At 70.1% G+C, this 55,084-nt stretch carries 53 protein-coding genes and 2 tRNA genes (2 of these 55 only partly in view); 25 read left to right on the top strand and 30 right to left on the bottom strand.

All coding sequences use genetic code 11. The features are described from left to right. The 3 genes from AB0M01_RS37085 to AB0M01_RS37075 form a co-directional block, all read left to right on the top strand. On the top strand, positions 1 to 366 hold the 3' end of the coding sequence (locus tag AB0M01_RS37085; RefSeq protein WP_363677254.1) for a bifunctional aldolase/short-chain dehydrogenase. 1,674 nt of this gene lie to the left of the window's left edge; the window shows 366 of its 2,040 coding nt (coding positions 1,675-2,040); its start codon lies beyond the left edge, outside the window; the stop codon is at positions 364 to 366. 162 nt (positions 367 to 528) lie between these two features. Then, a complete protein-coding gene (locus tag AB0M01_RS37080; RefSeq protein ID WP_363677252.1) occupies positions 529 to 1,992 on the top strand; it encodes an L-fucose/L-arabinose isomerase family protein in 1,464 nt (487 codons plus the stop codon). A 72-nt stretch (positions 1,993 to 2,064) separates the two neighbouring features. After that, complete coding sequence (locus AB0M01_RS37075; RefSeq protein ID WP_363677251.1) at positions 2,065 to 3,567, top strand: rhamnulokinase family protein; 1,503 nt, start codon at positions 2,065 to 2,067, stop codon at positions 3,565 to 3,567. 2,563 nt (positions 3,568 to 6,130) lie between these two features. Here AB0M01_RS37075 and AB0M01_RS37070 read toward each other — a convergent pair. The 4 genes from AB0M01_RS37070 to ilvA form a co-directional block, all read right to left on the bottom strand. Next, the gene (locus tag AB0M01_RS37070) at positions 6,131 to 6,808 is read right to left on the bottom strand and encodes a response regulator transcription factor (protein ID WP_363677249.1); all 678 of its coding nucleotides are present in this window, start codon (positions 6,806 to 6,808) and stop codon (positions 6,131 to 6,133) included. Next, the gene (locus AB0M01_RS37065) at positions 6,805 to 8,283 is read right to left on the bottom strand and encodes a HAMP domain-containing sensor histidine kinase (protein ID WP_363677248.1); all 1,479 of its coding nucleotides are present in this window, start codon (positions 8,281 to 8,283) and stop codon (positions 6,805 to 6,807) included. The genes AB0M01_RS37070 and AB0M01_RS37065 overlap by 4 nt, the downstream gene beginning before the upstream one ends. 93 nt (positions 8,284 to 8,376) lie before the next feature. Then, positions 8,377 to 8,667, bottom strand: coding sequence for a hypothetical protein (locus AB0M01_RS37060; protein WP_363677247.1), 291 nt, complete (start codon positions 8,665 to 8,667; stop codon positions 8,377 to 8,379). An 83-nt stretch (positions 8,668 to 8,750) separates the two neighbouring features. Further along, complete coding sequence (gene ilvA / locus AB0M01_RS37055; RefSeq protein WP_363677246.1) at positions 8,751 to 10,022, bottom strand: threonine ammonia-lyase IlvA; 1,272 nt, start codon at positions 10,020 to 10,022, stop codon at positions 8,751 to 8,753. 232 nt (positions 10,023 to 10,254) lie between these two features. Here ilvA and AB0M01_RS37050 point away from each other — a divergent pair, with 232 nt between their 5' ends. Further along, the gene (locus tag AB0M01_RS37050; protein ID WP_363677244.1) at positions 10,255 to 11,121 is read left to right on the top strand and encodes an HIRAN domain-containing protein; all 867 of its coding nucleotides are present in this window, start codon (positions 10,255 to 10,257) and stop codon (positions 11,119 to 11,121) included. A 38-nt stretch (positions 11,122 to 11,159) separates the two neighbouring features. On the opposite strand, the gene AB0M01_RS37045 is transcribed toward AB0M01_RS37050, so the two are convergent. The 4 genes from AB0M01_RS37045 to AB0M01_RS37030 all read right to left on the bottom strand — a co-directional run bounded on the left by AB0M01_RS37045 (position 11,160) and on the right by AB0M01_RS37030 (position 15,033). After that, the gene (locus AB0M01_RS37045; RefSeq protein ID WP_363677266.1) at positions 11,160 to 11,882 is read right to left on the bottom strand and encodes an MBL fold metallo-hydrolase; all 723 of its coding nucleotides are present in this window, start codon (positions 11,880 to 11,882) and stop codon (positions 11,160 to 11,162) included. 38 nt (positions 11,883 to 11,920) lie between these two features. Continuing rightward, the gene (locus AB0M01_RS37040; protein ID WP_363677242.1) at positions 11,921 to 12,880 is read right to left on the bottom strand and encodes an alpha/beta fold hydrolase; all 960 of its coding nucleotides are present in this window, start codon (positions 12,878 to 12,880) and stop codon (positions 11,921 to 11,923) included. Between the two features lie 42 nt (positions 12,881 to 12,922). Beyond that, a complete protein-coding gene (locus AB0M01_RS37035; RefSeq protein WP_363677241.1) occupies positions 12,923 to 13,381 on the bottom strand; it encodes a hypothetical protein in 459 nt (152 codons plus the stop codon). A gap of 101 nt (positions 13,382 to 13,482) precedes the next feature. Continuing rightward, positions 13,483 to 15,033: an LCP family protein gene (locus tag AB0M01_RS37030; RefSeq protein WP_363677240.1), complete on the bottom strand. Its 1,551-nt coding sequence runs from the start codon at positions 15,031 to 15,033 to the stop codon at positions 13,483 to 13,485. A 297-nt stretch (positions 15,034 to 15,330) separates the two neighbouring features. Here AB0M01_RS37030 and AB0M01_RS37025 point away from each other — a divergent pair. After that, a tRNA-Ser gene (locus AB0M01_RS37025) sits at positions 15,331 to 15,420 on the top strand. Between the two features lie 54 nt (positions 15,421 to 15,474). On the opposite strand, the gene AB0M01_RS37020 is transcribed toward AB0M01_RS37025, so the two are convergent. Further along, positions 15,475 to 16,362, bottom strand: a complete 888-nt coding sequence (locus tag AB0M01_RS37020) for an LLM class flavin-dependent oxidoreductase (protein ID WP_363677239.1) — start codon at positions 16,360 to 16,362, stop codon at positions 15,475 to 15,477. A gap of 145 nt (positions 16,363 to 16,507) precedes the next feature. On the opposite strand from AB0M01_RS37020, the gene AB0M01_RS37015 reads away from it, so the two are divergent. Continuing rightward, the gene (locus AB0M01_RS37015) at positions 16,508 to 16,738 is read left to right on the top strand and encodes a hypothetical protein (protein WP_363677238.1); all 231 of its coding nucleotides are present in this window, start codon (positions 16,508 to 16,510) and stop codon (positions 16,736 to 16,738) included. Positions 16,739 to 16,844: 106 nt separating this feature from the next. Here AB0M01_RS37015 and AB0M01_RS37010 read toward each other — a convergent pair whose 3' ends face one another. Next, entirely contained in the window at positions 16,845 to 18,719 is a 1,875-nt protein-coding gene (locus AB0M01_RS37010; protein WP_363677237.1) for a phosphoenolpyruvate carboxykinase (GTP), read from the bottom strand. Between the two features lie 253 nt (positions 18,720 to 18,972). Then, entirely contained in the window at positions 18,973 to 19,503 is a 531-nt protein-coding gene (locus AB0M01_RS37005) for a YciI family protein (RefSeq protein WP_363677235.1), read from the bottom strand. 133 nt (positions 19,504 to 19,636) lie between these two features. On the opposite strand from AB0M01_RS37005, the gene AB0M01_RS37000 reads away from it, so the two are divergent. Beyond that, positions 19,637 to 19,834, top strand: a complete 198-nt coding sequence (locus AB0M01_RS37000; RefSeq protein ID WP_363677234.1) for a hypothetical protein — start codon at positions 19,637 to 19,639, stop codon at positions 19,832 to 19,834. A 52-nt stretch (positions 19,835 to 19,886) separates the two neighbouring features. Here the strand turns inward: AB0M01_RS37000 and AB0M01_RS36995 are convergent. Next, positions 19,887 to 19,962 (bottom strand) — tRNA-Arg (locus tag AB0M01_RS36995). Positions 19,963 to 20,043: 81 nt separating this feature from the next. Between AB0M01_RS36995 and AB0M01_RS36990 the strand changes: the two genes are divergently transcribed. From AB0M01_RS36990 to AB0M01_RS36970, 5 genes are all read left to right on the top strand, one after another. Continuing rightward, positions 20,044 to 20,598 (top strand): hypothetical protein, encoded by a 555-nt coding sequence (locus tag AB0M01_RS36990; protein WP_363677232.1) that lies wholly within the window; start codon positions 20,044 to 20,046, stop codon positions 20,596 to 20,598. Between the two features lie 67 nt (positions 20,599 to 20,665). Then, complete coding sequence (locus tag AB0M01_RS36985; protein ID WP_363677231.1) at positions 20,666 to 21,256, top strand: hypothetical protein; 591 nt, start codon at positions 20,666 to 20,668, stop codon at positions 21,254 to 21,256. Continuing rightward, complete coding sequence (locus tag AB0M01_RS36980; RefSeq protein ID WP_363677229.1) at positions 21,253 to 21,939, top strand: hypothetical protein; 687 nt, start codon at positions 21,253 to 21,255, stop codon at positions 21,937 to 21,939. Before AB0M01_RS36985 ends, AB0M01_RS36980 begins: the two co-directional genes overlap by 4 nt. Before the next feature lie 105 nt (positions 21,940 to 22,044). Next, positions 22,045 to 23,049 carry a glucose-6-phosphate dehydrogenase (coenzyme-F420) gene (gene fgd, locus AB0M01_RS36975; RefSeq protein ID WP_363677227.1) on the top strand — a complete coding sequence of 335 codons (1,005 nt, stop codon included), beginning with the start codon at positions 22,045 to 22,047 and terminating at the stop codon, positions 23,047 to 23,049. Positions 23,050 to 23,056: 7 nt separating this feature from the next. Next, a complete protein-coding gene (locus AB0M01_RS36970; protein ID WP_363677226.1) occupies positions 23,057 to 23,944 on the top strand; it encodes a DUF72 domain-containing protein in 888 nt (295 codons plus the stop codon). A 66-nt stretch (positions 23,945 to 24,010) separates the two neighbouring features. Here AB0M01_RS36970 and AB0M01_RS36965 read toward each other — a convergent pair whose 3' ends face one another. Then, the gene (locus tag AB0M01_RS36965; RefSeq protein ID WP_363677224.1) at positions 24,011 to 24,388 is read right to left on the bottom strand and encodes a hypothetical protein; all 378 of its coding nucleotides are present in this window, start codon (positions 24,386 to 24,388) and stop codon (positions 24,011 to 24,013) included. Between the two features lie 82 nt (positions 24,389 to 24,470). Here AB0M01_RS36965 and AB0M01_RS36960 point away from each other — a divergent pair, with 82 nt between their 5' ends. Continuing rightward, positions 24,471 to 24,857, top strand: a complete 387-nt coding sequence (locus AB0M01_RS36960; protein WP_363677222.1) for a hypothetical protein — start codon at positions 24,471 to 24,473, stop codon at positions 24,855 to 24,857. A 3-nt stretch (positions 24,858 to 24,860) separates the two neighbouring features. Here AB0M01_RS36960 and AB0M01_RS36955 read toward each other — a convergent pair whose 3' ends face one another. Further along, complete coding sequence (locus AB0M01_RS36955; protein WP_363677221.1) at positions 24,861 to 25,400, bottom strand: GNAT family protein; 540 nt, start codon at positions 25,398 to 25,400, stop codon at positions 24,861 to 24,863. A gap of 279 nt (positions 25,401 to 25,679) precedes the next feature. Between AB0M01_RS36955 and AB0M01_RS36950 the strand changes: the two genes are divergently transcribed. Further along, positions 25,680 to 26,447, top strand: coding sequence for a glucose 1-dehydrogenase (locus AB0M01_RS36950; protein WP_363677219.1), 768 nt, complete (start codon positions 25,680 to 25,682; stop codon positions 26,445 to 26,447). Continuing rightward, positions 26,444 to 26,737, top strand: coding sequence for a hypothetical protein (locus tag AB0M01_RS36945; protein ID WP_363677218.1), 294 nt, complete (start codon positions 26,444 to 26,446; stop codon positions 26,735 to 26,737). Before AB0M01_RS36950 ends, AB0M01_RS36945 begins: the two co-directional genes overlap by 4 nt. 4 nt (positions 26,738 to 26,741) lie before the next feature. Here AB0M01_RS36945 and AB0M01_RS36940 read toward each other — a convergent pair whose 3' ends face one another. The 3 genes from AB0M01_RS36940 to AB0M01_RS36930 all read right to left on the bottom strand — a co-directional run bounded on the left by AB0M01_RS36940 (position 26,742) and on the right by AB0M01_RS36930 (position 28,952). Continuing rightward, complete coding sequence (locus tag AB0M01_RS36940) at positions 26,742 to 27,116, bottom strand: YciI family protein (protein ID WP_363677217.1); 375 nt, start codon at positions 27,114 to 27,116, stop codon at positions 26,742 to 26,744. Between the two features lie 79 nt (positions 27,117 to 27,195). After that, positions 27,196 to 27,822, bottom strand: coding sequence for an FMN reductase (locus tag AB0M01_RS36935; RefSeq protein ID WP_363677215.1), 627 nt, complete (start codon positions 27,820 to 27,822; stop codon positions 27,196 to 27,198). Continuing rightward, positions 27,819 to 28,952 (bottom strand): LLM class flavin-dependent oxidoreductase, encoded by a 1,134-nt coding sequence (locus AB0M01_RS36930; RefSeq protein ID WP_363677213.1) that lies wholly within the window; start codon positions 28,950 to 28,952, stop codon positions 27,819 to 27,821. The genes AB0M01_RS36935 and AB0M01_RS36930 overlap by 4 nt, the downstream gene beginning before the upstream one ends. 122 nt (positions 28,953 to 29,074) lie before the next feature. On the opposite strand from AB0M01_RS36930, the gene AB0M01_RS36925 reads away from it, so the two are divergent. Continuing rightward, entirely contained in the window at positions 29,075 to 30,727 is a 1,653-nt protein-coding gene (locus AB0M01_RS36925) for a glycosyl hydrolase family 28-related protein (RefSeq protein WP_363677212.1), read from the top strand. On the opposite strand, the gene AB0M01_RS36920 is transcribed toward AB0M01_RS36925, so the two are convergent. Further along, positions 30,720 to 31,064, bottom strand: coding sequence for a tetratricopeptide repeat protein (locus tag AB0M01_RS36920; RefSeq protein WP_363677211.1), 345 nt, complete (start codon positions 31,062 to 31,064; stop codon positions 30,720 to 30,722). The genes AB0M01_RS36925 and AB0M01_RS36920 overlap by 8 nt on opposite strands. Positions 31,065 to 31,127: 63 nt before the next feature. Next, a complete protein-coding gene (locus AB0M01_RS36915) occupies positions 31,128 to 32,000 on the bottom strand; it encodes an aldo/keto reductase (protein ID WP_363677210.1) in 873 nt (290 codons plus the stop codon). 135 nt (positions 32,001 to 32,135) lie between these two features. Between AB0M01_RS36915 and AB0M01_RS36910 the strand changes: the two genes are divergently transcribed. After that, positions 32,136 to 33,671 carry an alkaline phosphatase D family protein gene (locus AB0M01_RS36910; RefSeq protein ID WP_363677209.1) on the top strand — a complete coding sequence of 512 codons (1,536 nt, stop codon included), beginning with the start codon at positions 32,136 to 32,138 and terminating at the stop codon, positions 33,669 to 33,671. Continuing rightward, entirely contained in the window at positions 33,668 to 34,492 is an 825-nt protein-coding gene (locus AB0M01_RS36905) for a polysaccharide lyase family protein (RefSeq protein WP_363677208.1), read from the top strand. The genes AB0M01_RS36910 and AB0M01_RS36905 overlap by 4 nt, the downstream gene beginning before the upstream one ends. Here the strand turns inward: AB0M01_RS36905 and AB0M01_RS36900 are convergent. Next, positions 34,489 to 36,069: an alkaline phosphatase D family protein gene (locus tag AB0M01_RS36900; protein WP_363677207.1), complete on the bottom strand. Its 1,581-nt coding sequence runs from the start codon at positions 36,067 to 36,069 to the stop codon at positions 34,489 to 34,491. The two genes, AB0M01_RS36905 and AB0M01_RS36900, sit on opposite strands and share 4 nt — an antisense overlap. Before the next feature lie 145 nt (positions 36,070 to 36,214). Between AB0M01_RS36900 and AB0M01_RS36895 the strand changes: the two genes are divergently transcribed. From AB0M01_RS36895 to AB0M01_RS36885, 3 genes are read left to right on the top strand one after another with little or no spacing between them, the layout of a single operon-like run. Then, the gene (locus tag AB0M01_RS36895) at positions 36,215 to 36,451 is read left to right on the top strand and encodes a hypothetical protein (protein WP_363677206.1); all 237 of its coding nucleotides are present in this window, start codon (positions 36,215 to 36,217) and stop codon (positions 36,449 to 36,451) included. Continuing rightward, positions 36,448 to 37,251, top strand: coding sequence for a Fic family protein (locus AB0M01_RS36890; protein ID WP_363677205.1), 804 nt, complete (start codon positions 36,448 to 36,450; stop codon positions 37,249 to 37,251). Before AB0M01_RS36895 ends, AB0M01_RS36890 begins: the two co-directional genes overlap by 4 nt. A gap of 36 nt (positions 37,252 to 37,287) precedes the next feature. Continuing rightward, the gene (locus tag AB0M01_RS36885) at positions 37,288 to 37,770 is read left to right on the top strand and encodes a GNAT family N-acetyltransferase (protein ID WP_363677204.1); all 483 of its coding nucleotides are present in this window, start codon (positions 37,288 to 37,290) and stop codon (positions 37,768 to 37,770) included. Here the strand turns inward: AB0M01_RS36885 and AB0M01_RS36880 are convergent. From AB0M01_RS36880 to AB0M01_RS36860, 5 genes are all read right to left on the bottom strand, one after another. Next, positions 37,751 to 39,181: a diguanylate cyclase gene (locus AB0M01_RS36880; RefSeq protein WP_363677203.1), complete on the bottom strand. Its 1,431-nt coding sequence runs from the start codon at positions 39,179 to 39,181 to the stop codon at positions 37,751 to 37,753. The genes AB0M01_RS36885 and AB0M01_RS36880 overlap by 20 nt on opposite strands. 216 nt (positions 39,182 to 39,397) lie before the next feature. Continuing rightward, positions 39,398 to 40,147, bottom strand: a complete 750-nt coding sequence (locus AB0M01_RS36875; RefSeq protein WP_363677202.1) for a sugar phosphate isomerase/epimerase — start codon at positions 40,145 to 40,147, stop codon at positions 39,398 to 39,400. Positions 40,148 to 40,173: 26 nt separating this feature from the next. Beyond that, positions 40,174 to 40,989 (bottom strand): sugar phosphate isomerase/epimerase family protein, encoded by an 816-nt coding sequence (locus tag AB0M01_RS36870; RefSeq protein WP_363677201.1) that lies wholly within the window; start codon positions 40,987 to 40,989, stop codon positions 40,174 to 40,176. After that, a complete protein-coding gene (locus tag AB0M01_RS36865) occupies positions 40,986 to 42,176 on the bottom strand; it encodes a dihydrodipicolinate synthase family protein (RefSeq protein ID WP_363677200.1) in 1,191 nt (396 codons plus the stop codon). Before AB0M01_RS36865 ends, AB0M01_RS36870 begins: the two co-directional genes overlap by 4 nt. Beyond that, on the bottom strand, positions 42,173 to 43,336 hold the full coding sequence (locus tag AB0M01_RS36860) for a Gfo/Idh/MocA family oxidoreductase (protein WP_363677199.1): 1,164 nt from the start codon (positions 43,334 to 43,336) through the stop codon (positions 42,173 to 42,175). The genes AB0M01_RS36865 and AB0M01_RS36860 overlap by 4 nt, the downstream gene beginning before the upstream one ends. Before the next feature lie 978 nt (positions 43,337 to 44,314). Between AB0M01_RS36860 and AB0M01_RS36855 the strand changes: the two genes are divergently transcribed. Beyond that, positions 44,315 to 45,856, top strand: a complete 1,542-nt coding sequence (locus tag AB0M01_RS36855) for a threonine/serine exporter family protein (protein ID WP_363677197.1) — start codon at positions 44,315 to 44,317, stop codon at positions 45,854 to 45,856. Here AB0M01_RS36855 and AB0M01_RS36850 read toward each other — a convergent pair. Continuing rightward, positions 45,843 to 48,662 carry a LuxR C-terminal-related transcriptional regulator gene (locus tag AB0M01_RS36850; RefSeq protein WP_363677196.1) on the bottom strand — a complete coding sequence of 940 codons (2,820 nt, stop codon included), beginning with the start codon at positions 48,660 to 48,662 and terminating at the stop codon, positions 45,843 to 45,845. The genes AB0M01_RS36855 and AB0M01_RS36850 overlap by 14 nt on opposite strands. A gap of 169 nt (positions 48,663 to 48,831) precedes the next feature. Here AB0M01_RS36850 and AB0M01_RS36845 point away from each other — a divergent pair, with 169 nt between their 5' ends. Genes AB0M01_RS36845 through AB0M01_RS36835 form a run of 3 tightly spaced genes read left to right on the top strand, consistent with a single transcriptional unit; the run spans position 48,832 to position 50,330 of the window. After that, positions 48,832 to 49,182 (top strand): VOC family protein, encoded by a 351-nt coding sequence (locus tag AB0M01_RS36845; protein ID WP_363677195.1) that lies wholly within the window; start codon positions 48,832 to 48,834, stop codon positions 49,180 to 49,182. 58 nt (positions 49,183 to 49,240) lie between these two features. Next, the gene (locus AB0M01_RS36840) at positions 49,241 to 49,846 is read left to right on the top strand and encodes a glyoxalase (RefSeq protein WP_363677194.1); all 606 of its coding nucleotides are present in this window, start codon (positions 49,241 to 49,243) and stop codon (positions 49,844 to 49,846) included. 43 nt (positions 49,847 to 49,889) lie between these two features. Further along, a complete protein-coding gene (locus tag AB0M01_RS36835) occupies positions 49,890 to 50,330 on the top strand; it encodes a DUF1801 domain-containing protein (RefSeq protein WP_363677193.1) in 441 nt (146 codons plus the stop codon). A gap of 62 nt (positions 50,331 to 50,392) precedes the next feature. Here the strand turns inward: AB0M01_RS36835 and AB0M01_RS36830 are convergent, their stop codons facing one another. The 4 genes from AB0M01_RS36830 to AB0M01_RS36815 form a co-directional block, all read right to left on the bottom strand. Continuing rightward, the gene (locus AB0M01_RS36830) at positions 50,393 to 50,875 is read right to left on the bottom strand and encodes a hypothetical protein (protein WP_363677192.1); all 483 of its coding nucleotides are present in this window, start codon (positions 50,873 to 50,875) and stop codon (positions 50,393 to 50,395) included. 43 nt (positions 50,876 to 50,918) lie between these two features. Further along, the gene (locus tag AB0M01_RS36825) at positions 50,919 to 52,514 is read right to left on the bottom strand and encodes an RICIN domain-containing protein (RefSeq protein ID WP_363677191.1); all 1,596 of its coding nucleotides are present in this window, start codon (positions 52,512 to 52,514) and stop codon (positions 50,919 to 50,921) included. Beyond that, on the bottom strand, positions 52,514 to 54,040 hold the full coding sequence (locus AB0M01_RS36820; RefSeq protein WP_363677190.1) for a DUF4185 domain-containing protein: 1,527 nt from the start codon (positions 54,038 to 54,040) through the stop codon (positions 52,514 to 52,516). Before AB0M01_RS36820 ends, AB0M01_RS36825 begins: the two co-directional genes overlap by 1 nt. Before the next feature lie 97 nt (positions 54,041 to 54,137). Further along, positions 54,138 to 55,084: the 3' portion of a glycosyltransferase gene (locus tag AB0M01_RS36815; protein WP_363677188.1), read on the bottom strand. 289 nt of this gene lie beyond the right edge of the window; the window shows 947 of its 1,236 coding nt (coding positions 290-1,236); its start codon lies beyond the right edge, outside the window; it ends in the stop codon at positions 54,138 to 54,140.

The following is a 55,084-nucleotide window of genomic DNA, read 5'->3' as shown; positions in this document are numbered from 1 at the left end:
GCCGTCTTCGCCGGCCCCAACAACGTCGCGTACGGCGCCGCCAAGGCCGACCAGGCCCACCAGGTCCGCCTCCTCGCCGCCGAGCTCGGCGAGCACGGCATCCGCGTCAACGGCATCAACCCCGACGGCGTGGTCCGCGGCTCCGGCATCTTCGCCAAGGGCTGGGGCGCCAAACGCGCCGCCGTCTACGGCGTCCCCGAGTCCGAGCTCGGCGCCTACTACGCCCAGCGAACCCTGCTCAAACGAGAGGTGCTCCCCGACCACGTAGCCGCCGCCGTAGTAGCCATCACCGCCGGCGACCTCTCCCACACCACCGGCCTCCACATCCCCGTAGATGCCGGCGTAGCCGCAGCCTTCCTCCGCTGATTCCAATGTCCCCACTCCACCAAATCACCCACCGGCCGGTACGGCCCCGACCACAGACGACCTCATCGGCCGTATCCCCGACAACCTCAACCACCGCGCACCCGATCCGCCGTCTCGACGTCTGCGACCGCGACACCTGCCCGCCCACGAGGAGGAACCAGCATGTGGAGTTCTGACCCGAGTCGTTCAGTAGACGGCGCAGGACTGCTGCCCCGGGTCGAGCCACGCAAGACCCGCATCGGCCTCGTCGCAGGCGGTCTCGGCGCGTACTGGCCTCAGTTCCCCGACCTCCTCCCACAGCTGCAGGCCTCAGCGCGCCGAGTGGCCGAGCGTTTCGGTGAGTTCGACTGCGAGGTCATCGACGTCGGCTTCATCTCCGACGCCCAGGAGGGCGCCGCAGCGGCCGAGAAGCTGCGGCTGGCCGACTGCGACCTGATCGTCGGCTTCCTCACGACGTACATGACGGCCTCGATGCTCGTCCCGATCGCCCAACGCTCCAACGCCCCGGTCCTCCTCCTCAACCTCCAGCCCACCGAGGCGATGGACCACGCAACCTTCGACACCGGCGCCTGGTTGGCGTACTGCGGCGCTTGCCCGCTCCCCGAGATGGCGAACGCCTTCGAACGCTGCGGCATCGACTTCCGCTCCGTCTCCGGCCACCTCGAAGACGAACGCGCTTGGACCAGAATCCACCGCTGGCTGAAGGCAGCCGGCGTCCGCGCCGCCTTCCGCCACGGCAGGCACGGCCTGCTCGGCCACCTCTACCCCGGCATGATGGACGTCATCACCGACCCGACCCTGGTCTCCGCGCAACTCGGCGGCCACGTCGAGATCCTGGAGATCGACGACCTCCGGGTCCGCGTCGAGAAGGTGACCGCCGCCGAGACCGAGGCGCGGATGAAGGTCGCCCAGGACGTCTTCACCCTGGACGACTCGGTCGTCGAGGACGACTTCCGCTGGGGCGCGACGGTCTCGGTCGCCCTCGACCGCCTGGTCGAGGACTTCCAGCTGGACACCCTCGCCTACTACCACCGTGGCCTCGACGGCGAGACCCATGAGCGCGTAGCCGCCGGCATGATCCTCGGCGCATCGTTGCTCACAGCAAGGGGCGTCCCGGCGGCCGGGGAGTACGAGCTCCGCACCTCACTGGCGATGCTGATGATGGACAAGCTCGGCGCCGGCGGTTCCTTCACCGAGCTGCAAGCCCTCAACTTCACCGACAACGTCGTGGAGATGGGCCACGACGGCCCCGCCCACCTGGCGATCAGCTCCACCAAGCCGCTCCTCCGCGGCCTGGGCGTGTACCACGGCAAGCGCGGCTGGGGCGTGTCCGTCGAGTTCGACGTAGCCCACGGCCCGGTCACCGCACTGGGCCTGGGCCAGCTCCGCGACGGCTCCTTCAAACTCATCGCCTCCGAAGGCAAGGTTGTCCCCGGCCCACTCCTCCAGATCGGCAACACCACCAGCCGAGTCGACTTCGCCTGCGACCCCGGCGAGTGGACCGACGCCTGGTCAGCCTCCGGTGTGGCCCACCACTGGGCCCTCGGCACAGGCCACCGGGTCGCCGACCTCCAAGCAGTCTCCAGCCTCCTCCACCTCCCCCTGGAGGTCGTCAACCCGACCTGATCCCGAGCACACCGCTGGTGACACCGGCTTTCGAAGCCGACCAAACGACCACTCTCCAAGGAGCGTTGCCCGATGAGCCTTCGGTTGGCCGCAGTAGACCTCGGCGCGTCCAGCGGCCGCGTCATGGTCGGCGAGCTCGGCGCAGGACACCTGGAGCTCACCGAGGTCCACCGCTTCTGGAACGGCCCGGTCCAGATCCAAGGCACCCTGTACTGGGACATCCTCCACCTCTACCGGGAAACCCTCGCCGGCCTGGCGAAGGCGGCCAGCGACGGCCCTCTCGACGGCATCGGCATCGACTCGTGGGCAGTCGACTACGGCCTCATCGCCCACAACGGCAAGCTCCTCGGCAACCCCGTCCACTACCGAGACGCCAGAACCGACGGCGTCATGCAGGAAGTCCTCCGTACTATCCCCGCCGAGGACCTGTACGCCACCACCGGCCTCCAGCAACTCCCCTTCAACACCATCTACCAGTTGGCCGCCGAGCAGTCCCTGGACCAGGCCCACCACCTCCTCCTGATCCCCGACCTCCTCGCCTACTGGCTCACCGGCGTCCCCGGTGCAGAACACACGAACGCTTCCACCACGCAGCTGTACGACGTACGCAGCCGCACGTGGAGCAAGGACCTGGCCGACCGCATCGGCATCCCCGCGACACTCCTGCCACCCCTTCGCGAGCCAGGCCAGATCATCGGCCCGGTGCTCCCGGAGATAGCTACCGAAGCGGGCCTCACCCCACGCCCGTCCGGGGCCCTCCCATCAGGCGCCAACGAGGCGACTTCGCGTCCCGCGCAGCTCCCAGTGATCGCCGTGGGCTCACACGACACCGCCTCGTCGGTAGTAGCCGTACCAGCGGAGGAAGGCGAGCGCTTCGCCTACATCTCCTCAGGCACCTGGTCATTGGCAGGTCTCGAGCTCCCCGAGCCCGTCCTGACCGACCAAGCCCGCCAGGCCAACTTCACCAACGAGGGTGGCGTCGACGGCCGAATCCGATTCCTCAAGAACGTCATGGGCCTGTGGATCCTCCAGGAGTGCCTCCGAGTCTGGGAAACCGAAGACCTGGCCGCCCTCCTCGCCCAAGCGGCCGAAGCCCCACCCTTCGCCGTACTGATCGACCCCGACGACCCCACATTCCTTGCCCCAGGCAACATGCCTGCCCGCATCGACGACTTCTGCACCCGCACCGCCCAACCCAAGCCGGCGAGCCGGGCGGCAACAGTCCGCTGCATCCTGGAGAGCCTCGCCCTCGCCTACCGCCGAACCCTCCGCACCGCCCAAGCCCTCGCCGGCCAAGAAATCGACGTCATCCACGTGATCGGCGGCGGCTCCCAGAACGAGCTCCTCTGCCAACTGACCGCCGACGCGTGCGGCCTCCCCGTCCTCGCCGGTCCCGTAGAAGCCTCTGCCCTAGGCAACATCCTCGTCCAGGCCCGAGCCCTGGGCGAACCCCTCCCGGACCTGAGCGCGATGCGCGCCCTCGTCCGCACCACCCATCGTCTGCGGCCCTACCCCCCGCAGCAAGAACCGGCCGACTGGGACGCCGCCGAGTCCCGGGTGTTCGGAACCAGGTGATCCGATGACCGCCCTGCACCACGAAACCCTCACCCACCCGAACCTGCGAAAGCACCCCCGCCACAAACCACCCCACGCCGTCCCGCAAGACCCCAGCGCGCACACCTCGAGCACCCCTGTAGCCAACGCCCCGGCCCCACAGCCGACGCCCTCCGAGCCCAGCGCCCACGCGCTGACCCCTCAGCCCAGTCCCCACGCGCTACCCGCCGAGCCCAGCCCTCACGCGCTACCCGCCGAGCCCAGCCCTCACGCGCTACCCGCCGAGCCCAGCCCTCACGCGCTACCCCCCGAGCCCAGCCCTCACGCGCTTCCCCTCGAGCCCTGCCCGCGCGCGCCGACCCCTGAGTCCAGCCCGCGCGCGCTGACCCCTGAGCCCAACCCCCACGCGCCAACCCGCGACCCGAACATCCACGTGGTCCCCCACACCTCGCCCCCCGAGGCAGCCGCAGCCACCACCTCTACGTGGTCAAACCTCCAGGCCTCCCCACCTCTGGCCCACCCACACGACCCGGCGATCTACCCACTCCCGCGCGAGACAGCAACCCACGTAGGCCCCCGTGGCACCACCCGACACGGCGGACCGCGCGCGGCGACGGCCGCGTCGACGGCGGCGACGCCCGCGGAAACAGCGCCCATCGTCCTCCCCCGGGGAATCAGCGCCGAGGACCTACGCCTGTTCCGCCTGATCGCCACCGGCCTACCCATCGAGGCAGTAGCCCGCCGCCTCGACCTCTCCGAGCGAACAGTCCGCCGCCGCACCCGCGCCGCCTGCGACCGCCTCGGCTTCGGAACCGCGATAGAGGCCATCGTCTGGGCAGCGCACAGAGGCCTCCTCTAACCACCAGACCCGCTGGCGTAACCGGCACCGTCCCTGACGGCTGACTCCCACCACCCGGTCCCAACGCCGGACGCCAGCGGCCGACCCCGACCTGCGGTCTCAACGCCCGGTGCCAGCGGCTGATCCCGACCCACAGTCTCGACGCCGAACGTCAGAGGCTGATCCCGACCCGCGGGCTCAACGCCGGGTGCCGGCGGCCGACTCCGACCCTCGGACCCAACGCCCGGTGCTGTGGCTGGCTCACCGGGTGCGATGACCGCTGTGCCGTTGGACCGGTGCACAGCTCAGCGGATGCCCGGTTCGCGTTCGTGCTGACCGTGGCGGGTGTCGTCGGTTAGTGCGTCACGGCTCGGGGCCGCCGTCCGGGATGCCTCCGAGAACGCCAAGGAGGTCGCGGCTGTGGGGTGGGGACCTGACTCTCGTGTGAGGTGTTGCGCGGGCGGGTTGTGTCTGCAGCGGTGGGCGGGTTGGGGTTTGGGTTAGTGGTGGGGGTGGGGCGGGTACCGGGGGACGCGGACTTCTAGTCGAGGAGGACTGATGGACGGAATGACCGTCCTGTGGATCGTCGTCGCTGTGGTTGTGGTGGTGGTTTTGGCTGCGCTGTTGGTGGGTGCTGCCAAGAAGGCGCGGCTGCGGCGGGATGAGCGGGCTGCTCAGGAGCATGAGGTGCGGGCGCAGGCTGCTGCGGCGCACGCGGAGAAGGAGCAGGCTGCGGCGGATGAGGCGGAGGCTCGGGCTCGGGAGGCTCAGGCCGTTGCCGAGGAGAAGGCTGCTGAGGCTCGGCGGTTGGCGGCGGGGGCTGCTGAGCGGCGGGAGGCTGCTGAGGGTGCTCGGGCGGAGGCTTTGGAGCATCAGCGGGAGGTGCAGCAGCTGCGGTCTGGTGGGCATGCGGGTGGAGATGCTGCAGCCGCCGGTGGGGTAGGGGCATTGGCTGGTGGAGCGACGGCGCCTGGTGAGTCGACGGACCAGCTCGGTGGAGCTGGGACGGAGCCCGGGGGCTCGAGGACCGAGTCTGGTACGCCGGGGATGGTGGCCGGTGCGTCGGGAACCGAGTCTGTTGCGCCGGGGACGGTGGCCGGTGGGTCGGGAACCGAGTCCGGTGGGACGGTGGCCGGTGCGTCGGGGACCGAGTCCGGTGTGTCCGGGACGGTGGCCGGTGGGGCGGAGCTGCGAGAGCGGCGGGATGGGACTCCGCATACTGCTACCTGGGGTGATGGGGCTCAGAGCGGGCGGGTTGCGCCGGTTGTGGATGAGCAGGGGGATGGGTGTCCGGCTGATATGGATTCTGAGCACTTTGGGGCTGGGCCGGTTGGTGAAGGGCTGAGCGACGGTGGTGAGGTTGCTGGGCAGCCGTCGACTGGGGCTGGGGCGGCCGACGAGCCGGAGCGGTCGCGGGGTGCTGAAAATGCTGTGGAGCAAGGCGCCAAGCACGCGGCGCCTCGGCGGTGAGTGAGGCGCGGGCGGCGTCTGGGTGGTAGGGCATCGGTCTCGTCGGAGTTGGTCCAGGGGTTCAACCGGAAGTGGGTCCCTTGCTCCGGCGGGGCCGATGTGTTGGTGCGGTGGTGTGGCCCGCGGGCTGTAGTGCCGTGGGGTTGGGGGAGCACACGGGGCTGGCCGGGAGCAGCGGGGGCGTGGCGATCGGGGCGCCGCGGCCGAGGACCCGATACGTCGCGGGGCAGGACGCGCGACCGCTGCTGTTCGTACGGCGTACTGGTGGTTCAGGGCTTAGTTGGTGCGGAGGCGGTAGCCCATGCCTCGGATGGTTTGGATCTTGGTGGGGCCTAGCTTCTTGCGCAGGTAGCGGATGTAGACGTCGACCACGTTGGAGCCTGGGTCGAAGTCGAAGCCCCAGACCTGGGAGAGGAGTTGTTCTCGGGACAGGACCTGGTCGGGGTGGCGGCAGAAGACTTCGGCCAGGAGGAACTCGCGGGCGGTGAGGTCGACTGTGCGGCCGTCGATGGAGGCTCGGCGGGTGCGGAGGTCGAGGCTGAGGTCGCCGACCTGGAGGATGGTGGCGTCGGGGGTGCCGGGGGTGCCGGGGGTGTCGCTGCGGAGGCGCAGGCGGATGCGGGCCAGGAGTTCTTCGAAGGCGAAGGGTTTGGCGATGTAGTCGTCGGCGCCGCCTTCGAGGCCGGCGACGGTGTCGCGGATGCTGTCCCGGGCGGTGAGGATGATGACCGGGATGCTCACGCGGGACTCGCGGAGGCGGCGGAGGACGGTGAAGCCGTCGACCTTGGGGAGGCCGATGTCGAGGATCAGCAGGTCGTAGGCGCCGGTGGCGGCCTCCTGGTACGCCGATTCGCCGTCGGGGACGACGGTGGTGATGAAGCCGTTGCTGCGCAGGCCTCGTTCGACGAAGGAGGCGATCCGGTCCTCGTCCTCGGCGATCAGGATCCTGTTCATCGGGGGGTCCCCTCGGTGGGTGTCAGTGGCAGGACCAGCTCGAAGCGGGCGCCGGCGGGCGAAGGAGGGCCTTCGACAGAGCTGGGGCTGGGGTTTGCTGGAGGGGTGCTGCTGGGTGCCGGGTTGTTGGTGAGGCGGGTCGGCGGTGGGTTGTCGACGAGGTGGGCTTCGCCGCCGTGGGCCTGGGCGATGGAGCGGACGATGGCGAGGCCCAGGCCGGCGCCCTCGGTCCGGGTCTGGTTGTTGCCTCGGGCAAATCTTTCGAAGATGCGGTGCCGGTCGCTCGGGGCGACGCCGGTGCCCGTGTCGGCGACCCAGAGGTGTACGTGGGGTGTGGGTGGACAGTGAGCGCCGGGAACGTCCGCGTAGTGAACGCAAGAGCCCACGGCGATCCGGTCGTCGGGAGTCGTGTGGCGGACGGCGTTCGAGACCAGTTGCATCAACGCCTGGGTGAGACGTTGGCCATCGGCGGTGACGGTGGTGTCGGCGGTCTCGTCCACGCGCCAGGTGCGCGAGGCAAGGGGACGAGCCTTGGCGACGACCTCGACCACCAGTTCGGTGAGGTTGACCTCCTCGAGTTTCAGGAAGTCGGGGCGCCCACTCTTGGCCAGCACCAGGAGGTCGTCGACCATGCGATTCATCCGGGCGAGCTCGTCGAGCACCAGCGTGCGGGTCGCGGCCTGGTCGCGGGGATCGTTGCTCATCAGCTCCAGGTGGCCGCGGATGACGGTGATGGGGGTGCGGAGCTCGTGGCCGGCGTTGTCGACGAACTCGCGCTGGGCCACGAACGCCGTCTCCAGGCGGTCGAGCATGGTGTTGAAGGTCCGCGCGAGCTGGGCCACGTCATCGTTGCCTATGACATCGATCCGGCGGCGCAGGTCGGACTCGCTGATCTGCTCGGCGGTCGTGCGGACCTCGCGGATGGGCGCGAGCACCCGCCCGGTGACGACCCAGCAGGCGCCCGCCGCCATCGCCAGCGTGATGACGCCGATCAGGGCCAGGGCCTTGGTCGCGTCCTCCAACGGTTGCGCGATCAGGTCGCGGAACTCCAGCAGGACGAGCTGGGCGCGGACCGGATCCGATCCGACCTGCACCGGAATCACGCCGTACCGGACACGCCCCGCGGTGCTCTCGATCCACCCGTACTGCGGGGTGGTGGCCGACGCGATGCGCTGGACGAACGCGGCGTCGGTGTCGAGCCGGGCGGGTGGGGTGCCGAGGCTGCGGTGGTCGGCGCGGCCGTCGAGGACGGTGAAGAACGCTTCGGAGGTGTCGGGCAGGTTGGTCCGCAGCCAGAAGTCGAGGAGCTCCTCGGGGGTCTTCAACGGCGCGGCTGCCGGAGAGCCGGTGAACGAGCGGAACTTGGTCGCCTCGTGGGTCAGCTCGGCGTCGGCGGACGCGTCGGAGCGCGCCGAGAGGAGCTGCCAGGTCAGGAAGACGACGGCGGCGACCGCCAGGGCCAGGACGGCGAGCATCCAGCCGATGATGCGGACGCGGGCACTGACGCCGCCGCGCGCTCTCAGAGCCGTCCCCACAAAGCCGACAGACACAGGCACGGACACCTGAGCTCAGTCATCGTCGTCCAGATCGTCGTCGATGCCGTCGTCGTCGCGGTCGTCGTCGTCACCGGCGGTCCGCGGGCTCCCCGGCGTCACCGGATCCGCCCCCGGCCGGCTCGGCGGCACAACAGTAGGAGCGGGAGTAGGAGTAGGAGTAGGCGACACCGAAGCCCCAGCCGGTACGACGACCGTCTCGCCCAGCCCCGGCGCCGACCGCCCACCCAGGTACTGGGTCAGCCCGAACCCGGCCACTGCCAGCACGAGGGCAACAGCCAGGTAGATCAGGCGCGGAGATCGCATGCTCACAGCTTGCGATCCCTCCCGAAGAACCGCATGAGCCGAACATTACAGAGTTCTCATCAAAGGCCGGCTCACAACGACGTTCAGATCAGGAACCGGAACTCCGACGACCCCGGGTCGATCCGCTCGATCGTCAGCGGCGCCGCCTCCATCCGCTCCAGCAACCCGTCCAGATCCCCGGGCCGCCCGATCTCGATCCCCACCAACGCGACCCCGGTCTCCCGGTTGTTCCGCTTCACGTACTCGAACAACGTGATGTCGTCGTCCAGCCCGAGCACCTGGTCGAGGAACTGCCGCAGCGCCCCCGGCTCCTGCGGGAACGTCACCAGGAAGTAGTGCTTGAGCCCTTCGTGCACCAGCGACCGCTCGAGGATCTCGCCGTACCGGCTGACGTCGTTGTTGCCACCGGACAGCAGGCACACCACGGTCTCGCCGGGCTTGGCGTCCACAGCGCGACCCAGGGCAGCGGCCGCCAGAGCGCCGGCGGGCTCGGCGATCAACCCGTCGGTCTGGTAGAGCTCCAGCATCTCCGAGCACACCAAACCCTCGGGCACCGACACCATCTCGATCCCAGCCGCGGCAACGATCGGCAGCGTCGCCGCACCAACCCGTCGTACGGCGGCGCCGTCGACGAAGCTGTCGAGCTGCTCCAGCGTCACCGGCTCACCAGCAGCCAACGCGGCCGCCATGCTCGCCGCACCAGCAGGCTCCACTCCCACGATCCGTACGCCGGGATGCCGCTCGGCCAGGTAGGTCGTCACCCCGGCGATCAGCCCGCCACCACCCACGGGAACCACCAGTACGTCGGGTGCGTGCCCGAGCTGCGACACGATCTCGACGGCCACAGTCCCTTGTCCTGCAACGGTTCTCGGGTCGTCGAACGCCGGCACCAGGGTCGCCCCGGTGCCCGCAGCGAACGCGAGCGCGGCCGCGGCCGCGTCGTCGTACGAGTCGCCGGTGATGATCACCTCGATGTGCGATCCACCGAGCGCGGCGATCCGGTCGCGCTTCTGCCGCGGCGTCGTGCGCGGGACGTAGACGCGGCCGTGCACGCCGAGCGCGTGGCAGGAGTACGCGAGCCCTTGGCCGTGGTTGCCTGCGGAGGCACAGACGACGCCGGCCTTCTTCTCGGCGGCACTCAGCTGGGCGATCAGGTTGTACGCCCCACGGAGCTTGTACGAGCGGCCGATCTGCAGGTCCTCGCGCTTCAGCCAGACGTCGGCGCCGGTGCGTGCGGAGAGTCGCGGGTTGCGCTGCAGGGGAGTCCGCAGCGCGACGCCGTCGAGACGGCCGACGGCCTGTTCCACAGCGGTTGCGCGGACGGTCGATCGAGCGACTGTTTCACTGCCCTGCATGACGTTCCTTCCCGTGCAAATGCACGTGATTCACCGATTTTCCCGCAGCCCAAGACGCGCTGGTTCCACAGTACGGACGGCCGGACACCGTTGAGCAACAGGTCCACATTTCGATGCGTGAAAAGGCCGCCGGCTGGGCAGTCTAGTTCTCATACGCTCACTCGGTGTAACGGCCAGGGTCCTGGACGGGATGAGCCGAGTAAACCGGTCAACGGGGACTGGAGGGCAACAGATGGAACTGATTCCGTTCAGTCTGTGGGGAGACGCCCTGTGGTGTGGTCAGGAGGTCGTGCGGGAAGCCCCGCACGAGCAGGCGATTCGCAGCCTGTTTCCCGACCCCATCCCAGCGCGAGGAGCAGACCTGGACACCGACGCGGATCTCGTCCCGGAACCGCACAACCGCTTCGACCCGCGCTCGATCGCTGTTCGGGTGCAGGGCAAGGTGGTCGGCTACCTGCCGAGGGACGACGCGCACCGGTACCACCCGGTGCTGTCAGAACTGGTGGCACAGGGCCTGCAACCGCAGGTCCCTTGCCACCTGCGGGTCAGTGAGTGGGAACCGGCGGACTGGGAAGGCAAGGGCGACCAGGGCACCGAGTTCCACGCCAGCGTGGCAGTCGCCATGGGTCAGCCGCACATGCTGGTCCCGGTCAACCTGCCACCACCCGGGAGCTACCACGTGCTGCCACCGGGCAGCGGCATCGTGGTGCCGGGCAGCGAGGTGCACCCGGACGTGCTGGCGCCGTTCTTCCGGCCGGAAGGCGAGTGCTGGGCGTACGGGACCATGCACGCCGTCGAGGAGGACGACGGCATCAACGACCGGCACCAGGTGGTGGTCGAGATCCGGCTGGACGACGACCCGGTGGGCCGGCTCAGTCCGCGGCTCAGCGCCGAGTTCCTGCCGGCCATCCACTACCTCGCCGACATGCGGGCGGAGACGGCCGCCCGGGTCGCCGTACGCGGCGACCGTTTCGCCTCGGAGGTGATCCTCTACGCGGCCCGGAGTCACGACCTGCCGGCCACCTGGCCGGACGGTCTGACCCGTTCCCCAGTCGCTTCCCCGACCTGGCACTACTGGGCCGGCAAAGAGGCCAACTGACCAAGGCCAACGGCGGACGCGCAGTACTCACCAATCAGTCAGGTGGTGGCGGGTACTGCGGGTCTACCAGGGGTCCAAGGTCTGACCGACCTCCGCACAGGGCCGCCGAACACTTCGGCGGCCCTCGCGGTGGCCTCTGAGGGGTCCAGCGACGGCCCGACGTGCGTCACGACCAACCGCCGTACGCCGGTACGCCGTGCAAGCGCTCCGGCCTGCTCCGGTGTGTGGTGCACAGCAGTCTCCTCGCCCGAGTCCGCCTCGCACAGCAGCAGGTCCACACCGTCGGCCAACAAGTCCAGAGCCGGGCAGGGCGCGCAGTCACCGGAGTACGCCAACGTCCTGCCCTCAGCAGACGCCCGCAGCCCGTAGGCATCGCAGCCGTGCTCCACCGAGCGACTGACCAGCGACAGCCCACCCAGCTCGACAGTCAGCCCGTCGTGCAACTCCAGGAGCTCCAGTACGTCGCTGACGAAGCCCGCGTCGTCCTGCTCGAAGAACCCGGCCAGCCGCTTCCCCAACGCCGCCGGTGCGTAGACCGGCAACGGCTGAGTCAGCGGCGGCAACAGCCCGTACGCCAAGGCGTAGTAGGCGTTCAGCAGGTCTCCCACGTGGTCCAGGTGCAAGTGGGAGATCCACACGGCGTCGAGCTGGTCCAGCGTCGTGTGCCGGAGCAACTCGGCCAGCGAGCCCGGACCTGCGTCCAGCCAGACCTGGGCGCCGCCGCCGGCCAGCAGATAGCCCGAGCAGGGTCGGTCCGGCAGCGGGTAGGGGGCAGCAGTACCAAGAACTGTGAGGCTGCTCAGAGCTTCGCGCCGATCAGCTGGTAGATCTCGTCGTGGGCCCCGGGCAGGTCGTCGTGGCCGAGGTCCGGGTAGGTCCGCAGCTCCTTCACGCCGGTGAGCTTGTTGTAGATCGCGTACTGCGTGGAGGGCGGGCAGACCTGGTCCTCCAGCCCGGTGAAGAGCGTCACCTCGGCCCGGATCCGTGCGGCCAGGTGCTGTACGTCGATGTAGCCCAGCGTCGTGAACACCTCCTGCTCGCGCAGGTGCCGCGGGTCGCGCTTCTTGAACCAGGTGGTGATCTCGTCGTACGGGCCGGTGTCCAGGTTGAGCTCCCAGGCGCGCTGGTAGTCGGTGAGGAACGGGTAGACGCTGGCGGCGTACTTGATCTCCGGAGTGAGCGCGGCGCAGACCAGGGACAGCCCGCCGCCCTGGCTCCAACCGGTGGTGGCGACGCGCGAGGCGTCGACCTCGGGCAGCGCACGGATCAGGTCGGCCAGGCGGCGGGTATCGAGGAACACGTGCTTGTAGAGCAGCGTGTCCGGGCCGCCGTCGAGGCCGTGCACGAGGTGGTTGTGCAGGCTGAAGCTGTTCGGCTCCTGCGACGCGGTGCGGTACCCGACCTGCTCCCGTACGTCGAGCGCCGCGACGGTGAAGCCGCGGGCGGCGTACGGCAGGAGGTCGACCCAGCGCGGCTGCTCGCCGCCGTACCCGTGGAACATCAGTACGGCGGGCCCGGTGGGCTCAGCGGGCCGGATCACCTTGGCGTGCACGCGGTAGCCGCCGGTGCCGTTGAAGTACAGGTGCTGCGCGGTCGCCGTCGTCAGCGGGAAGTCGGTGGCGTCGACGAACGACGCCTCGGCGTCGATCCCGGCCAGCTCGGCCAGCGCCTTGTCCCAGAACGCGTCGAAGTCGTCCGGGCGCGGGTTCGTGCCCTGGTAGACGCTCAGTTCCTCCGCAGACAGCTCGAACGACAGCACGGGCGACTCCTTCGCTCAGATCCGGACAAAATCCACCACGGATCATTCTGCGCGATCGGCGTTCTCCCCGGCAGTGCCGTCCCAGATGGTGTAGCCGTGCGCCTTGTTCAGGCGCTCGCGCAGATCGGCCGCGAGCTGCTCGTCGCGGCCGGGCGCGAGCCAGCGGACCGGGATCAGGATCGAGCCGTCCTTGTGCTTGGTCCGCAGGACGACGGCCTCGCCGTGCGTGGTCTCGACGCGGCCGACCTCGGTGACGTCGGTCCAGTCGGTCTTCACGCCACGGACCTCGAGCTGGTCGGCGCCGAGCTTCAGCAGCACCGGCGGGCGGAGCAGGATGCCGAGGCCGAGCAGCGCGACCAAGCCGCCGAGGACGAGGAACACGGCGACCACCGCGTCCGGCAGACCGATCGCCCAGAGGATCGCGGCCAGCCCGAGCAGGATCAACCCGGCGGCCAGGACTCCGAGGAACCGTCCTGCCCGCATCCGGTACGTCGTACGCATCGCATCAGGATCTCACCCGGTACGCCGGCGCCGCCGCGCGGCCCGGCCCGGCGAGCGGCCACCAGCGAGCGCGGCAGTGCGGCGTCGGCTCGCAGCCAGGCTCAGGGGTTGGCCGGGTGGTACGCGCAGGCGTCCGCGAGGTCCTCGGTGCCGCCGGCCGGCGGCTTCGGCGGAGTGGCCGGCTTGCCCGTCGACGGCTTGCGGGTCGGCGTCCCGGTGGTCGAGGCGACCGGCTTCTTGTTCGCGATCGCGTTCTGGACGATCTCGGCCATCGCCTCGTAGTTCGGGTGCTGGCCGCTGGGGAAGTTCTTCTTCTTGTCCAGGTCGATGTTGGTCACCTTGGCGCTCTTCACCTTGAGCCCGAGCTCGATGAAGGCCGGCAGGATCTCCTGCGGGATGTCGGTCTGTAGCAGCTTCTTGCTGGCCGACGCGATCTGCTGGTACTTCGTGACCAGCGTCGTCGGGTTCGCGCTGCCGACGATCGCGTGGATCGTGCAGCGCTGCCGCTCCTGCCGGGAGGCGTCGTCCAGGCCGTACCGGCCGCGGGCGAACCAGAGCGCGTCGTGCCCGTTCAGCTTCTGGTCCGGGCCGGGCTGCAGGTAGTCCTTGGGCAGGATGTCGTCGGCCGAGCCGGGGCCCTTGTAGTCGCCGCCGATCGGGACCTTGTAGTTGATGTTGACCTTGATCCCGCCGAGCGCGTCGACGATCGACTCGAAGCCCTTGAGGTTGACCTGCATGTAGTAGTCGATGTCGAGGCCGAGCGCGGCGCCCGCCGAGACCTTGAGCACGTCGGCGCCCTCGTTGTCCGAGGCGCCGAGCGCGCGCGGGTGGGCGGCCGGCAGGTTGCGGTACATCGCGTCCAGGTAGAACTCGGGCTGCTCGGCCGGGCCGTCGGGGTCGTAGAAGCCGTTCGGGTAGAACTTGTGCAGCGGCGAGTCCTCCGGGAACGGCATCCGCATCCAGTTCCGGCTGAGCGAGATCAGCTTGGTGTCGCCGGTCTTGGTGTCGATGCTGGCGACCATCACCGTGTCGGTCCGGGTGCCCTCGCGGCCGGCGCCGTCGTCCGCGCCGAGCAGCAGCAGGTTCAGCCGGGGGGTGTTCTCCCAGGGGTCCTTCTTGTCCTCGACCTTCGGCCGGGTCGCGCTCTTGGAGTTGCCCTCGGAGGCGAACACGCTGCCGACCAGGTCGCGCTGGGCCATCACCGACTGCGCGGCGACGGTGGTCGGTACGGCGATGCCGAAGCAGAGCAGGCCGACGAACGCCGAGCCGGCCAGCCGGCCGACCGCGGTCAGGCTGACCGGGCGGAGCAGCTTGTGCGAGGCGACCACGATCCAGATCCAGAGCAGGCCGAGCACGATCACCGCGGCGGTCGCGATCAGCAGCTGGCTCGGGTCGACCGCCAGCGTGAGCACGGCGTCACGCTTGGTCAGGCCGATGAACGCGAGCAGTCCGAGCAGGCCGACGCTGAGCGTCATCACGAAGGCGCCGAGCTTGGTCCGGCCGCCCATCACGAACCCGGAGCCGGGGATCAGGGCGCTGACCAGGGTGAGGCCGATCGCCTTCGAGACGGTCCGGGCGCGGTGCGCCTTGTGGCGCGACCGGTTGGCCTTGGGTGCAGACCTCCGGCCGGCTGCGCGAGTGCTCCGCGACATGGCTCCGTTTCCCTGGGATCGACGACGGGTGGCGGCGATACGGGCCCGCGGCAGGCGGGCCTGGGGGCAGGCTGAGTCCGGGTGGGATCAGCTTCCCGCTACTACAGACGCCGTCACGGCCTCCTCGGTTGACTCCGGCGTCGACCCCCGTCGATTCGGCCAGATTACAGGGGGCCCGGGCAACACTCACAAGGCGTCCTGATCCGGCCGCGCCGCGTGCCGCGGAGCCCGCTTTGCCCCGACGGCGTCTCGCCGGATAGTCTTGGGCGTCGTCGCGTCCCGTGAGGGACCGTCGGAGGAGGCGTCGCCTAGTCCGGTCGATGGCGCCCGCCTGCTAAGCGGGTTGAGGGTAAACCCCTCTCGCGAGTTCAAATCTCGCCGCCTCCGCAGTACGAAGAGCCGCCAGCACCCGCTGGCGGCTCTTCGCGTTCACGGCGAGTTTCAGCCGAACGCCAGCCGCTTCGCCGCGGCCAGCCGCTCCACCGAGCGCGTCGTCACCGGCTCCAGCCCGACGATCAGGTGCTCGACCCCCAGTTCGGCGTACGCCGTGAAGACGCCGGCGAGCTCCTCGACGGATCCGGCGAACCCGCTCGGGTCGCCCGCGTCGCGCTGCTCGGGGTCGCGGATCGTCAGACCGACCGTCTTGGCCACCTCCGCGGCCGGCCGGTTGTTCCGGGCCAGCGCCTTGTCGAAGTCGGCGAGCCGCCCGCGCAGCTTGTCGTCGACCGCGCCGAACCAGGCGGTGTTCCACTGGTCGGCCCACTGCGCGGTCAGGTCGAGCATCCGCGGCTGCCGGGAGGCGACCAGGATCGGGATCCGCCGCTCCGGCATCGGCGCCAGCACGGCCTCGTCGACCGCGTAGTACGTGCCCTTGCTGGTCACCGTCTCGCCGCGGATCAGCCGGGCGACGATCTCGACCCACTCCGCGAACCGGGACGCCCGGTGGTCGGTCGGCAGCCCGAACGCCTCGTACTCCGGGTCGTGCCAGCCGGCGCCGACACCGAGGATCACGCGGCCACCCGACACCTCGTCCAGCGTCGCGGCCATCTGCGCGACCAGCCCGGGGTCGCGGAACGTCGAGCAGAGCACCATCGTGCCCAGCTCGACCCGCTCGGTCACCGCCCCGACCGCGCTGAGCAGCGTCCACGCCTCGTGCATGCCGTGCGTCGTACCGGCGGCGTCGCGGTAGAAGAAGTGGTCGGCCAGCCAGACCGAGTCGAGCCCGTTCTGCTCGGTCGCGAGCGCGATCTCGCGGGTGTCGGCCCACCGCGGCATCTGTCCGTCCGGTCCGTCGCCCTGGCCGACCGGCAGCATCACACCAAGTTTCATCTGGCCAACATAAGTGCCCCAACGGCGTGCCTGCAGGTGTGGCGGGGTTTCGGGATGGGTAACTGGGGAGGTGCCCGGCGGGTGAGGCCGCGGTGAGGAGCGGGCGCAGGAGAAGCCTTTGACCTCACGAAAGGGTGTGGTGGCGGTGACGGATTCAGCCGTCCGACCGCAGGTGTACGACCTCCGTTTGTTCCTCCAGCTGTCGCTGCCGGCGCATGTCGCCTGCTACGTCGACGGCGCCTGGCGACCGGCCTGGCTGGTCAGCAGGTTGCACTGCGGAGACGGCTGGGTCGCAGTGGTCCAGTACGACGGCCCGAACAGCCAGGAGCTCACCGCACGGCTCCCGGTCGACCGCATCGCGCCACCGCGCCTCTGACTCGGCGCCACGACCTCCTGGCGGGCGAAAGCGCCCCGCCCCGATCACGGGACGAGGCGCTTCGCGCGCTCCGGCGTACTGGCTTCCGGTCAGCCGCCGGCGTTCATCAGGCGCCGAGGCGGCTGCGCAGCGCGTCCAGCTCGAGCCGCAGCTCGGCCGGGACGGTGTCGCCGAGCTTGGCGAACCACTCCTCGATCAGCGGCAGCTCGGCCTTCCACTCCTCGGCGTCCACGTTCAGCGCGACCTGCAGCGCCTCCGGCGTCAGGTCCAGCCCGCTGACGTCGAGCGCGTCCGCGGTCGGTACGGCGCCGACCGGCGTCTCGTCGGCGGCGGCGCGGCCCTCGATCCGGTCGACCATCCACTTGAGCACCCGGCTGTTCTCCGAGAAGCCCGGCCAGACGAACTTGCCCGCGTCGTCCTTGCGGAACCAGTTCACGTAGAACACCTTCGGCAGCAACGCGTCGTCGTGCTCCTTGCCGACGGTCAGCCAGTGGTTCAGGTAGTCGCCGGCGTTGTAGCCGAGGAACGGCAGCATCGCCATCGGGTCGCGGCGGACCACGCCGACCTCACCGACCGCGGCGGCGGTGGTCTCCGACGACAGCGTCGCGCCCATGAAGACACCGTGCTGCCAGTTCCGCGCCTCGGTGACCAGCGGGACCGTGGTCGCGCGGCGGCCGCCGAAGATGATCGCGGAGATCGGGACGCCGTTCGGGTCGTCGTACTCGTCGGCGATGATCGGGCACTGCAGGATCGGCGTGCAGAACCGGCTGTTCGGGTGGCTGGACAGCTCGCCGTTGCCCGGCGTCCAGTCGCGGCCCTTCCAGTCGGTCAGGTGGTTCGGCGGCGTCTCGGAGTAGCCCTCCCACCAGACGTCGCCGTCGTCGGTCAGCGCGACGTTGGTGAAGACCGAGTTGCCCTTCTCGATGGTGCGCATCGCGTTCGGGTTGGTCTTCCAGCCGGTGCCCGGCGCGACGCCGAACAGGCCGAACTCCGGGTTCACGGCGTACAGGCGACCGTCCTCGCCGAAGCGCATCCAGGCGATGTCGTCGCCGAGCGTCTCGACCTCCCAGCCGTCCAGGGTCGGGTCGAGCATCGCCAGGTTGGTCTTGCCGCAGGCGCTCGGGAACGCGGCCGCGACGTAGTGCACCGACTTCTCCGGCGAGATCAGCTTCAGGATCAGCATGTGCTCGGCCAGCCAGCCCTCGTCGCGGGCCATCGCGCTGGCGATCCGCAGCGAGTAGCACTTCTTGCCGAGCAGCGAGTTGCCGCCGTAGCCGGAGCCGTACGACCAGATCGTCCGCTCCTCGGGGAACTGGACGATGTACTTCTCGTCGTTGCACGGCCACATCACGTCTTGTTCGCCGGCTTCCAGCGGCGCGCCGACCGAGTGCAGGCACGGCACGTACGGCGCGTCGGTGCCCATCTTGGCCAGCACCTCGGCGCCGGTGCGGGCCATGATCCGCATCGAGGCGACGACGTACGCCGAGTCGGTGATCTCGACGCCGAACATCGGCTTGGCGGCGCTCAGCGGACCCATGCAGAACGGGACGACGTACATCGTCCGGCCCTTCATGCTGCCCCGGTACAGGCCCGTCATCAGGGCCTTCATCTCGGCCGGGTCCATCCAGTTGTTGGTCGGGCCGGCATCGGCCTCGTCGACCGAGCAGATGAAGGTGCGCTGCTCGACCCGGGCGACGTCGGACGGGTCGGTCCGGGCCCAGAAGGAGTTCGGCTTCTTCTCGTCGTTCAGGCGGACCAGCGTGCCGGCCGCGATCAGCTCACCGGTGAGCTGGTTGTACTCGGCGTCGCTGCCGTCGACCCAGTGGATCTGGTCCGGCTGGGTGAGCGCGGCGACCTCGGCGACCCAGGCCAGCAAGCCTGCGTGCTCAGTCGGGGCGTCGGTCAGGTCGAAGGTGGTTCCTGCGGAGCTCTCGACACTGAGCGCTTCCTCGGTCTGGGCAGGGCTGGCGGTGGTCGTCATCGGCGGCTCATTCCCCTGTTCGGCGGTGTGATCTGTCGCATACCAGTCGCTGTGGTGGGCGTATACCAGTGTGCAAGTGGTACTAACCGTACGCGACCGGGTGGGGTGTTGAGAACCGCGAGTACGTGAGCCCGATCACAAAGTTCCGCCGACAACCGCTTTCCACCGGAAGTTTCCTGGCCGCGGTGGCTACCGAACGTGCTGAAGCCCCGCGCCGGGTGGTTCTGACGCGAGGCTTCGGGGTTTCGGTGGTCTAGTTGTCGGAAGGTCTGCCGCCGAAGCGCCAGACGTGCACTTCCGCTCCCGGCAGCAGTTCGGCCGCCTCGTCCGCGCTCGGCGCCTCGACGAGCGCCGCCTGCCCGACCGGCTTCCCGTCGTCGTCGAGCAGCGCGCCCGCCATGATCACGTGCGACTCCGGCAGTTCCCGCTCGACGCCGTCGAGCGCGAGCAGCAGGTACCGCGTCCATCCCGGTACGGCGCTCGCGAAGTCCCACATCGTGGTGCCGACCCGCCGGTCGAAACGGCGTACGAGGACCTCGTCGAACACCCCGCCCAGGAAGTACGGCTCGTCGTACGCGAACCGCGCGGCCGCGGCCGCGTCCGGTACGTCGAGGATGTGCAGGCTGCCGGTCGTCTCGGCGTCCTCGTCGTCGGCGGCCAGCGTCGGCCCGCGCGCGATCAGCGCACCGGCGTACGCGTCCATGAAGGCCCAGTGCTCCTCGGTCAGCGCGACCTTCAGCGCAAACGCACCGGCCCGGTCCCGCCCGTAGACGAAGTACTCCATCCGTCGATCCTCTCCTGGAACCAGTTGCCGAGGGCCCGCGTCGTACGGCTCGTTGAACCCCCGACGGGAGAAGCTTCCCCGACAAGTACGAGGTCACGCACGGGCCTCACCTCGAGTCGCACAGGAGATGAGCATGGGCAAGGCAGAGCGCGAAGCACGCCGGGACGAGCGAGGGATGCAGAAGGCGATGGACCTGCTGCGGGCTCAGAACACCGTCCCGAAGAAGCTCGAGGAGCTGGGCCACAAGAAGGCCGCGGACAACGCCCGTAAGCAGGGCGGCCGCTGGGACTCCCCCGAGGTCCGCGACGCCAGCGGCCGCGGCGGTCGCTGACCCCCGCAACGACAAAGCCTCAGGTCGTCCACCTGGTGACCTGAGGCTTTGCTGGCGCGCTCGGAGGGATTCGAACCCCCAACCTTCTGATCCGTAGTCAGATGCTCTATCCGTTGAGCTACGAGCGCAGGCAACGACGAAAACGATACAACGAGACGGCCTCGGGGTGTTAATCGGGGGCGACGGCGGGCCGGGACTACATTTCCGGCATGGACATCGGTGATCTGCTCGGTGGGCGGGATCTCAGTGACGTGAAGAAGGCCGTCGGGTTCGTGCTGGAGAACTCCGACGACTTCGAGAAGGTGCTGAAGCTGGTCAAGGAGCTGCCGGACGACGCGCTCGGGTTCATCGGCAAGCTGCCGGACCTGCTGAAGACGATCGGCGGCGGGCTGGCCGAGGCCGGGGAGCAGGCGGCGAAGGCGGCCGGTGCGCTGGTCGGGGACGACGGTGAGGGCGGCGCGCGGAAGGCGCTCAGCGGCAGCGCCACCACGATGAACGCGGCCCGCGACCGGCTGAAGGACGCGGCCGGGATGCTGTCCGGGCTGGCCGGCGAGCTGGACAAGATCCCCGGCATCGGCGACGCGGCGGCCAAGCGGCTGAACGACGGCAGTGGCCAGGTCAGCGGTGTCGCCACCGAGATCGAGAGCCTGGCCGGCAACCTGCAGGACCTCTCGGGGATCCTCGCGTCGGTCGGCGAGGCGCTGTCGGGTCTCGGCTCGAAGCTGAGCGAGTCCGGCGGCACCGTCAGAACTTTGCTCGGCTGAGACGGAACCAGACCCTGGTCGCGCTCGTCTAAGCCGCGTTGTCGGGCGGTCGAAAGGGAGCTTCCAGGTGGCTGGGGTCTGGAGCAGTGGAGTGGTGCGCGGGGCGCTGATCGCGTCCGGGGTGGCGTTGATCGCAGGGCTCGGGATCGGGTTCGCGGCCGGGCAGCCGGTGCACGAGGACGACGTCGCGGCCGCCCGCAAGCTTCCGGACGACCTGTGCCAGCGGCTCGGCAGCATCGCCGGAATGTTGCCTAAGGCATCTTCCGAGGAGTTCGCGCAGACCGGTACCGGCGAGGTGCGCTGCCGCGCGGTCGCCGAGGAGAGCCGCCAGCAGACCTTCACCGCGGCGACCGTCAACGTCCGCATCACGCCGTACGGCGGGAAGCTCGCCGGCAGCGGTCAGCCGCCGTACCGGCCGGACGAGGTCGCCCGCAAGGCGTTCGACCGGGAGAACGGCGAGCTCGAGTCCGGCCGGCAGTACCCGACCCGCACCGAGCGCGTGGCCGGGACCGGTGGCGAGCAGTGGAAGGTCTCGGTCGTCGTGCTGCACGCCGACGTCATCGTCCAGGTCGACTACGAAGCCCACCCGGTGAACCCCGACAAGGCCGAGCAGGCCGCACTGGCGCTCGCGGACCGCGCGATCTGGGAGGCGAAGTGAAGACCAAGTGGTGGATGTACGGCGCGGCCACGGTCGCCGTGCTGATCGTGTTCAGCGTCGCGTACTCCGTCGGGGCCGCGGTGCGCAGTGCGACCAGCGAGGTCGAGCCGGCGGCGCCGCCGCAGCCCGCGGTCAGCCCGGGCGCGCTGCCGACCGGTGTCCTCGCGCCGGGCCTGCCGAAGCCGCTCGGTGGCCAGCGCTTCGAGCCCGCGCCGTACGTCGGTCTGGTCGGCGCGGTCTACCCGAAGGGCCCGGAGGTCTACTCGACCCGCATCCTCGAGCTGCCGTTCGAGTTCGGGTTCCCCCGGCCGCCGCTGCTCGACGAGGACCGGTCGGGGGAGTCCTCGACCACGATCTACCGCCGCGCGCTGACCCGCTCCGATCCCGGCCAGGCCGAGGTCGACCTGCGGATCGCGGTCCGTCCGTGCGGCGAGCGGGCGGCCTGCCTGGCCGGCCGGGCGGCGTTCGACGCGGACTGGACCAAGGAGTTCAAGGCCACCGCGCCGGCGACGCCCCGCGGCGACCGGACCTGGTTCGGCGCCGGCGGCAAGCGGTACCAGGTGACCCTGAGCCACGCGTTCCGCGGGCCGGCCGGCCGCTGGTGGCTGGTCGGGGCGGTCGCCACCGGCGACCAGGCCCAGGCCCAGCGGGTGATCAACGACATCTGGGCCCAGACCCCCTGACTCCTCCGCGATCACCGGGCCCACCCGCGCAGTACGGTGGCGGCATAGAACGTGCGGCGCGTGGGTTGTCACTCGGTGGACCGACTACGACGGAGGAGCAGCAGGGTGAGCATTCGGATCGGGTACAAGGCGTCGGCGGAGCAGTTCGGGCCGCGCGAGCTGGTCGAGTACGCCGTACGCGCGGAGGAGCTCGGGCTGGACAGCGTCACCGTCTCCGACCACTTCCTGCCCTGGCGGCACGAGGGCGGCCACGCGCCGTTCGCGCTGGCCTGGATGGCCGCCGTCGGTGAGCGCACGAACCGGGTCCTGATCGGTACCTCGGTGCTGACCCCGACCTTCCGTTACAACCCGGCCGTGATCGCGCAGGCGTTCGCGACGCTGGGCGTGCTCTACCCAGGCCGGATCATGCTCGGCGTCGGCAGCGGCGAGGCGCTGAACGAGATCGCCGTCTCCGGTCGCGAGTGGCCCGAGTTCAAGGAGCGGTTCGCGCGGCTGCGCGAGTCCGTCGACCTGATCCGGGCACTGTGGACCGAGGAGACGGTCAGCTCCGACGGCCCGTTCTACAAGACCGTCGAGGCGTCGATCTACGACCGGCCGGAGACGCCGCTGAAGATCTACGTCGCCGCGGGCGGACCGCTGGTCGCCAAGTACGCCGGCCGCGCGGGCGACGGGTTCATCGCGACCTCGGGCAAGGGCATGGAGCTGTACAACGACAAGCTGATGCCGGCTGTCCGCGAGGGCGCCGAGAAGGCCGGCAAGAAGTTCGAGGACGTCGACCGGATGCTCGAGGTCAAGGTCTCCTACGACCGCGACCCGGAGCACGCGCTGGAGAACACCCGGTTCTGGGCGCCGCTGTCGCTGACGCCCGAGCAGAAGCACAGCGTCGACAGCGCGACTGAGATGGAGCGGCTCGCCGACGAGCTGCCGATCGAGCAGGTCGCCAAGCGCTGGATCGTCGCCTCCGACCCCGAAGAGGTCGTCCGCCAGTTCCAGCCGTACCTGGACGCGGGCTTCAACCACTTCGTGGTGCACGGGCCCGGCCACGACCAGGAGCGCTTCCTGACCCAGCTCACCGAGGACGTCGTACCGCTGCTGCGCAAGCTCGGCTGAGTCACTGGTGGAGCGCTGGCCGGAAAGTCCGTACCGGATCGGGATCTCGGGGTGGCGGTACGCGCCCTGGCGCAAGGTCTACTACCCGGACGGGCTGCCGCAGCGCGCCGAGCTGGAGTACGCGTCGCGGCGGCTGAACTCGATCGAGCTGAACGGCTCGTTCTACGCGCTGCAGCAGGTCTCGTCGTACCGGCGCTGGTACGACGAGACGCCGCCCGGGTTCGTGTTCGCGGTCAAGGGGCCGCGGTTCATCACGCAGATGAAGAAGCTCGAGGATGTGGCGACGCCGCTGGCGAACTTCTTCGCCTCGGGCGTGCTCGCGCTCGGCGAAAAGCTCGGGCCGGTGCTCTGGCAGCTGCCGGGGACACTCGGGTACGACGAGGACCGGCTGGCGCGATTCTTCGAGCTGCTGCCGCGGACGACGGGTGAGGCGGCGAAGCTCGCGCGCAAGCACGACGAGCGGATGAACGACCGATCGTTGCTGGAGGCAATGGTCGACCAGCCGGTCCGGCACGCGCTGGAGGTGCGGCATCCGTCGTACGAGCACGGTCGGTTCGTCGATCTGCTGCGCGATCACGACATTGGGCTGGTGTGTGCTGACACGGCGGGGAAGTGGCCGATGCTGGACGACGTCACGGCGTCGGACTTCGTCTACGTGCGCCTGCACGGCGCCGACGAGCTGTACGTCAGCGGCTACGACGACGCCGCCCTCGACCGCTGGGCCGGACGCATCAAGACCTGGCACGGCGGACGCACACCGACGAACGGCCAACGCGTCGGCACCCCGGCGCCGCGCCGGCAGCGCGAGGTCTACGCGTACTTCGACAACGACGTGAAGGTCCACGCGCCGTACGACGCGGAGGCGCTGGCGCGGCGGCTGGGGATCAGCAAATGAAGTACGAGGTGCTCGGGTACGTCGTGGAGGAGCGCTGGCGGTCGTACGCGCCACCCGCGGGCTGACTCAGGTCGGGATCCACTCCGGCCACCACGGGGGCACGTTGGCGGGGCAGATCGGGGCGGCCAGGCCGGCCGGCGTACCGGCCCAGGAGAAGAGGGCCAGGTCGGCGATCGCGATCGCGACCAGCGCGCCGATGAGCGGCATCAGGAACTTGCCGCCGCCGCCCTTCTTCATCACCCGCCAGACGACGCTGAACAGGATGATGTTGACCACCAGGGAGACCGGCAGGCCGACGAACAGCAGCGTCGGGCCGTTGCCGACCGGGCCGGTGAGCTTGACGCCGCAGTCGTCCCAGGCCCGCCGCGTGATCCACAGCAACCCGAAACCCGCCGCCCCACCGATCACCAACGAGAAGAACGACAGCCGGTTGCCTTTGCCCATGGTCCAACCGTATGGGCTCCCGGCCCCGGTCGCCTCCCGCAACGCCTGTCCGCGGGGACCCGGGGGCATCTACCATCCGGTCATGAAGGCGAAGGCGTGGCTGTTCGCGGTGGTGGCGGTGCTGGCGCTCGGGCCGGCGGTGGCGGCGCTGGTCGAGCAGAACTGGGTGAGCGCGCTGATCCGGCTCGTGCCGACCGTCGTGTTCGGGACGATGGCGGTCAAGGAGTATCGGACGCCGGCGCCGCCGAAGGCGTGGACGCGGCGGCAGACCGTGCTGACTCTGGTCTTGATGCTGCCGCTGACCTTGCTGTTCCTGGGACTCGTGGTCTGGATGGCGGTGGCGAGCGACGACACGGTGATGCGGGTCGCGTTCGGTGGGGTCTTCCTGCTGTTCGTCGGGCTGCTCAGCGCGGGCGCGTGGGTCGTGCGCAAGGAGCACCTGCAGGCGACGGGTGCGGCGGCGTCCTGAGCGTCAGGTGTTGATGGTGACCGGGCGCTGCGGAGTCTCCAGCGGGTCCGAGGCGAGGCGGGCGTGCCGCTCGACGTCGTACCGGGTGCCGTCGTAGGCGAGGCGTTCGCGTTCCAGGCCCTCGTACAGGAAGCCGGCGCCCGCGGCGACGCCGCAGGAGGCCGGGTTGTTCGTCCGGTGACCGAGCTCGAGGCGGTAAAGGCCGGCGTCGTGGTGCGCCCAGTCGGCGAGCGCGCGCAGCGAGTCGCGGGCGACGCCCTGGCCGCGGACGGCGGCGATCGTCCAGTACCACGTCCAGCCGACCTGGTGGCGGTCGATGTTGGTCACCGCGACACAGCCGACGGGATGGTCGTCGGCGTCGGCCACGGCGTACACGTGCCCGTTGTCGAGATCGGCGACCCGGCCGATCCAGTCGACGGCGCTTGCGGTGTCGCGGATACCGCCCTGGTTCGCCATCTCCGGGTCTGCGTGCGCCGCCGTCAGGCGCAACGCGTCAGCCACACGCCACCGCCGCAACTCGAGCGTCGCCAGGTCGTAACCCATTCGTCGAACATACCTCCGGGGGTGTGAGCGCATGGTGTTCACCGGCCTGTCCCGAGGCTTCGGGGGGTGTGCTCCGGCTGTGTTGTTTGGCATCGACTTCGTCGCCGCGGGTTTTGGGGCTTTTTCGCCCGCTCTTCCCTCGTCGTTCGGTCGCTGCGCTCCCTCTCTCCTCAGTCCAGAGCGGGCGGCCCCAAAACCTTGGGGGGATCCTCGGCGGGATGGAGGTTGGGGGGCTCGCCTGGGTCGGCGGGTTGGGGCGTCGTCCTGCAGGATGGGGGAATGCGATTTCTCGACTTCTCGGACCAGGTTGTGCTCGTCACCGGCGCCAGTAGTGGGATCGGGGCGGCTGCGGCCGTCGGGTTTGCGGAGGCGGGGGCGACGGTGGCGTTGCACTTCCACGCGAACGAGTCCGGGGCGAAGCACACGCTCAGCGCCGTGCAGACGGCCGGTGGTGACGGGTCCGTCCATCAGGCCGACCTGGCCGATCCGGAGGCGGCGACCAGCCTGATCGACGCGGTGCTGGCCAAGCACGGGCGGATCGACGTACTGGTCAACAACGCCGGCGACCTGGTGAAGCGCTCGCCGGTGACCGACGTACCGGACGACGAGTTCCGCCGGATCATCGACGTGAACCTGACCTCGGTGTTCGCGATGAGTCGCCGGATCGTGCCGGTGTTCCGCGCGCAGGGCAGCGGGGCGATCGTGAACGTCACCTCGATCGCCGGCCGGCACGGCGGAGGCGGCGGGTCGGTCGTGTACGCGACCAGCAAGGGCGCCGTCAGCACCTTCACGCACGGCCTGGCCAAGGAGCTCGCGCCCGACAACATCCGGGTGAACGCGATCTCCCCGGGCGTGATCAGCACCCCGTTCCACGACCGGCACACCGGCGAGGAGCAGCTGAAGGCGATGCTCGGCACGATCCCGATGGGCCGCACCGGTACGCCGCACGAGTGCGTCGGCACCATCCTCTACTTGGCCAGCGACGCGATGAGCTCGTACGTCACCGGCCAGATCGTCGAGGTCAACGGCGGCCAGTTGATGCCGTGAGCGACCCGGAGATCGTCAGCGGGATCGAGCGCTCCGGGTTCTTCGACATCGCCTCCGGCGCGTACGACGGCGACGGCATCGGCTGCCTGCTGATGCCGGTCTTCGCCGCCGCCGGACTACTCGTCCACCTCGTCTTCCGCGGGCTCGGCGCCGGCTGGACCTTGCAGGTGTCGGTCGGTGACGACGTGCACCGCAAGGTCCGCTACCGGACGAAGTCCGCCGCGGAGGCCGACGAGTCGGTCCAGCGCGCGCGGGCGCTGGCCGACTACCGCCTGGCGCACCCCGAGTAGGCCATCACTCGAACGAGTGGATCGGGCGGATCTCCACCGTCTCGCCCGGTCCGGCGAAGGCCTGGCCGACCTCCTCGGCGCGCTCCGGGGAGACGTCGATCAGGAACAGCCCCGCGAGGTGCTCCTTCGACTCCGAGTACGGCCCGTCGGTGACCACAGCGCGCCCGGACCAGCGGTAGAGCTTGGCGGTCGCGGGGTCGCCGAGGGCCTCGCCGCCGAGCAGTTCACCCTTCGACTGGAGATCGCTCAGCACCGTCTCGAAGGAGCTGTTGAGCTGGTCGCGCTCGGCCTGCGGGAGGGCTTGGTGCTCCGGCATGAAGTCCCCGGTCGGGTGGCCCCACGGCTGCGGGCTGGAGTAGATCAGTACGACGTACTTCATGTGGACTCCTGAACGAACGAGCGGCCGCTGATCGGCCTTCCGACGCTACATCGGATCCGGTCAGCGGCCCTCGACATTTCTAGTTGTTCAGCAAGTCCTCGAACGGCGTCGGGTTAGCGAAAGGGTCGACAGCACCCGTCGCCGGCCGCTGCGTCACCAGGTCGACGAGCTCGGTCGCCGCCCGCTCGACCCGGGTCTTCAGCGCGGCCGCGTGCGGCCCCCAGTCCGACGACGCGGCGTACACACCGGTCGGTACGACGACCGCCTGCAGGTACGCGAACAGCGGCCGCAGCGCGTACTCCAGCACCAGCGAGTGCCGCTCGGTACCACCGGTCGCGCCGATCAGCACCGGCTTGCCGACCAGCGCCTTGTCGTCGAGCACGTCGAAGAACATCTTGAACAGCCCGTTGTACGACGCGCTGAACGTCGGCGTGACCGCGATCAGCGCGTCGGCCTCGACGACCGTCTCCAGCACCTCGCGCAGCGCCGCCGACGGGAAGCCGGTGAGCAGGTTGTTGGTCAGGTCGTGCGCGTGGTCGCGCAGCTCGATGACGACGACCCGGTGCGGCACCCCGCGGCCGTCCAGGGTGTCCCGGACGGCGGCGGCGAGCTGGTCGGCGAGCAGCCGGGTCGACGACGGGGTCGTCAGCCCGGCGGTCACCACCGCGATCGTGCGTTCGCCGGCGGGGCGGGGCAGCGCCTTCATCGCTCGACTCCCTCCGTGACCGACTCCGGCGTGGACAGCGACTCCAGCGAGTGCGCCCGCTCGGCCGCGGTCTTCAGCGACTCGTGCGTCGGCGCGTCCGGTACGTGCGCCGGCTTCAGCGCCGCGAACTCCTTGCGCAGGACCGGCACGACCTCCTCGCCGAGGATGTCGAGCTGCTCGAGCACCGTCTTCAGCGGCAGGCCGGCGTGGTCCATCAGGAACAGCTGGCGCTGGTAGTCACCGAACTGCTCGCGGAAGCCGAGCGTCCGCTCGATCACTTCCTGCGGGCTGCCGACGGTCAGCGGCGTCTCGCGGGTGAAGTCCTCCAGCGAGGGCCCGTGCCCGTAGACCGGCGCGTTGTCGAAGTACGGGCGGAACTCGCGGACGGCGTCCTGGGAGTTCTTCCGCATGAAGACCTGGCCGCCGAGGCCGACGATCGCCTGGTCGGCGGCGCCGTGCCCGTAGTGCTCGAAGCGGCGGCGGTACAGGCCGATCATCTGCGCGGTGTGCGAGGCCGGCCAGAAGATGTTGTTGTGGAAGAAGCCGTCACCGTAGTACGCCGCCTGCTCCGCGATCTCCGGTGAGCGGATCGAGCCGTGCCACACGAACGGCGGGACGCCGTCCAGCGGCCGCGGGGTCGCGGTGAAGCCCTGCAGCGGGGTGCGGAAGTTGCCCTCCCAGTCGACGACGTCCTCGCGCCACAGGCGGCGCAGCAGGGCGTAGTTCTCGACGGCGAGCTGGATGCCGTTGCGGATGTCCTGGCCGAACCACGGGTAGACCGGGCCGGTGTTGCCGCGACCCATCATCAGGTCGACCCGGCCGTCGGCCAGGTGCTGCAGCATCGCGTAGTCCTCGGCGATCTTCACCGGGTCGTTGGTGGTGATCAGCGTGGTCGAGGTGGACAGGATCAGCTTCGAGGTGCGGGCCGCGATGTAGCCGAGCATGGTGGTCGGGGACGACGCGACGAACGGCGGGTTGTGGTGCTCACCGCTGGCGAAGACGTCCAGGCCGACCTCCTCGGCCTTCAGCGCGATCGTCACCATCGCCTTGATCCGCTCGGCCTCGGACACGGTGGTGCCCGTGGTCGGGTCCTGCGTCACGTCGCTGACGCTGAAGATGCCGAACTGCATCAGGGTTCTCCTCGAAGTAGGTAGTTAATTATTGAACTATTTCCAGCTCTTGTCTATTCCGGTCCGCCCAGTGAAACTTGGTCCCACCCTGCGAAACCCCTTCCGCCCCGAGGAGTTCGTTCATGATGCTCTCCCGCCGCCTCGTCCTGGGCAGCGCCGCCGCGATCCCAGCTGCCGGACTACTCTCCGGCACCCCGGCCCAGGCCAGCCAGTCCGGCCGACGCGACGCCTCCACCGAACTGCTCGCCGAGTGGGCCGAGACGCCCGGCACGCACCCGCTGATCCCCGACATCTCCCACGCCGGCTACCGCGGCGGCGAACGCCCGAACCGCCCGCGCAAGGTCGTCAAGGTCACCGACTTCGGCGCCCGCCCCGGCAGCAGCACCGACGCGGCCCCCGCCTTCAACGCCGCCGTCCAGTACGCCGGTACGCACGGCGGCGCGACGGTCCTCGTCCCGCCGGGCGTCTACCGCCTGGACTCCCCGATCTGGATCCACTGGTCGAACGTCGTGCTCAAGGGCTCCGGCCGGGACCGCACGATCCTGCACTTCACCCGGCCGCTCGAGGAGAGCTACCGCCCGAACCTTCAGCCGAGCCTGCAGAGCCGCTGGTCGTGGACCGGCGGCCAGATCTGGGTGATCGCGCCGGAGCGCAAGGCCAAGTCGGAGGCGGAGGACTTCGCCGCGTCGGAGGGCTGGCTGCTCGGCGACACGCTCGCCGAGGTCGGCGCCGCGTCGCGCGGCCAGCGGACGCTGCTCGTGTCCAGCACCGCGAGCCTGAAGGCCGGCGACCTCGTCGTACTGGAGACCGACAACCCGGCCGACGCCGGTGTGCTCAAGCATCTGGCCGGCGACGTCCCCGGTACGGCGGCGTACGACTGGCCGGTCAAGGCGCCGCAGCTGACCACCGGGTCGGCCGGTCAGTACATCCAGTACGCGACGCTGCAGTGGCCGGTCCGCATCGCGAAGATCCTCGGCGACCGCCTGATCGAGCTCGCGCAGCCGCTGCGCTACGACCTCAGGCCGAGCTGGCCGTCACGGCTGCGCGAGATCGGCCCGACCGTGCACGACGTCGGCGTCGAGTCGCTGACCATCCGCAACGAGCTGAAGCCGATGACCATCCACAACCGCCATCCCGGCGCGAACGGCCTGTGCTTCCAGGCGGTGCACGACTGCTGGGCCGACGATGTCCGCGTCGAGAACTGCGACCTGGGCTTCGGGTTCACCACCACGAAGGCGGTCACGCTGACCGACGTCGTGGTCGGCGGCCGGTCGGCGCACCACAGCTTCGCCTGCCGGATGCAGGCCCACGACAACCTGGTCGACGGGTTCGAGATCGAGGCGTTCACGGTGCCGCTGCCGTCCGGCGCGCTGCACCACGGGCTCAACCTCGAAGGGCTGTCCGCGGGCAACGTCTGGCGCCGCGGCCGGATGGCCGAGGGCACGTTCGACACGCACCGGGCGATGCCGTTCGAGAACGCGCGGACCGACATCACGCTGGTGAACAACGGGCGGGTCGGCGGTTCGGCGGCGTCCGGGCCGCTGTTCGGCGCGCGGATCGCGCACTGGAACGTGCGGATCACCAGCGGTACGCCGTACGCGATTCAGCTGGCCGACGTGGCACCCCGCAGTCTCACGGTCGGGCTGCAGGGGCTCACGTCGGACCCGAGCGGGTTGCCGCGCGACTTCCAGGGCGACCTGGAGAACGGCACCTTCCTGCTCGGCGCGCGGCCCGGCGTACAAGATCTGTACGCCGCGCAGCGCTCGCTCAAATAGTGTGCGTGGCCAGGTGACTGTCGTCGCCGGTCAGTGCCGCCACGATCCGGCGGTGCTTGACCGCCTCGTCGGCCCGTGACTGCCGCTCGAGCGTGCGCGCCATCATCAGGTGCGCGTAGTACTCGGTCGGCTCGCGGGCGATCACCTCGGTCAGGTGCTCCTCGGCGGGCTTCAGCAGCGCGGAGTGGTAGTAGGCGCGGGCCAGCAGCAGCCGCGTGCCCACGTCGTCCGGCGTCTCGTCGACGACCGGCTTCAGCGCCTTGATCGCCCCGCGGTAGTCCTTCTCCTCGAAGTACTGCCGGCCGAGGCCGTAGCTCAACGCACGCATGTCTTCCATCAGCAGACCTCCCGTCGGGGTGGGCGAACATCCTTCCGAACGCCCGCCCCGACGGCGGTATTCCTAGGCGGCGTCCAGCTCCGCGACCTGCTCGGCGGTCAGCTCCAGGTCGACCGCGGCGTAGGAGTCGCGGATCGTCTCCGGTCGGCTCGACCCCGGGATCGGGATCACGTGCGGCGACTTGGCCAGCATCCAGGCCAGCGTGAGCTGCTGCGGGCTGACCTGCAGCTCCTGGGCGATCCGGTGGAACGCCGGGTGCTTCTCGCCGAGATCCGACGCCTTCGAGATCCCGCCGAGCGGCGACCAGGGCAGGAACGCGATGCCGAGCTCGTCGCACAGCTCCAGCTCCGGCTCGCTCGACCGGAACGCCGGGGAGAACTGGTTCTGCACCGAGACGAGCCGGCCGCCGAGGATCTCCTGCGCCTGCTTGATCTGCTCCGGGTTCGCGTTGGAGATGCCGGCCTGCCGGATCTTGCCCGCGTCGAGCAGGTCGCGGATCGCACCGATCGAGTCGGCGTACGGCGTCTTCGGGTCCGGCCGGTGGAACTGGTAGAGCCCGATCGCCTCGACCCCGAGCCGCTTCAGCGACGCGTCGGCGGCCTGCTTCAGGTACTCCGGCGACCCGTTCAGCGTCCAGGATCCGTCCCCGGGCCGCAGGTGCCCGCCCTTGGTCGCGACCAGCACGTTCGACGTGTCACCGCCGTACGACGCCAGCGCCTTCGCGATCAGCGACTCGTTGTGCCCGACGTCGGACGCGGTCAGGTGGTAGGCATCGGCGGTGTCGATCAGCGTGATCCCGGCGTCCAGCGCGGCGTGGATCGTCGCCACCGACCGGCTCTCGTCGTCCGGACGGCCCTCGATGGACATCGGCATCCCGCCGAGCCCGATCGCACTGACCTCGACGTCACCGATCCTGCGGTTCTTGTGGGTAGCCATGCGTTCCAAGTTCCCGCACCGGCGGTCAGAAAACCAACAGGAAATCGCACTGGCAGTGATCACCCGTGGTACTGAATTCATCGAGTGGTAGTCAAAGGGTTACCTGCTGCCATCAACTCAAGTAAGAATATGACGATGGATGCCGAGCTGCCCCGCAGATCCTTCCTCCAACTCAGCGGTCTGAGCGCGGCCACCGTCGCGTTCGGGGTCGCGGCCCCGGCGAGCGCGGACGCCACCCCGCGCCGGCCGGTCCCGGACGGCGCGTTCGCGCTCGGAGTCGCCTCCGGCGATCCGACGGCCGACAGCGTCGTGCTGTGGACCCGGCTCGCGCCGCGGCCGCTGGCCGTCGACGGGCACGGCGGCATGCCGCCGGACGACGTACCGGTGCGCTACGAGGTCGCCGAGGACGAGCGCTTCCACAAGGTGGTCCGCACCGGGACGGCGATCGCGTCCCCCGAACTGGCGCATGCGGTGCACCCCGAGGTCCGCGGCCTGAAGCCCGGTCGCGAGTACTTCTACCGCTTCCGGGCCGGCACCGTGATCAGCCCGGTCGGCCGGACCAAGACGCTGCCGGCCGGCCGGGCCACGCGCTTCAGCTACGCGCTGGCGTCCTGCCAGGCCTGGTACCACGGGTACTTCGCGGCGTACCGGGACCTGGCCCGCCGGGACGTGGACGCCGTCGTGTTCCTCGGCGACTACGTCTACGAGTACGGGATCGTTGCTGGCGGCAACTTGTGGCGCCAGGGAGTGAGCGTCGGGCCCGAGCACGGGGTCGAGATCGAGACCCTGGAGCAGTACCGGCTGCGGTACGCGCTGTTCAAGACCGACCCGGACCTGCAGGCCGCGCACGCGGCCGCGCCCTGGCTGCACATCTGGGACGACCACGAGGTGCAGAACAACTACGGCGCCGACAACTCGCTCTACGGCATCCCGCCGGAGCTGTTCGTGCACCGGCGCGCGGTCGCCTACCGGGCCTTCTACGAGAACCTGCCGCTGTCGCTCCGCAGCCTGCCGAGCGGTCCGGACAGTCAGGTCTACCGCCGCTTCGACGTCGGCGACCTGGCCCGGATCAACCTGCTCGACACCCGGCAGTACCGCGACCCGGTGCCGGTCGACGAGGCGGACCGGCTCGCCGAGCAGCGCACGATCATGGGCGCCGCCCAGGAACGCTGGCTGTACGACGGCCTGACCCGGTCGCGCGCCACCTGGAACCTGGTCGCGAACGGCGTCGTCGTCATCGCCGTGAGCGACGACCGGATCGAGCAGTGGGACGGCTACCCGGCGAACCGGCGGCGGCTGCTCGACGCGTTCGGCCGGACCAGCAACCCGGTCGTTCTGACCGGCGACATCCACCGGCACGTCGCGGCCGAGCTCAAGGCGGACTTCGCCGATCCGGCGTCGCGCACGGTCGGGGTCGAGCTGGTCTGCTCGTCGATCGGCTCCGACGGCGACGGCGCGGACACCGACGCCTACGCCAAGGACTGGCTCGGGCACCCGTACGTGAAGCTCTACAACGCCCGCCGCGGCTACGTGCACGCGACGCTCACCCCGCACGAGATGACGTCGGAGTTCGTCACCGTTCCCTACATCGAGGCCGACGCGAACGCCGCCGCCACGACGGTGGCGCGGTTCCGGACACCGGCCGGCGCTCCCCGACTGGAGGCACTGTGAAGCGCGTTCCCGCTCCGGCCCACCTACGCGGCAGCGGCCAGCTCGGCGCGGTCACGCTGGACTGGACGGCGGTCCCGTGGTCCACGATGGTCGACCACTACGCCGTGTACGCCGCCACCGGCGGGTCGTCGTACGAGCTGGTGGGCAAGACCGTGTACCCCCACTTCGTGCACCGCGGCCTCGGCTTCAGCGGAGTGCGCCGGACGTACCGGGTGGTGACGGTCGACGCGGCCGGTGCGACCTCCGCGCCGTCGCCGGCCGTGGCCGTCACCAACCTGACGTCGGTGACCGTCTCCGGTCGCCCGATCGCGCGCGTCGGCCAGTACGACGGCAAGGGCTCCGAGTTCGCCCTGTCGCCGAACCACAGCGCCGACTACCCGAAGACGTTCCCGGCCGACGTCGACTACACCTACGGCACCTCGGTCCCGAACCAGGACTGGTGCTACCTACTGCCCGGCCCGTCGGACAAGTGGGCCGGCTCGAAGAACCACCGGGTGCGCTTCCGGTTCGACCTGGACGCCGTACCGGCCGGGGACCTCGATCTCGCCCTCTGGCTGATCGACTCGCACGCGACCATCCCGGGCTCGGCGGTGCTGTCGGTGAACGGGCGCGAGGTGGAACGGCTCACCTTCCCGGCCGGTGCCACCAAGGGCTCGCTGATCGCCGACAGCACCTACCCGGGCTCACCGCTGAAGCCGGCGTACCTGGAACGGCCGCTGCCCCGGTCCCTGTTCGGGCCCGGCCAGAACACGGTCGAGCTCGTCAAGGACCAGGGCTCCTGGATCGCCTTCGACGCCTTCGGGGTCTACGGCCGCGGCTAGCCCAGGTGCACGTTCGCGCGCCGGTCCTCGACGACGTACGTCGCCCGCGTGCTGACCGGAGCGTCCGGCTTGCTGACGAACGGGACGACGCGGAAGTCGGAGCGCCACTGGTGCTCGTCGACGGTCACCCGGACGTAGCCACGCTGGGAGTTGAAGAACTTCAGGTGCGGGTTCGCGGCCAGGAACTGCTGGCCCTGGTCGGTGCTGTCGGCGCCGTCACCGCCGCTGGTGATCGACGTCCCGACGAACTCGGTGCCGACCGTGCGCGAGTCCGGGTCGGCGAAGTCGCGCTTCAGCTCCAGCGCGTAGTTCTGGTGCCGGTCGCCGGTGATGACGACCAGGTTGCGGACGCCGCTGTCCTGCGCGGCGGCCAGCACCTTGTTGCGCTCGGCAACGTAACCGTCCCACGGGTCGAGCCAGACGTGGGTCTCCGGGCCGGGCGTCCAGTCGGTCTGGCCCATCGGGGTCTGGTTGCCGAGCACCTGCCAGCGGGCCCGCGACTGCCGGAAGCCGTCCAGCAGCCACTTGCGCTGCTTGCCGCCGAGCATCGTGTTGTCCGGGTCGAACCGGCCGTCGCAGGTCGACGAGTCGCCGTCGCCACAGGGCTGGTCCGAGCGGTACTGCCGGGTGTCCAGGATGGTGAAGTCCGCCAGCCGGCCGTACGGCAGCCGCCGGTGGTAGCGGATGTCCGGGCCGGACGGCATCTGCTCGTGCCGCAGCGGCAGGTTCTCGTACATCGCCTGGAACGCCTGCGCCCTGCGCTGCTTGAAGATCACCGGGTCCTGGTCGGGTTCGGTGTCGGCCTGGGAGAGATCACCGGCCCAGTTGTTCTCCACCTCGTGGTCGTCGAAGGTGTGGATCCACGGGTGTGCCGCGTGCGCGGCCTGCAGCGGCGCCTCGGACTTGTAGAGCGAGTACTGCAGCCGGTACCGGGCCAGGTCGAACGTCTCGGTGTGGAACCGCGGGTCGGTCTCGACGCCGCGCTTGTTGGTCTTCACACCCGACTCGTACAGGTAGTCGCCGAGGTGCACGACCAGGTCGAGGTCCTCGTGCGCCAGGTGCTCGTACGCCGTGAAGTAGCCGTCCTGCCAGGCGTTGCAGGACGCGAACGCGAACCGCAGGTTGCGCGGCGTGGTCAGCGGGTGCGGGGTCGTCCGGGTCCGGCCGGTCGGCGAGACCTCGTGGCCGGTGCGGAAGCGGTAGTAGTACTCGCGGTCCGGCAGCAGCCCGTGGACCTCGGGGTGCACCGAGTGCCCGAGCTCCGGCGTCGCGAGCACGCTGGAGCGCCGTACGACGAACCGGAAGCGCTCGTCGAGCGCGACCTCGTACTCGACGCGGACTGGCTTGTTCGGCATCCCGCCCTTGCCGTCGACGGCGAACGGGTCGGTGGCCAGCCGGGTCCAGAGCACCACGCTGTCGTACTTCGGGTCGCCGGAGGCCACACCGAGCGTGAACGGGTTGCCGGCCCGGCCGGGAACGGCGTAGGTGGTCGAGGCGTCCCAGACACCGGTGCCGAGCAGCACCGCGGCGGTGCCGGCACCGCCGTACCCGAGAAAACGCCGTCGGGAGACAGACATCACAGATCCTCCTGGAGCGGGGAGAGGGGGTCCGGATCAGCCTTCAGCCGGTGGATGACGGCGCGCGGACGCCGGTGCGACGCCGAAGTGAACGAAACTGCTCGATACGCTGGGCACCGCCCACCGAACACGCAGGAGTGCTGAGATGACGTACGAGCCGTGCCGCTACGCCCGCCGCTGGCCGGAACTGTTCGAGCCGCTGGACGACGCGCAGAAGCAGCGCGTCAGCGATGCCCTGGCGAGTGGGCGGCTGGACGGGTGGGAGCCGGACCGCGAGGACGTCTCCGACCTCGTCGACCGTGAGCTCGGCCGGATCGACGCCGCCGAGTACATCCGGCGCACGATGGCGAAGGTCGGCAAGCCGGCTGAGGGTGAGGCGTGACGCAGCCTGCCCCGGAGCCGACCCCGATCGAGCGGTGGAACCGGTTGCTCACCGAGCCCGGTGGCAACGTCCTGCGCAACAAGCTCGGCCTGACCGACGCGGACCGGCTGCGCGCGGCCGAGTACCGGATCCGCGCGATGCGCCAGGGCGAGCTCCAGCGTGGTGAGGTCGACATCCCGCGCACCTCCGACCTGCCGCACCTGCAGGCGATCCATCAGCACCTGTTCCAGGACGTCTACGAGTGGGCCGGTCAGACCCGCGACGTCGACCTGGTCAAGGACGGCCAGCCGTTCGTCGAGCACGGCTGGGCGCCGCAGTGGATCGAGAACACCGGCAGCAAGATGCGCGGCGTCGACTGGCCGAACATCTCCCGGGAGGACTTCGTCCGGACCGCGGCCACCGCCTACGCGGAGCTGAACCTCGCGCACCCGTTCCGCGAGGGCAACGGCGCCAGCACCAAGCTGTTCCTGCAGCAGATGACCGAGGGCGCGCCGTACCGGATCGACTACGACCGGGTCGAGAAGAACGCCTGGAACCAGGCCTCGATGGACTCCCGGGTGCAGTCGCTGCAGACCCGGACGGTGCAGCCCGGCCAGCTGGTCCAGGTCTTCGACCAGATCGTCGTCGACCGTGAGCAGCCGGCCGCCGCCGCGGTGGACCCCGAGCTGGCGAAGGCGATCGCGCTGCAGAACTCGACGTACCAGAACCTGGGCACGCACCGCAGCGGCCCGACCGCTGAGCAGTCCGCCCCGCGGCCGCAGACCGTGAGCCTGGCCAAGGCGCCCGAGCGCGAGGTCTGACCCCGGCATCGAGCGTTGACCAGGCAGGATGACCTCATGCAGATCGATGAGCGGATCCGCCGCGCGCGGCCGGACGACGTACCGGCGATCGTGGAGCTGGTCTACGCGCTGGCGGAGTACGAGCGCGAGCCCGACGCCTGCCGGCTGACCGCGACGCAACTGGACACCGCGCTGTTCGGCCCCACGCCGGCGGTGTTCGCGCACGTCGCCGAGCACGACGGCGAGATCGTCGGCTGCGCGCTGTGGTTCCTGAACTTCTCCACCTGGCGCGGCGTCCACGGCATCTACCTGGAAGACCTGTTCGTCCGCCCCGAGCAGCGCGGCTCCGGCCTCGGCAAGGCGCTGCTCACCGCACTGGCCCAGGAGTGCGTCAAGCACGGGTACGAGCGCCTCGAGTGGTCCGTGCTCGACTGGAACACTCCGGCGATCGACTTCTACGTCGCGCTCGGCGCCCGCCCACAGTCGGAGTGGACGACCTTCCGCCTCACCGACGACGCGCTCACTGCTCTGGGGTCCTAGCCGCGCGGCTGCGCTGCTTGGCCTGGTACATCTCGTGGTCGGCGGTGCGCAGCAGCTCGTCGAGGTCGGCGGTGTACGGGCTGACCACCGCCGTGCCGATGCTGGTCGTGACCGGGACGTCGATCCCGGTCAGTGGGCGGTTGACCGAATCCTCGATCCGGCGCATCAGCGCGGCCAGGTCGGCGCCGTCGATCTCCTCCGCCAGTACGGCGAACTCGTCGCCGCCGAGCCGCGCCACCGTGTCCCCGTGCCGTACGGCGGACAGCAGCCGCCCGGCGATCTCGCGCAGCGCCTGGTCGCCGGCTTCGTGGCCGTACTTGTCGTTGACCAGCTTGAAGTGGTTCAGGTCGCAGAACAGCAGCACCCCGCGCCGCCCGCTCTGCCGGGACCGCTGCAGCGCCGTCGTGAACCGGTGCTGCAGGAGCCGCCGGTTCGGCAGGCCGGTCAGCGCGTCGTGCGCGGCGTGGTGCTGCAGCTCGCGCTCGGTCTCCTTGCGCGCGGTCACGTCGTCGATCTGGATCAGCACGATCCGCGGCTGCTCTTTGTTGCCCTGATCAACGATCGCGGCGGTGCCGCCGAGCCAGATGTCGAGGCCGTCGGTACGCCGGAAGGTCCGCTCGAACCGGTACGGCCCGCGGCCCTCGGTCAGCTCGGCGACCTCGCGCTCGGTCTGGCCGGCGTTCTCGTCCTCCAGGTAGTCCATCAGCGGCGACCCGACCAGCTGCGCCGCGGTGTAGCCGGTGATCCGGCAGAACGCCTCGTTGACCCGCAGCACCCGGCCGCGCTCCGGCCCGTCGAGCGCGATCGTGGCCATCCCGTTCCCGGCGCCCTCGAAGACCAGCCGGAACGTCGTCTCGCTCGCCTCCAGCCGGGCCTTCTCGGCGAGCAACTGGTCGGTCAGTCGGGCCTTGTCGATCGCGAGCCCGGCCTGGGTCGCGAAGATCTCCAGCAGCTCCCGGTGCACCGGCCCCGGCCGCCGCTGGTCCTCGGGCAGGTCGACCGACAGCATCCCGACCAGCTCGCCGTCGGAGGAGTGCAGCGGCGCGAACAGCGCGTCCAGCGGGTGCCACGCGTCCGGATCGGTCGAGATCGGTACGTCGGGCACCCAGCCGACCACCTCACCCTCGGGCAGCCGCTCGTGCGGCACGAACCGCAGCCCGCCCCAGACGTCGGCGATCTCGAACTCGCCGTCGAAGATGTCCGCGGCGCTCACCGTCCCGAGCAGCGCCTCGCGCGCCTCCGGCGAGCCGGACACTGCGATCACCTCGAACTTGCCGTCCGGCTGCCGCAGGTTCAGCACGGCGATGCCGAACCCGAGACCGTCGACGACCCCGTCGACGACGGCCTGCAGGGTCTCGGCCAGGCTCCGGCCGGCGCCCATCCGGGCACTCACCTCGTAGAGACGGCGCACGGCCGTCAACCGTACGGTGGGCTCGTTCTGCACTGCGCTGCTCCGGCGTCACGGCGTCGGCGGCCTCACGGGAACCCCGCCGTGGTGAGGGCCCCCTCACAGAGTGACAGATCGCGCCCGGAGAGCAACGTCCCCAGAATGCCGTGGCACGATCGTGCTGACCTCGGGCGGCGACCGTTCACGTACTGCCAGTGACGACTGTACGCCGTACGCCGGTCAGAACCGCATCTGCGCCAGGGATTGATAGCTGGTTCGCGCGGAGACCCACGGATCCGTCGGCGCGTCGTGCTCGACCAGCCACTGCCGCACACCGCCGCTGTCCGCGTGCGCGAACATCGCCGGGAAGTCGAGCGTCCCGGCGCCGACGTCCTCCCAGGAACCGTCCGCGGCCATGTCCTTGACGTGCAGCGCGGGGAAGCGGCCGGGGTGCTGCTGGAAGTAGTCGATCGGGTCCTGGCCGCCGTTCACCACCCAGTACAGGTCGAGCTCGAAACCGAGCAGCTCCGGCTCGACCTCGTTCAGCAGGATGTCGAACTTCACCTGCCCGTCGACGACCTCGAAGTCGTGCCCGTGGTTGTGGAACAGCAGCTTCAGCCCCGCCTGCTTGGCGGTCTCGCCGGCCTTGCTGAACGCCGCCGCGGCCTCGCGGAACCCGTCCAGCGTGCGCAGCTCGTCGGGCAGCGACGGGACCACGATCCACTCTCCGCCGAGCGTCCGCACATCCTCGAGCGCGCCCTCCCAGTCGTCGGTCAGCCGCGAGTAGCCGACGTGCTCGAGCACGATCTTCAGCCCGGCGTCGTCGGCGAACCGCCGGATGTCGGCGGCCGAGTGGCCGAACCGGCCGCTGACGCCGACGGTCCGGTAGCCGATCCCGGCCAGCTGGTTCAGGGTGCCGGAGTAGTCGTCCTTCAGGACGTCGCGCATCGTGTACAGGTGCATGCCGATTCCGTCGGCGGGAATGCTCACGAGACGTGCTCCTTCAGTTGGGGGCTTCAGGCAACGTGCTCTTGGTAGCGGGCGAGCGCCAGGTCGAACACCTGTTGGCCGGGCGCGTCCCACAGCTCCTGGTTGAAGATCTCCACCTCGACCGGCCCGGCGTACCCGGCCGCGTCACAGGCCTCGCGCAGCCGGCGCAGCTCGATCGCGCCGTCGCCCATCATGCCGCGGCCGAGCAGCGTGTCCGCGGGGAGCGGGACGGTCCAGTCGCTGACCTGGTACGAGCAGATCCGCGCGCCGGCCCGCTCGATCTGGCGGTAGACGTCGGCGTCCCACCAGAGGTGGTAGGCGTCGACGATCACGCCGACCTGCTCGACGGGGAACTGCTCCGCGAGGTCGAGCGCGCCGCCGAGCGACGAGACGACGCAGCGGTCGGAGCAGAACATCGGGTGCAGGGGCTCGATCGCGAGCCGGACGCCGTGCTGTTCGGCGTACGGCGCGAGCTCGGCCAGGCCGTCGACGATCATCTGGCGGGCGCCGTCGATGTCGCGTGAACCGGGCGGCAGTCCACCGCTGACCAGCACGAGCGTGTCGGTGCCGAGAGCTGCCGACTCGTCGATCGCCCTGCGGTTGTCCTCGATCTTCGCTTTCCGCTCAGCGGGGTCGGTCGCGGTGAAGAAGCCCCCGCGGCACAGCGACGAGACCTTCAGCCCGGCGTCCTGCACGAGCTTCGCGGACTTCTCGACGCCGTACTCCTGGATCGGCTCGCGCCACAACCCGATCCACTCCAGCTCCGCCTTCGCGCTGGCCGCGACGACGTCCTCGAGCGGCCAGTACTTCGTGGTCGCCTGGTTGAGGCTGTAGCGGTTCATGCGTCGATCCCGTACGTCGCGAGCAGCTGCGTGAACCGCCGCGTGGCGAGCTCGGGGTCGGTGAGTACGCCGGCCTGGTCGGCGAGCCGGAAGGTCTCGGCCAGGTGCGGGACCGAGCGGCCGGTCTGCAGGCCGCCGACCATGCCGAAGCCCGGCTGGTAGCCGTTCAGCCAGGCCAGGAAGGCGATCCCGGTCTTGTAGTACGGCGTCGGCGCGGAGAAGATGTGCCGGGCCAGCGGGACGGTCGGCGCGAAGACCTCGTCGTACCGGGTCAGGTCGCCGTCGTCGAGCGCCTTCAGCGCGGCCGCGGCCGCGGGGGCGATCGCCGCGAAGATGCCGAGCAGGGCGTCGCTGTGGCGCTGGTCGTCACCGCGGATCAGCTCGGGGTAGTTGAAGTCGTCGCCGGTGTAGAGCCTGGTGGTGATTCTGTTGCGCAGAGCAACTTCCTTGGCGGCGTCGAGGAGCGAGACCTTGATGCCGTCGACCTTGGCGGTGTTCTCGGCGATCAGGTCGACCACCACGTCGGCTGCGGCATCGAGATCGTCGGTGCCCCAGTAGCCGTCGAGCGCGGGGTCGAACATCGAGCCGAGCCAGTGCAGGATCACCGGGCGGGTCGACTGCGCGAGCAGGTGGTCGTAGACCTTCCGGTAGTCGTCCGGCCCGGCCGCCGCCGCGCACAGCGCCCGGCTGGCCATCAGGATCGGCTGCGCGCCGGCGTCCTCGGCGACCGCGAGCTGCTCCTCGTACGCCTTGATCACCGCGTCGAGACTGTGCTCACCGGCTGGGAGTTGGTCGGTGCCCACGCCGACGGCGATCCGCCCGTCCGGCGCCTCGGCGGCCGATCGCCGGATCAGCTCTTGCGTGGCGACCCAGTCGAGGCCCATCCCGCGCTGTGCCGTGTCCATCGCCTCGGCGACCGACAGCCCGAGCGACCAGAGGTGGCGCCGGAAGCCGAGAGTGTGCTCCCAGTCCACCACCGCGGGGGCTCCGGGGGCGTTGTCGCCGAGCGGATCGGCCACCACGTGAGCGGCCGCGAACGCCAGCCGGCTGCGCGCCGGCTGGTAGGTGCCGTGGGCAACCGATTCGCCAATCAGCCGGTACTCGGCGAGCCCGCCCGGCCCGGCCCCGCTCCCCCCACCCTTTTCCTTCCCCCCGCCGAAGGCGGGGAGCCTGAGCGAGAGGCTCATGCCCTGTTCTCGATCGCCAGCGCCGGGACCTCCAGCTTGCGGCCTTCCTTCCAGGACTGCAGCCCGAGCTCCGCCAGCTGCACGCCCTTGGCGCCCTCGACGAAGTCCCAGGTGAACGGCGCGTCGTCGACGACGTGCCGCAGGAACATCTCCCACTGCACCTTGAACCCGTTGTCGAACACCTCGTTGTCCGGCACCTCGGCCCACTGGTCGCGGAACGAGTACGCCGCCGGCAGGTCCGGGTTCCAGACCGGCTTCGGCGTCGCCGACCGGTGCTGGGCGCGGCAGTTGCGCAGCCCGGCGACCGCCGACCCCTCGGTCCCGTCGACCTGGAACTCGACCAGCTCGTCGCGGAACACCCGGGTCGCCCAGGACGAGTTCAGCTGGGCGATGATCCCGCCCTCGAGCTCGAACACGCCGTACGCCGCGTCCTCGGCGGTGGCGACGTACTCGTCACCCTGCTCGTCCCAGCGCTGCGGGATGTGCACCGCGCCCTGGCAGTAGACCGACTTGACCGGCGCGAAGATCTGGTCGAGCACGTACCGCCAGTGGCAGAACATGTCGACGACGATGCCGCCGCCCTCCTCGGACTTGTAGTTCCAGGCCGGCCGCTGCGCCTCCTGCCAGTCGCCCTCGAACACCCAGTACCCGAACTCGCCGCGCACCGACAGGATCTTCCCGAAGAACCCACCGTCGACCAGCCGCTTCAGCTTCCGCAGCCCCGGCAGCGACAGCTTGTCCTGGACGACCCCGTTCTTCAGCCCCGAGTCGCGCACCAGCTTCGCCAGGTCAACCGCCGCGTCGAGCCCTTCGGCGATCGGCTTCTCGCAGTAGATCGCCTTCCCGGCCTCGACCGCGGCCCGGACCCCCTTCTCGCGCAGCTGCGTGAGCTGGGAGTCGAAGTAGATCTCCACATCCGGCTCGGCCAGCGCCGCGGACAGGTCGGTCGTCCACCGGGTCAGCCCGTACTGCTCGGCGATCCGCCGCAACTTCAGCTCGTTCCGCCCGACCAGGATCGGGTCCGGAACGATCATCGACCCGTCGGCCGCGGGAATCCCGCCCTGCTCCCGGATCGCCACGATCGACCGCTCCAGGTGCTGGCGCAGTCCCATCCGTCCGGTGACGCCGTTCATCACGATGCCGACGCGTCGTTCGCTCACAGTTACTACCTCTCTTCGGCGCGCTGGTACTTGCTGCGCAGGTTCGGTCGGGGCGGACACCGCCGGGCACGCGCAACGCCTCCCGACTCCCGCTCGGAAAGCCCTTTCCAAGCGCGTGCTCGCAACCTTAGGTCGACCACCACCCCGAGTCAACCGCCCGCCGAAACCGACCGGAAAGCGATTGCTGCAGAGCACACACAGCAACCCACCCACGCACCCCCGACGCCCACCACCCACCAACCCCGCCAACCCCCACCACCCACCCGCCCCTAAGCGTGCCGACCACCACACCACCCCACTTGGTGGGTGGTGCACGTCGCCGCCCCGCGGACCTCCACCACTCACTAACCCCGACCAACCCCGCCTCGCCCGGCGGGGCTGAGCGTGTCGGCAGCGACCGAGCGTGGGGTTGGTGAGTGATGCACGTCCGGTTGGGTACGCAGCCCCGGTCCGCCGACCTCCGCCACTCGCCAACCCACCCGCCCACGCCCCACTCGACCCGGCTCCACCCCGAGCCCCACCCGTCCCCGCTCCACCCCGAGCCAGCCATCTCGCGACACAACGCACTTCCGCCGGCAGCGGCGGGACGCTCAACCAACGTGCCCCGGCGGAACAACGGCGACCAGCCCACCCGCCCCTCAGGGTTCCTGGCTCACGTCCTCCCCGGCCCAGCGACGCCCACCACCCACCAACCCCCGCCAACGCCCACCACCCACGCGTCCCCAAGCGCGCCGACCACCACGCCACCCCGCTTGCTGGGTGGTGCACGTCGCCCGGTCCGCCGACGTCCACCACTCACCAACCCCGGCCGCCCGCACCGGTCCGCGGACCTCCACCACTCACCAACCCCGACCACCCCCGCCTCGCCTGGCGGGGCTGAGCGCGCGAGCAGCGACCAACCGTGGCTTGGTGAGTGATGCACGTCCGGTTGGGTACGCAGCCCGGTGGGCGTTAGCGTCAGGGGACGAGAGGAGCACGGTGTCCGAGGGTGAGCGCGAGGTCGGCCAGATCCACGAGGTCGGGCGGGACATCCACGACGCGCGTCCGCCGGGCGTCGTGCAGGATCGCCTGGCGGATGCCGTCCGCGAGGATCAGGCGGTCGAGCGCCGCCGAGGTGGGCGGCGGGCCGAAGACCAGCGGGCCGCCGAGGAGCAGCTGGCGCGCGACGAGCAGCGCGAGCTCTACAGGACCCTCGACCTGGCCCTCCGGATCGGCGAGGTCCTGCTCTCCAGCGGCGCCGGTACGGCGGACGCCACCGCCACCATCCTCGGCGTCACCGCGGCGGGCGGACTGCGCGGCTGCGAGGTCGACATCACCTTCACCTCGATCGCGATCTCCTACCAGGCCGCCCCCGACGTCGCACCCGAGACGCACATGCGCGTCGTCCGGTACCGGAGCCAGGACTTCTCGCGCCTCACCGACGTCGACCGCCTGGTCCGGCACTTCGCGCGCGGCGAGCTGACCCGCGAGGAGACCAGCCGCGAACTGGCCCGGATCGTCTCGGCCGGCCCGCCGTTCCCGCGCTGGAGCTCGGTGCTCGCGTGGGGTGTGATGGCCGGCGGCGCGACGCTGCTGCTCGGCGGCGGCTGGCTGATCACCGCGATCGCCGTCGTCACCGCGGTCCTGATCGAGCTGAGCAACCGCTGGTTCAACCGCCAGCGCCTCCCCGCGTTCTACCAGCAGGTCGCCGGCGCCTTCGTCGCGACCGCCGTCGCGCTCGTCCTGTACGCCGTACACGCGCCGGTCAAACCATCCCTGGTCGTTGCCGCCGGCATCATCATGCTGCTGGCCGGGATCGCGCTCACCGGTGCCGTGCAGGACGCGATCACCGGGTACTACGTGACCGCGGCGGCGCGGCTCCTGGAGGCGATGCTGCTCACCGGCGGCATCATCGCCGGGGTCAGCCTCGGCCTCACGCTCGGGCTGAAACTCGGTCTCCCGGTCGCGATCGAGGCGCAGACGATCCAGCTCGCGAACCTCCCGGTGATGGTCACCTCAGGCGCCCTGATGGCCGTGGCGTTCTGCTACGCGTCGTACGCACCGCTGCGCTCGCTGCTCCCCGTCGCACTGGTCGGCGCCGCCGGTTCGCTCGCGTACACGCTGATGGCCGAGGCCCAGTTCGGCCCCGCCTGGTCGACCGCCGTGGCAGCCTTCGTCGTCGGCCTCGCCGGCTACTCGCTGGGTCGCCGTACGGGCGTCCCGCCGCTGGTGGTCGTCGTCTCCGGCACGATCCCGCTGCTCCCTGGCCTGACGATCTACAAGGGCCTCTTCGAGCTGATGGGCAGCGGTCAGTTGATCGGCATCGTCAGCCTCGCCACCGCGGTCGCGATCGGCGTGGCCCTCGCGTCCGGCGTGATTCTCGGCGAGTACGTCGCCCAGCCCATCCGCCGCGAAGCCCGCCGCCTGGAAGACCGCCTGGCGGGCCCGCGCCTGGTGGGCCCGCGCCGCCCGATCCGCCCCCGCCAGCCGCGCCCTCGCCGTACGACGTCCCGCCGTTCCCGCAGATCTAAGTCGTTGTGAGGCCGAGCTCGGCCAGCGCGGCGTTCCCTCGTACGGCGTCCTCCCCGCCCGCGAGCACCAGCGTCCGCGCTGCCTGATACCCGCACCCAGCGGCCTCGAACGCCGCGACCGTCGCCAGCACCGCAGCTCGATCGCCGTCCAGCAACGCCTCAGCCCGATCCACCATCGCCGCAGCAATCGGGTTCCCAGCAACGACAGCCCGCGCCTCACTCACCCGCTCACGAGCATCCGCACCACCCGCCAGCACCGCCGTCTCGGCCCGCAGCGCGACGTACCAGTGGTGCCAGATCCACGTCACCCACTTCCACACCTCGTCCGGCTCCCGCGACACCCGCTGCAGCGCCGCAGCAATCTCCCCGTCGTGCAGCAGCAGCAACGTGTCGAACACAGCGCCGTACCCCGAGGCCTGCTCAGCCGGCGTCCCCAACTGCTCGAGCACCGCCAGCCACTCCCGCTGCGCCTCGCGATCTCCCCGCATCCCATGCACCATCGCGACCGCCGTCACCGCCGGACTCAACGACGACCCCGCCGGCCGCCCAGCCCGCTCCCACGCGTCGAGGAACCGAACGCTCCGCGCCAGCACCTCATCGACATTCCCCGCAAAGGCGTCAGCAACCAGCAACCAGTTGGTCGCCCGATGCCCGACCTCAGCCAGCAGCGCATGATCCGCCAGCTGCCCCGCCCACCGCCGAGCCGCCTGCAGATCCCCCGTCCCGAGGCTCGCCTCCGCAGCCTCCGCCAGCGCCTCGATCAGCTCATGCGTCGCCGCCGGCGTCGGTGCCGCAGACGCCAGCAACTCCATCCGCCGCTGCGTCGTCGCAGCCGCCGCGAACGTCTCCCCAGCCCAGCTCAACGCACCAGTCAGTACGTCGAGCGCAACCGACTCCGCCAGCCGATCACCCGCCTGATGCGTCAACTCCACAGCCCGCTCAGCCAGCGCGATCGTCGCCGCGACGGTGTCGCCCGGATGCCCCTCCACGGTCATCACCGCAGCGTTCAACGCCTGCCCAGCCTCAGCCACCGCAACGGTCGCCCGAGCAACCTTGGCTCCATTCGCAGCCTCGTCCACCAACCCCCGCGCCCGCGCGATCAGCGCATCCGTCTCCTCCAGCGCCAGCCGCCGTACGAAGTTCCCCGCAAACCGGTACGACGTCAGCGCCACCGTCGCCAGATCCCGCGCCGCCCCCGCCGAATCACCCGCCCCGAGCGCAGCCTCAGCCGCCGCCCGGTACAGCCGGTACACGTCATCCCCGCGCATCCGGCACCCCGCTACCGCCGCCGCAAGCCGCAACGCATCCGCGGCCAACCGCGGATCATCAGCCAGCGAAGCAGCCTGCTCGTACCGCTGCTGCGACTCGCCGATCAACGTCCGCGTGAACGTCAGCTCCGCCAACCCCAGCGCGAGCCGGTAAGCATCCGACCGCTCAGCCTCAGCCGACCACGCCAACGCGGCCCGCAGATCATCCGCCACCGCATCAAACCCAGCCCGCCAGTCAACCCGCACCGCAGCCAGCGAGTCAGCCTGCCGCAAGCACCACCGCAGATGCCGCGCCCGAGCATCCGCGAGCTCGCCCGCCTCACTCAACCGCTCAGTCGCGTACTGCCGAATCGTCTCCAACGCCCGGTACGCCGTACCGCCGCCAACCGCGGTCACCACCAGCAAACTCTGCTCCGCCAACCGAGCCAGCCCTTCAGCGACGAGGAAGTCCTCAACCCCCGTCACCTCCGAAGCCGCAGCAACGGTGAACGGCGACACGAACACCGACACCCGCCGCAACAACGCCTGGTCCTCGGCCTCGAGCAGTGCATGACTCCAGTCGAGCGCCGCCCGCACCGACCGATGCCGCTCGTCAGCCCGCGACCCGCCGGTCAGCATCCGCAACGGATGCGACAGCGCCGCCGCGATCCCGTCCAGCCCGAGCGTCTGGTACCGCGCCGCCGCCAGCTCGATCGCCAGCGACATCCCGTCCAGCCGCTCACAGATCGCCGCGACCCGCTCACGATCCACCTCCGCCAGCGGCGAGCCACCGGCGGCCGCGCGCTCCATGAAGAGCGTCACCGCGTCCGACTCCCCGTCAGCGGGCAGCGACAGCGGCGGTACGGCGTACACGCGCTCGAACGGAACCATCAGCCGAGCCCGACTCGTCGCCAGTACGGCGACCCGCGGGCACGCCGCGAGCAGTCGCTCGAGCAGCAGCGCGACACCGTCGACGACGTGCTCGCAGTTGTCCAGCACGAGCAGCGCCTGCCGGTCGGCCAGCGCGGCAACCACCGACTCGGTCATGTCCCGCCCAGGCTGCTCCCCGAGCCCGAGCGCCCCGGCGATCGCGGTCGCGATCATGTCCGCGTCGGCCACCGGCACGAGATCGACGAACCAGACGCCCCCGTCGAACTCGCTCGCAGCCTCAGCCGCCACAGCCAGCGCCAGCCGAGTCTTGCCGACTCCGCCGGGCCCGACCGCAGTCACCTCACGATGTGCCTTGAGTAGCTCGAGCAATGCAGCCTTCTCGCCACTCCGCCCTACAAACGAGGTGAGGGGCGAAGGCAGCACCGGAGCTGGTCGAGACGGGCGTGCGTCCGTTGTCTCCTCGGCAAGCGACCCCCGACGGTCGGCAGAACCCTGCGCGAGCGCCCGGCGATCGGACACCCCCAGCTTCCGCAGCAGCGACGACACGTGGCTCTCCACCGTGCGCACCGAGATGTGCAGCCGCGCCGCGATCTCCGCGTTGGTGAGGTGGGCGCCGACCAGCTCCAGCACCTCCGACTCACGGAGCGAGATCTCGGCGACGGCGGTCATGCGGGTCATCTTCCCTCATCCGGGGACCCACCACGGAGCGGTTTCCGTACCGCGTCCCCGTGGTCGCTTTCCGTACCGGAATCCGTGCTCAGCACGGATGTGGACCAGTACCCCGAACCGAAAAACTGAGGTCACGAACACAGCGGGCCGCACCGGCCCCCGACCCCCAGGAGCCACCGTGACCAGCACCCGCGGCATCTTGACCGTCCTCCACCCCGTCTCCGACCTCGGCAAGGCCAAGACCGTGTACGCCGCCCTGCTCGGCCTCGAGCCGCAGACCGACTCGCCGTACTACGTCGGCTTCGACGCCGAGGGCCAGCACATCGGCCTGGTGCCGGACGGCGGCCCGCAGGGCATGACCTCGCCGGTCGCGTACTGGCACGTCGCCGACCTCGACGCGAAGCTCGCCGAGGTCACCGCGGCCGGCGCCATCGTCCACGAGGCCCCGCACGAGGTCGGCGCCGGCCGCCGCGTCGCGACCGTGGTCGACCTCGACGGCAACGTCCTCGGCCTGCTCCAGGACAGCTGACCCCGGCATCCGCCACGACCACCGACCCGCTCACCTTCTCCCGCAAAGGAACCCCGTCATGACCACGTTCGACTCCGTCACCCTGGAAGTTTCCGACACCGCCGCCGCCACCGACTTCTACCGCGTCACCGGCCTGGCGGACCACGTCACCGTCCGCCCCGCCGAGGGCCCGTCGACCGGCTTCCGCGGCTTCGCGATCTCGCTGGTCGTCGCCCAGCCCGGCAACGTCGACGCGATCGTCGAGACTGCGGTCGCCGCCGGCGCCACGGTCCTGAAGCCGGCCGTGAAGTCCTTCTGGGGGTACGGCGGCATCCTGCAGGCGCCGGACGGCACGATCCTGAAGATCGCCACCTCGCAGAAGAAGGACACCGCCCCGGTGACCCGCGAGATCGACCAGGTCGCCCTGCTGCTGGGTGTGGCCGATGTGAAGGCCAGCAAGCGCTTCTACGTCGAGCAGGGTCTCCCGGTCGGGAAGAGCTTCGGCGGCAAGTACGTCGAGTTCAGCACCGAGTCGCCGGTCACGCTGGCGCTGTACCCGCGGCGCGCCCTCGCCAAGGACGCCGGCGTCCCCGCGGAGGGCAGCGGCTCGCACCGCATCGTCCTCGGCAGCGACGCCACCCTGACCGACCCGGACGGCTTCGTCTGGGAAACCACCGCCGCCTGACCTTCACCGCCACCCCGAAGACGATTCCTGAAGGAGAACCGCCGTGACCGCGACGTACGAAGGTTTCACCGCCGAAGAGCGAGCCGCGATGAAGGAGCACGCCAAGGACCAGAAGAAGGCTGCCCGCCGGACCAGCGCTGCTGAGAAGGCCGCCGAGGCCGCCCGCGACGTCCTCACCAAGATCGCCGAGATGAGCGACACCGACCGCGTCATCGCCGAACGCGTCCACACTGTCATCACCACCGCCGCTCCCCAGCTCGCCCCGAAGCTCTGGTACGGCATGCCCGCCTACGCCCTGAACGGCAAGCTGGTCTGCTTCTTCCAGTCCGCCGACAAGTTCAAGTCCCGCTACCCCACCCTCGGCTTCACCGACCAGGCGGCTCTCGACGACGGCACCATGTGGCCCGCCGCCTACGCCCTCACCGCCATCACCCCCGACACCGAGTCCAGCATCACCGCCCTGGTCAAGCAGGCCGTCAACTGACCCCGCCACCCCCAAAGGCCCAGGCCCAGATCCCCACGGATCTGACCTGGGCCTTGGCACGTTCAGCGCAGGAAGCCGAGCTCCTCGACCACCTGATCCGGCGCACCGAGAAAGGCCTCCGCACCGACGTCCCCGTAGCCGACGTTGAACGTGTCGAGTGAGTACACCCACCCGGCGTTCCAGGACTCGCGGTAGTTGAGCTGCCACCGCAGCCACTCCCCACGCCCCACCCGAACCGCCGGAGGCCGCCGCCCCCGCGGCGGCATCGGATACCGAAGCTGTGGGTACACCCGAAGCAAGTCGCCTTCATCCGTCAGCTCGAGCCCCGTCGCGAACAGCACCTTCCGCGGCGTCCCCGCCAGCTCGACCACCTCGTCGAACGGCTCGAACGCGTTCGCCTCGGTCTGGACGATCGAGTGCAGCATCGGCCGCGGCGCCCGCGGCACCGGGAAGGCGATGGGTACGGCGTTCCGGACCGTCGCGGCGGCTCCTCCGCGTGACTGTGTGGTCCAGCTCGTCCGTACCCGCTGTACGACGACGTCCATGAGCCGATCGTCGCAGGAGCCCGCAGCTCACCGCCATCAAGTTTCAGCGTGGTTCCAAGCGCCACGTCTGGGGTTGCAGGTTGTTGCAGGTCCAGGTCGCAACGTTGGCGCCAGGGGCGGAAGAGCCGCCGGCGACGTCCAGGCACAGGTTGCTGTTCTGGCCGATGAACTTGTAGTAGTTGCGGCCTACGTTGACCGCTCGCCAGCGTTGCCAGCCGCCGTCCTGGCAGGTCCATTGCTGGACGTTCGCGCCAGGAGTCGAGGAGTTGCTGGCGACTTCGACGCAGAGTTGCGAATTCTGGCCACGCAGGCGGAAGAAGCCGTTGCCCTCCGAGGTGAACTGGAAGTTCTGGGGGCCGAGGTTGTTGCACGTCCATTGCTGGATGTTTCCGCCGGGGACGCGGGAGTCGGCGGCTACGTCGAGGCAGTGGCCTGACTGGGCGCTCACCAACCGGTACGTCGCATTCGCCACGCCCGCCGCATCCTGGGTGCCGATCGCCGACCCGGAGGCGTAGTACGTCTTGCACACCGAGCCGTCCCAGTCGCTGGCCAGCTGAAGCACCCGCGAACCGTCCGCCGACGGGACGAGCGGCGAGCTGTAGTTGGGGCAGAAGTTGTTCACCGGGTTGTTCACCGCCACCGGTGCCGGGATCTCGTACCAGAGCCCGTTCGACCCCTCGGTGTTCACGAAGACCGTGCGACCGTTGTCAGCAGCAACGGATCCGTTCGCGTTCTGCAGGATCTGCCCGACCAGCAGCAGCTTCCCGTTGGGTGCACCGGCGCTGGAAGACCAAGCAAGCGTCGGCGCGTGCGTGAAGTACTTCCCGTCCGGCGTTTGCGCCCGTACGCCGAGCGCCGCCGGCGATCCCCAGTTCCACCCGTCACCAGAGGTCCGTGTGTGCACCACGCAGTCGTACTGCCCGCCGAGCCCGCAGATCTCGTACACCATCACGTACGTCCCGCTCGGCTGCTTCCGTACGACGGGCATCCCGGGCCGGTGCCCGAACGTCGGCGAGGACACCGTCGGGCTCCGGTCCGTCCACGTGATCCCGTCGACGCTGCGCGTCTCCATCAGCTTCTGGCTGTGCGCCGCATCCGTCTCGTCGGCGTAGTGGCACACCAACCGCCCGTCGGACGAAACGGAGAACTCCGGCTCCCACAACCCCTTGGTGTTCGGCGCCGTAGCGCAGTTCGACAGGTACGACCAGCTGCGCCCGAGATCGTTGCTCTTCCAGATCTTCAGCGCCATCGGCCGCGCGTCCGCGCCGACCGACGCGGCCCACAGCATCGTCCCGGCCGGCATCGCGCCGATCTGCCGCGGCAGCTCGTACAAGGTCGCGCAGCACAACCCCTTCCCGCCCGCCGACCCCGGATCGGCGACCGTCCCGACCTGAGCGAACGTCGCGCCGCTGTCGGTGCTCTCGTAGATCGCCCCGAGCCCGTCGTTCCCGCTGAAGGTCACGACGCTCGCGAGGATCCGCCCGTTCGCGGCCCCGTTGTGCTCGAGCCGTACGGCGCGCGGGTAGAGCCCGGTGTCGTTGCGCAGCAGCTGCCCGGTCGCCTCGACCTGGGCGGAAGCGCTCGCCGAACCGACCAGAACGCCGGCCAGCAGAGCGATCGCCAACAGCACGCGGCGCATCACCGGATCTCCTCGAGCACCACGTCGTCGAGCTGGAACCACACGTCCTGCCCGTGCCCGGTGAACCCGGCGTACACCTGCACCAGCGACTCACGCCCCGAGGCGAACTCCACGCTCACCTTCTCGTACGCCGGATGCGCGCCACCAGTCTTCAAAGCCACAGACCGACCGGACAACGTCCGAACCCCGACCACCGTGTCCCGGTTGTTCTCCGCCGTCCGCACCCAGGCCGACAACCGGTACCGGTGCCCCGGCCGTACCGCCACGTTCTGCTGCACCGAGTGCGCCCCGATCGAGTCCCGCAGGTAGGCGTTCCGCGACCCGCTGTGCCCCAGATCGGTGGAGTCGATCCCGCCCCGCCCGTTCAACTGCCACGGCGCCGACGGCGTCGCCCCCGCCTGCTCCTCGAACCCCGGATCGGTCACCAGGTTCGTCACCGGCCCGTCGTCGGTCAGCTTGGTGTGCATCAGGAACACGTTGTACGGATCCCACTGCGACATCGTGAAGTACAGATCCGGCCCCGACGACCAAGGATGCATGAACGTCCCGTAGAGCCCCGGAAAATCGGTGCCCTTGACAACGACTTTCTCACCGCTCCACGGCCCGGTCAGCGCTGCCGCGGACCGCAGTACGACGGACGCCCGCTGCTCGTCCAGGTACATCATCAGCCACTTCCCGAGGTGCGCGTTCCACTGCACCGACACCTCGCTCACCGGCCCGATCGCGATCGGCGCGGCCGCGCTCTCCCGCGGCGACCACGACCGACCGTCCCAGTACCGCCAGGCGCCCTTGCTCAGCACCTGCTTCTCCGGAACGCGCGCCAGGTGAGCGTTCCCGAACCGCCCGTTCGGCGTACCGACCATGTAGACGTAGCCCTGGGAGCGCACCAGCGCGGTCATCTGGAAGTTGCTCGACCAGGTCTTGTCGTTGACCCAGCGCGCCTTCGGGTCCTTCGTCCAGGTCTCGCCGTTGTCGTCGGAGTAGGCGAAACCCGAGTAGTTGGTGAACCAGCTGCCGGCCGGCCCCCAGTAGTTGACCGACATGTACTGCACGTACTGACGCTTGCCCACGGCAACACCGGCGGTCGGGATCACGGTGTGCTCGTCGCGGTCGATCTTCTTGCAGCCCAGGAACTCCTTGGCGTGCCTGGGCCGGTCCTCGGCGGCGCTGTCCAGCGTCATCCCGTCGGCCAGGTTCCGGTCCTTGCTGCGGAACAGCAGGTTGCACCGCCAGTCGATGGTCGCCGGGTCACCGGCACCACCACCCGGACCGGTCCAGCCGCTCCCGTAGCTGTCGCCGAACGCGGTCAGGATCTCGCCGGACCCGTTGTCCCAGAGGATCCCGAGATCGGTCGCCTTCAAGGCGAACCGGGCCTCGGTGTCGTTGATCGAGCCGGGACCGGTCAGCTTGGCGACCTGGGTCGCAGGCGCCGGTACGGCGGACGCGCGCGCGGCCGGCGGGGAGGTGCCGGGCAGCAGGGCGGCGCCGAGCACGAGCGGCAGGAGGAGGACGAGACGCTTCGGCATGCGGATCTCCTAGCGGGGGCGGACGCGAGAGAAATCGATTTCCCAGCCAACGTAACCGCCGACCAGCGACAGGTCAACGGTTGAAGTCCTGGTGAAATCAGGACGCACGTTCGATCGCGTCCGCGGTCTGTACGGCGGCCCGCTCCGCCCGCAGCCGCGCTCCGATCTCCGCCGCGCGATCCCGGAAACCCTCTGTGAGCACGGGTTCCAGCGCGTCGAGCAGCGTGAGCTCGGTGAGCTGGGTGAAGGGCAACGTCGTCCCCACGCCCAGGCGCCCGAGCTGCGCACCCCAGAACGGCTGGTCCGCGAAGATCGAGCACACGACCGTCGGCAGCCCGGCGCGCAGCGAGCTGGCCGTCGTACCGGCTCCGCCGTGGTGAACAGCCGCGCGGCACAGCGGCAGGACCGCTTCGTGATCGAGCTCGGCGACGACGCGGAGCTGTCCGTCGTCGGACGCTCCGGCCGCAACCTCGCTCCACCCGGCGCCGACCAGCGCGCGCACCCCGAGCGAGCTGCTCACCTTGCTGATCAGCGTGAGCGCGGCCTGCGGGTCGAGCACCGGCATGCTGCCGAACCCGAAGTAGACCGGCGCTTCACCCGCGGCGATCCACTCCGGCAGCCCGTCGTCGACCGATTGGTGCAGCACCGAACGCTGCGATTCAGAAGGCGTCAGAAACCCCGTCAGCGGACGCCGTACGTCCCACTCCGCCAGCTCCGGTACAACGAACGGGCTGTACGCCTGCACCTCCAGCGCGCCCGCCCGAGCAAGCCGTCGCGACGAAGTCTCCGAGGTGCTCGCCAGCCCGAGCTTCGCCCGCAGGTCGTTCACGAACGGCGCGAACAGCGGCCAGCTGTTCCGCTCGACCTCGTCGTACGTCGCCAGGTTCTCCTCGGGGGAGAACACGTCGGTCGACACCAGCAGGTGCGGGAACGCCGCGTTCCGGCGCATCGGCGCGTGGTGCACCGCGACGTACCGCAGCCCACGGCTCTCCGCGATCACGACGCCCTCGAGCTCGGTCGCCGTCCCCGACACCAACACGTCGG

It is taken from the genome of Kribbella sp. NPDC051770, assembly GCF_040681455.1.
Lineage (GTDB): Bacteria > Actinomycetota > Actinomycetes > Propionibacteriales > Kribbellaceae > Kribbella.
The sequence above is the reverse complement of the archived record's forward strand: the minus strand, read 5'-3'. Positions and strand labels throughout refer to the sequence as shown.

What these genes read in the sequence shown, in the direction of transcription:
- AB0M01_RS36820 (WP_363677190.1), bottom strand. Translation starts at nt 54,040, where the DNA reads ATGCCGAAGCGTCTCGTCCTCCTCCTGCCGCTCGTGCTCGGCGCCGCC.
- AB0M01_RS36850 (WP_363677196.1), bottom strand. Translation starts at nt 48,662, where the DNA reads ATGACCCGCATGACCGCCGTCGCCGAGATCTCGCTCCGTGAGTCGGAG.
- AB0M01_RS37010 (WP_363677237.1), bottom strand. Translation starts at nt 18,719, where the DNA reads ATGACGACCACCGCCAGCCCTGCCCAGACCGAGGAAGCGCTCAGTGTC.
- AB0M01_RS36870 (WP_363677201.1), bottom strand. Translation starts at nt 40,989, where the DNA reads ATGAACCGCTACAGCCTCAACCAGGCGACCACGAAGTACTGGCCGCTC.
- AB0M01_RS36990 (WP_363677232.1), top strand. Translation starts at nt 20,044, where the DNA reads ATGGACATCGGTGATCTGCTCGGTGGGCGGGATCTCAGTGACGTGAAG.
- AB0M01_RS36910 (WP_363677209.1), top strand. Translation starts at nt 32,136, where the DNA reads ATGGATGCCGAGCTGCCCCGCAGATCCTTCCTCCAACTCAGCGGTCTG.
- AB0M01_RS37065 (WP_363677248.1), bottom strand. Translation starts at nt 8,283, where the DNA reads ATGCTCGCCGTCCTGGCCCTGGCGGTCGCCGCCGTCGTCTTCCTGACC.
- AB0M01_RS36895 (WP_363677206.1), top strand. Translation starts at nt 36,215, where the DNA reads ATGACGTACGAGCCGTGCCGCTACGCCCGCCGCTGGCCGGAACTGTTC.
- AB0M01_RS36935 (WP_363677215.1), bottom strand. Translation starts at nt 27,822, where the DNA reads ATGAAGGCGCTGCCCCGCCCCGCCGGCGAACGCACGATCGCGGTGGTG.
- AB0M01_RS37050 (WP_363677244.1), top strand. Translation starts at nt 10,255, where the DNA reads ATGGAACTGATTCCGTTCAGTCTGTGGGGAGACGCCCTGTGGTGTGGT.
- AB0M01_RS37060 (WP_363677247.1), bottom strand. Translation starts at nt 8,667, where the DNA reads ATGCGATCTCCGCGCCTGATCTACCTGGCTGTTGCCCTCGTGCTGGCA.
- AB0M01_RS36925 (WP_363677212.1), top strand. Translation starts at nt 29,075, where the DNA reads ATGATGCTCTCCCGCCGCCTCGTCCTGGGCAGCGCCGCCGCGATCCCA.
- AB0M01_RS37020 (WP_363677239.1), bottom strand. Translation starts at nt 16,362, where the DNA reads ATGAAACTTGGTGTGATGCTGCCGGTCGGCCAGGGCGACGGACCGGAC.
- AB0M01_RS36915 (WP_363677210.1), bottom strand. Translation starts at nt 32,000, where the DNA reads ATGGCTACCCACAAGAACCGCAGGATCGGTGACGTCGAGGTCAGTGCG.
- AB0M01_RS36830 (WP_363677192.1), bottom strand. Translation starts at nt 50,875, where the DNA reads ATGGACGTCGTCGTACAGCGGGTACGGACGAGCTGGACCACACAGTCA.
- AB0M01_RS37075 (WP_363677251.1), top strand. Translation starts at nt 2,065, where the DNA reads ATGAGCCTTCGGTTGGCCGCAGTAGACCTCGGCGCGTCCAGCGGCCGC.
- AB0M01_RS36930 (WP_363677213.1), bottom strand. Translation starts at nt 28,952, where the DNA reads ATGCAGTTCGGCATCTTCAGCGTCAGCGACGTGACGCAGGACCCGACC.
- AB0M01_RS37080 (WP_363677252.1), top strand. Translation starts at nt 529, where the DNA reads ATGTGGAGTTCTGACCCGAGTCGTTCAGTAGACGGCGCAGGACTGCTG.
- AB0M01_RS37000 (WP_363677234.1), top strand. Translation starts at nt 19,637, where the DNA reads ATGGGCAAGGCAGAGCGCGAAGCACGCCGGGACGAGCGAGGGATGCAG.
- AB0M01_RS36965 (WP_363677224.1), bottom strand. Translation starts at nt 24,388, where the DNA reads ATGGGCAAAGGCAACCGGCTGTCGTTCTTCTCGTTGGTGATCGGTGGG.
- AB0M01_RS36920 (WP_363677211.1), bottom strand. Translation starts at nt 31,064, where the DNA reads ATGGAAGACATGCGTGCGTTGAGCTACGGCCTCGGCCGGCAGTACTTC.
- AB0M01_RS36825 (WP_363677191.1), bottom strand. Translation starts at nt 52,514, where the DNA reads ATGCGCCGCGTGCTGTTGGCGATCGCTCTGCTGGCCGGCGTTCTGGTC.
- AB0M01_RS36900 (WP_363677207.1), bottom strand. Translation starts at nt 36,069, where the DNA reads ATGTCTGTCTCCCGACGGCGTTTTCTCGGGTACGGCGGTGCCGGCACC.
- ilvA (WP_363677246.1), bottom strand. Translation starts at nt 10,022, where the DNA reads ATGCAGGGCAGTGAAACAGTCGCTCGATCGACCGTCCGCGCAACCGCT.
- AB0M01_RS36840 (WP_363677194.1), top strand. Translation starts at nt 49,241, where the DNA reads ATGACCACGTTCGACTCCGTCACCCTGGAAGTTTCCGACACCGCCGCC.
- AB0M01_RS37005 (WP_363677235.1), bottom strand. Translation starts at nt 19,503, where the DNA reads ATGGAGTACTTCGTCTACGGGCGGGACCGGGCCGGTGCGTTTGCGCTG.
- AB0M01_RS36955 (WP_363677221.1), bottom strand. Translation starts at nt 25,400, where the DNA reads ATGGGTTACGACCTGGCGACGCTCGAGTTGCGGCGGTGGCGTGTGGCT.
- AB0M01_RS36940 (WP_363677217.1), bottom strand. Translation starts at nt 27,116, where the DNA reads ATGAAGTACGTCGTACTGATCTACTCCAGCCCGCAGCCGTGGGGCCAC.
- AB0M01_RS37035 (WP_363677241.1), bottom strand. Translation starts at nt 13,381, where the DNA reads ATGCGTACGACGTACCGGATGCGGGCAGGACGGTTCCTCGGAGTCCTG.
- AB0M01_RS36960 (WP_363677222.1), top strand. Translation starts at nt 24,471, where the DNA reads ATGAAGGCGAAGGCGTGGCTGTTCGCGGTGGTGGCGGTGCTGGCGCTC.
- AB0M01_RS36950 (WP_363677219.1), top strand. Translation starts at nt 25,680, where the DNA reads ATGCGATTTCTCGACTTCTCGGACCAGGTTGTGCTCGTCACCGGCGCC.
- AB0M01_RS36885 (WP_363677204.1), top strand. Translation starts at nt 37,288, where the DNA reads ATGCAGATCGATGAGCGGATCCGCCGCGCGCGGCCGGACGACGTACCG.
- AB0M01_RS36865 (WP_363677200.1), bottom strand. Translation starts at nt 42,176, where the DNA reads ATGAGCCTCTCGCTCAGGCTCCCCGCCTTCGGCGGGGGGAAGGAAAAG.
- AB0M01_RS37070 (WP_363677249.1), bottom strand. Translation starts at nt 6,808, where the DNA reads ATGAACAGGATCCTGATCGCCGAGGACGAGGACCGGATCGCCTCCTTC.
- AB0M01_RS37030 (WP_363677240.1), bottom strand. Translation starts at nt 15,033, where the DNA reads ATGTCGCGGAGCACTCGCGCAGCCGGCCGGAGGTCTGCACCCAAGGCC.